The sequence below is a fragment of the Collinsella aerofaciens genome (assembly GCF_028209395.1).
Classification (GTDB): domain Bacteria; phylum Actinomycetota; class Coriobacteriia; order Coriobacteriales; family Coriobacteriaceae; genus Collinsella; species Collinsella aerofaciens_AZ.
On sequence record NZ_JAQLDQ010000003.1, the window covers coordinates 57,672 to 114,837 of the forward strand.

The following is a 57,166-nucleotide window of genomic DNA, read 5'->3' on the forward strand; positions in this document are numbered from 1 at the left end:
CCAGTCCGCCAATCCCAACCTTGCCATCGTAAGCAAGATTGGTACCTCTCACATCGGCATTTTGGGCAGCCGCGAGAACATCGCCCGCGCTAAGGCCGAGATTGTCCAGGGTATGTGCGCCGCCGGCGACTTCTTGCCGCTGCTGGTTTTGGGCGGTGAGGACGACTTTACGCCGTTCATTCGCGATACGTTCGCCCAGCCTGCTGGTATCGATGTGATGCTGGCCGGCGTCTCGGACGATGATGAGGTCCGTGCCCGCGACATTCGTGTTGATGACGAGGGACGTCCGGTCTTTACGCTCGATTTTGGCCAGGGTGAGACGATCGATACCATGCTTGCCATCCCCGGCGTGCAGTCCGTTCCTAATGCCGTTAAGGCCGCCGCGGTTTCCTATCGCCTGGGCGTGACGCCCGAGCAGATCGATGCTGCCTTTAGGGGCCTCACGATCACCGGTCACCGCCAGGAGATCAAGCGCGCCAAGAGCGGTGCCCGCGTCATCGACGATTCCTATAACGCCAGTGCCGAATCCATGGCTGCTGGCCTCGATCTACTGTGCTCGCTTTCGTGCACGGGGTCTCGCATGGCGATCCTGGGCGAGATGGGCGAGATGGGCGATGAGGCTCCTCGCATGCATGAGCTCGTGGGCGCCTATGCGGCCGCCAAGAAGCTCGACATGCTGGCGTGCGTGGGTGGTGAGCTGGCCCAGCTTATGGCCGATGCCGCGCGCATGATGGGCATGGACGAGGACCGCATCCAGGTGTTCTCCGATTATCAGCAGGTGCTCGACCGCATGGGCGGCGCGCTTGAAAAACATGATGTTGTACTGGTCAAGGGTTCCCGCTTTGTTGAGCTCGACCGCTTTGTGGAAGGTGTGTGCTAGCCCATGTTCGGCAATCCCTCGTATCCAACGTATCAGGCTTTTTTGGGGCTTGGCATCGCCGCTGCCATTGCGCTGCTGCTCATGCCGTGGTGGATCAAGCTGCTGAAGGTCGAGGGTATCGGCCAACAGGTCCGAGCCGACGGCCCCAAGCGTCATTTGATTAAACAGGGTACGCCGACCATGGGCGGCGTCATCATCCTTGTTGCGATTTCGCTGACCTGCCTGCTGAGGGGCAAGCTCACCACCGAGCTCGTGCTCGTGCTGCTCGCCACGCTGGCGACTGGCGTGCTGGGCCTGATCGACGACCTGACCTCCGTTACGCATGGGCGCTCGCTCGGTCTGACGCCTCATGCCAAGATGATCGGCCTAACCATTATCTGTGTCACCTTTACGGTACTTGCCGTTAACTGGTGCGGCGTCGCCCCCGAGATTCGTTTTCCCGGCGGCCTGACGATTGACCTTGGCGTGCTTTCGACCACCATCTGCGGCCTTTCGTTCCCGTGGCTCTACATTGTCTTTTGCTGGCTGATGATCGCCGGTCTTTCTAATGCCGTGAACCTGACCGATGGCCTTGACGGTCTTGCTGGCGGCACCTCCATGATTGCCATGCTCGCCATGGCTGCCATGGCGTTTTTGCACGGAGACGTGAACCTGTCCATCTTCTGCACCGCGTGTGCCGGTGCCTGCTTGGGCTTTCTGTGGTTCAACTGCTATCCGGCGAGCATCTTTATGGGCGATACCGGCTCGCTTGCCCTGGGCGCCGCGTTTGCCTGCACGTCCATCATGACCAACACCGAGGTCGTCTCCCTTATCATCGGCGGCCTGTTTATCGTTGAGACCCTGTCGGTCATGATTCAGGTTGTCTACTTCCACTTTACGCACAAGCGCGTCTTCCTTATGGCGCCCATCCATCATCATTTCGAAAAGAAGGGCTGGGCCGAGACCAAGGTCGTCATCCGTTTTTGGATTATCGCTGCTGCCTTTGGTGCCGTTGGCCTTGCTCTGTTCTTCCAGTTGGGATAGTGGTCTTTCATGTCTCTTGCTGATGTCTTTAGCCTGCTCGTTTTGGGTCAGGGCAAATCCGGTCTCGATGTCGCCCGCTGGGCGCTGGCACATCCCGAGCGCGTAAGTGCCGTTACCGTGTATGGCGGTGGCACCTCTGAGCCCAATGACGCCACGCGTGCGCTCGAGGCTGCTGGTGCGTCGTTTGTCTATGGGACCGAACAGGTCGAGGGCGCCTATGACGTATGCGTGACGTGCCCGGGCATCTCGGAGTTCTCGGGCTTCTTTAAGGCTGGGCGCGAGCATGCCGCCCAGATTATGGGTGAGCCCGAGTTTGCCTATCGCCTGTCGCCCGATAACTGGATTGCCATCACGGGCACCAACGGCAAGACGACCACCACGTCGCTGACTGATTATCTGCTTAAGGCTGCCGGCGAGGCCAGCGTTGCTGTCGGCAACATCGGCGAGCCGCCGGTCAACGAGATTGACGGCCGAGCCCACAACGAGTGGTTTGTGGCTGAGCTCTCGAGCTATCAGATTGCTACGACAACCGAGCTCCACCCCCGCGTGGCGGTGCTGCTCAACATCACTCCCGACCACTTGGGCTGGCATAAGAGCCATAAGAACTATGCGCTTGCCAAGATTAAACTGTTTGACAATATGGTCGATGACGATCTGGCGGTTGTCGACGTCGAAGACGCCGGCATTCACGAGTTCGATGAGTACATCTACACGCCGGGTCGTCGCATCTGCAAGGTTGCCTTTGACGAGCCTGAGGGCGAGGATGCCGCCTTTGTGCGCGATGGCAAGATGATCGTGCGTCTGAAGGGCGTCGAGACCCCGCTCATCGCTACATCCGAGCTCAAGATCTCGGGCCATCACAATGTTATCAATGCCCTGTGCGCTGCCACGGCTGCCTTGGCGGTCGGTGCCGATGTCGATGGTGTCTGCCGCGGTCTTGCCTCGTTCCAGCCGCTCGAGCACCGCGTGGAGCCGTGTGGCGAGATTGACGGCGTGCGCTACGTCAACGATTCCAAGGCGACCAACACCGATGCGGTCGAGAAGGCACTGACGGCATTTCCCGATGACGACGTGATCTTGCTGCTCGGCGGCCACGATAAGGGCACGCCGCTCACGGACTTCGCGCGCGTCGTTATGGATAACGTACGCTCGGTCGTCTGCTTTGGCGATGCGCGCGAGCGCTTCACCGCCGCTATGGACGAGGCCGATGTCGATGGCGATGTGGATATCGCCCAGGCGGATGACCTACGCGACGCCGTGGACGTTGCTCGTTCGTTGTCGAGCCGTGGTGACGTGATCTTACTTTCACCTGCCTGCTCTTCGTTCGATGAGTTCTCGGGCTATGAGGAGCGCGGCCGCGTGTTTAAGGACTACGTGGCTCAGCTTGCCGCTACAGCGAAATCACAAATGGAATAGGGGTTGCGGTGAGAGAGGAGAGCCCCCGACAAGGTATGAGGAGGCCCGACTCGGACCGTGCTTCCTCACGGCGCATCACACCGCGTTCCAGCCGCGGCGGGCAGTCGTTTAGCGAACGCTATATTGCCGGCGTTCCCGCCCGTATCATGCGCCCCCGTTTGATATTCATGGCCTGCTTGTTTACCTTGGTATGCTTTGGCCTGCTGATGGTGTACTCGGCGTCTTCGGTCGAGGCGCTGCACGAGAATGGCTCGGCGACGTTTTTTCTGGGTCGACAGGCCGCGTTTGCCGTGGTCGGTGTTCTGGCGCTGATTGCCATCGTGCGCGTTTTGCCGGACAGCTGGTTTGGGGAGGATGTGCTCAGGATCTTCCTTATCGGCATGATAGGGCTACTGCTTCTGGTGTTCTTGGTGGGCAGCGGCAGCCGCGGCGCCACGCGCTGGCTCAACATCGCCGGTATTCAGTTCCAGCCTTCCGAGTTTTTAAAGCCATTTGCCATTGCGTATTCGGCCATCATGCTTGATCGCTTCTTTTCGCCCGGTGGCAACATCAACGAATTCCTTCGCAAGATGGGCATCTACCTGGGCATTTCGCTCTTTCTGATTTTTATCCAGCCCGATTTCGGTACTGTCCTGATCATCCTGTTGACCCTCATGTGCATGGCGTTGTTTGCGGGTCTCGACCCCAGATTTATCATCGGCGTGCTAATCTTCGGCATTCTCGTGATCGTGATTGCGCTTGTCGCAGAGCCGTACCGTATGGTGCGTATTCAGGTTGCCTTGAACCCTTGGGCCGACGAGTATGGTGACGGCTATCAGGCCACGCTTGCCATCATGGCCTTTGCCTCGGGCGGTCTGTTCGGCCGTGGCATCGGCAACTCAACCATGAAGTACTCGTATCTGCCCGAGGCACACAACGACTACATCTTGGCCATCATTGGCGAGGAAGTCGGTTTTGTCGGAACTGTGCTGTTCTTCTTGGTGTTTGCGATGCTGATCTACTCGGCGTTTCGCATTGCCGAGCAGGCGACCGATCGTCGGGGCGCGCTTATGGCGTCTGGCTCCGCGGTCATTCTCGCGGTGCAGTTTTTGATTAACGCGCTGGGCATCCTCAACGTATTTCCCATGACGGGCAAACCGTTGCCGTTTATTAGCTACGGCGGTTCGTCGATTATTGTGTCGCTTATGCTTGCCGGGTTGATCCTGCGCGTTTCATACGAGAGCGCCCGCCGCGATGAGTATGACCGCCGCCGTGAGAGCTTTGCCGTTATGGATGAGAGCACCGCCGGCGTGCCCCACGTGCGCGGTGAACGACCTTCGCGTAGCGGCTTTACCGTTCTGGATGGTTCTGCATCCGAGCCGGCAGCTCGTCCACGCCCGCGAACGGCTCCGCAAGGTCGTCCGCAGCGCCCCAGCCCTCGCAACGCGGGCGGCGGATATAATCGAATCGATTTGAACTCGGACCCGTCGGCGCGTCTGCGCGCCGACGACCAGGGACCGCGTGTACGAAGGGACTACCATGACCGATAAAATGACCGTTGCTATTGCAGCCGGCGGCACGGCAGGACACATCAACCCCGCGCTCGCCTTGGCCGAAGAGCTGCGTGACCGTGGCCACCACGTTGTGTTCGTGGGCCAGTCGCGCAAGCTCGAGGGTCGTCTGGTCCCCGAGGCTGGGTTTGATTTTGTGCCCATTACGGTCACGGGCTTCGACCGCTCCCGTCCTTGGACGGCGCTCACCTCGCTGTGGCGTGTCAACAAGGCCAAGCGTGCGCTCGCCAGTCATTTCTCAAAGGTCGGCAAGCCCGATGCCGCCATTGGTTTTGGTGCCTATGTCGAGGTTCCGCTGCTGGGGTGGTGCAAGGGCGCGGGCGTTCCGTATCTGCTGCATGAGCAGAACTCTGTTCCGGGCCTGGCCAACAAGATGATGAACTCCCACGCCGCCCGCGTGTGCATCTCGGTGCCGGCAGCGCGTTCGGTCTTTGAGCGCGAAGGTGACCCTGACCACGTGCTCATGACCGGCAACCCCGTACGTCGCTCGGTGATCGAGGGCGATCGCGCTCGCGGACGTAAGGCACTTGGCGTTCCCGAGGACGCTACGCTGCTGCTCGTCTTTGGCGGTTCACTTGGCGCCCAGCACCTCAACGAGCGCGTGGTTTCGCTCAAAAACGAGCTGCTTTCGCGCAAGAACCTCTATGTGTTGCATTCGACTGGTGCCGACGGCTTTGAGGAGACCGAGCGCGCTTTGGCGCTGACGCCCGAGGAGGCGAAGCGTTACCGCGTCCAGCCTTACATCGACAACATGGGCGATATGCTGGCTGCTGCCGATTTGGTGCTCTCGCGTTCGGGCGCATCGAGCGTGGCCGAGATCGCTGCACTCGCCGTGCCTTCGGTGCTCGTGCCGTACCCGCATGCGACGGCCGACCACCAAACCACCAATGCCCGTTATCTGGTCGACGCCGGGGCCGGCGTGCTCTGCGCCGATGCCGATATCGACGGTTCTGCCTTTGCCGATGAGCTGCTGCACCTGGTCGATGACGCGGCGGCACGCGACGCCATGCGTCAGGCGGCGCGTGGTCTGGCTCAGGATAGGGCCGCCGCTCTTCTGGCGGATGCGGTAGAGGGTTTGCGTTAGTTAGACGGGATATCGTCGGTCGCCCTCGCGCTGATGCGGTAGGTGCGGTACAGTTAACGGGTTACAGGCAGTGTTTACGCAAGGAGTACACGAGCACATGGCTGATTCCCAGACTGCAACCTCCGCGCCCGAGTTTAAGAGCGCCCACTTTATCGGTATCGGCGGCGCCGGCATGAGTGGCATCGCCCTCGTTCTTCACGAGCGCGGTTATGCCGTTACCGGCTCCGACCTTAAGACGTCACGTTATATTCGCCAGCTTACCCGCGCTGGTGTGAAGGTGCATGTGGGCCATGAGGCCGCTACGATCGACGAGGTCAAGCCCGACGTGGTTGTTGTCTCCACCGCTATTCCGGAGTCCAACCCTGAACTCGTGCGCGCTCGCGAGCTTGGTATTCCCGTGTGGCCCCGTGCCAAGATGCTCTCTGCTTTGGGCCACGGCTACACCACCGTCGCTGTTGCCGGCACGCATGGCAAGACCACCACGTCTTCGATGTGCGCCACCATGCTCGACCGCATGGGTCTGGATCCGAGCTTCTTGATCGGTGGCATCGTCGAGGGCTATGACACGAACGGCAAGAACGGCTCGGGCGACTACTTTGTCGCCGAGGCCGACGAGTCCGACAGCTCCTTCCTGTTCCTGAACCCCAACGTGGTCATCGTGACCAACGTCGAGGCCGACCACCTCGATCACTACTCGGGTATCGAGGAGATCGAGGCGACTTTCGCCAAATTCATGAGCCTGGTGGGCGAGGACGGCACCGTCATCGTCTGCGGTGAGGACCCGCATCTGGTCGAGCTCGCCAAGTCGACGGGTCGTCACGTGCTTTCCTACGGCTTTGCCGAGAGCAACGACATCGCCTGCATGCACCCGGATGTCAAGGGCATCCAGAGCGACTTTATCGTTCGCTTTGAGGACGGCACTGAGCACGCTGTGGAGATCAAGAGCAATCCCGGTCGCCATAACATGCTCAATGCCACGGCGGTGCTCACCGTCGCCCATGTCCTGGGCCTTGACATCGACGCCGCCGCCAAGGCGCTCTCGAGCTTTGAGGGCGTCCGCCGTCGCTTTACCCACGTGGGCGATATCGATGGCATCACCGTGGTCGATGATTACGGCCATCACCCCACCGAGATCAAGGCGACGCTTGCTGCTGCTTCGTCGCTGGGCTACAAGCACGTCGACGTCGTGTTCCAGCCGCACCGCTATTCGCGCCTGCAGGCCCTGTGCGACGACTTTGCCGATGCATTTGCCAATGCCGATAAACTGCTGCTGATTGATGTGTTCTCGGCTGGCGAGATGCCCATTCCGGGCGTCACCTCTAAGATGCTCGCCGATACCGTGCGCGCCAAGCATCCTGGCAAGGAGGTCGTGTACTGCTCCAGCCGTCTTGAGCTCAATCAGGAGCTCGAGCAGATGGTGGGCGCGGGCGACCTGCTGCTCACTATGGGTGCTGGTGACGTTACGACCGTCGGTCCCGAGTTTATCGAGTATCTGACTGCCAAGAAAGACGCTTAAGTCTAATGGGTCTGTTTAACGCCGTCATGGCGCTCTCGGGTATGATCGACACGGATGTGATCGAGGACGAGCGCCTTGCGCGTCATACGAGCTATCGTATCGGCGGCAAGGCCGACCTCTTTGTGACGTGCCATAGCTATCATGCCCTCCGCCGCGCCGTGGCGGTGCTCGATCGCGAGCAGGTGCCGTGGGTCATCATCGGCAAGGGCTCCAATCTGCTGGTTGCCGATGGCGGTTATCGCGGTGCCGTCATTTCGCTCGGACGTGAGTTTCAGCGCACGGTTGTTGCCGATGACGGTTGTACGCTGACGGTCGGTGCGGGCGTGATGTTTGCGCGCCTGGTCAACGATGCCCTGTCGCGTAGCCTCTCGGGCCTTGAGTTTGCCGTTGGCATCCCTGGCTCGGTTGGCGGTGCGATATCTATGAATGCAGGCACACGGACCGAGTGGATTGGCTCGCTGGTTGAGGATGTCGTAACGTTTGACCCGGCATCCGGTATCAAGCATTATGCGGGGTCCGAGATCACTTGGGGCTACCGCGAATGTAGCCTTCCCCGCAATGAGATCATCCTCGAGTGCGTGCTCAAGCTTAAACCGGCGCCCAAGGCCGACATTCGCGAGCGCATGGAACGGTACCTGACGAGGCGCAAGCGTACGCAGCCCATGGGTCGCGCATCCTGCGGGTCAGTCTTTCGCAACCCGCCCGATGCGAGTGTGGGCAAGCTTATCGAGGATTGTGGATTAAAGGGTTTTTCGATTGGCGGCGCGGAAGTTTCGCCCGTTCACGCTAATTTTATCGTTAATAACGGAACTGCCTCGGCCGATGACGTTGCCGCGGTTATCAGACATGTGCACGGAAAGGTGAGGGAGGCGTATGGCATCGAGCTCAGACCGGAAGTTAAATTCCTCGGCTTCTAGAGCATCGAAACCTACCTTCCGCCGCGCCGGAGGGCGTTCCGGCGCGCCTGCCAAACCTCAACGCAATACCGTCGCGCACTCTAAGTCTGTCGGGCATGCTCGACAGGCCGGGCGTCCGGTCGTCGGCTCTCAGCTCGGTAATCGTCCGGCCGCAAAAAAGTCCTCGCGTCCCTCGGTGACGCCTAAGCCTGTTATGGGCGCCAAGCCTGCCCGTCCCATGGCAACTCCTAAGCCCTCGACGGGAACTAAGGCGGCGCGTCCGGGTCGCACGCTGGGCGCATCGAAACCGCGCTCGCTGACATCGGTGCCGGCTACCGCCAAGAAGCCTTCGGGTAAAAAAGGCGTCAACCCGTTGTCTTCACTTGGGGCGATGGCAAATAAAACGTCAGACGCCGCTTCTGTCGTTGCAGGCAAAGGCAAAATCGTGGGCGGCGTTCTGGCCGTCTTGGCCGTGCTCGTCGTCGTTGCCGTCGTGGTGATCAACTCTGGATTGTTTACCGCCACTGATATTCAGATTCAAGGCAGCGAGCATGTGACGAAGCACGATGCTATTCAGCTGATCGATTTGCCCGAGGGAACGTCGCTTTTTAACGTCGATCCCGACCAGATTACCGAGGATCTCAAGCAGAACCCGTGGGTCTCGGGCGTGGATGTCCAGCGTCAGTTCCCGCATACGCTCATCATTACGCCGATGGAGCGCAAGGTCATCGCAATTGCCTATATCAGCTCCGATGACCTTGCCTGGGCCATCGGGGATGATGACACCTGGATCGCCCCACTGTCGACGTCGGTCGAAGTTGACGACCAGGGCAACGTCATCACGACAGGGCAGGGCTCAAATACCCTGACCGGCATTGATGCCGCACTTGCGCTCGCTAAGCACTATGGCGCGGTGTTGTTGACTGATGTCTCGGCGGATGTCGCTCCGGTTTCCGGCCAGGCAGTGAGCTCCAAGGCCGTTAAGGCTGGGTTGGATTATGTGCGTGGTTTTTCGAGCGAGTTCTTGGGACAAGTCAAGGATATTTCCACGCCTTCGGTCGAAGCCATCTCGGCAAACCTCAATAACGGCATTGAAGTGTCGCTGGGCGATTCGGACGATATCGTCAAGAAGGAACGCGTAGTCACCAAGTTGCTTTCGCAGGTAGAGGGCGTAACGTATATCAATGTGCGCTCTCCGGGTAACTACACATTTAGGAATGCTCCGACCTCGTAGCGCTGGTTGATGCTTTGTTGAGGGGCCATACCACGCCGTTTATCTGGTTTGTTTGGTTTTCACGGTCAATTATTTGACTGATACGTTCATAATGTGCAAACATAATACGGTTTACCTTTGCATTTACTTTCAACCTGAAGGTTAATGTGCGCAGGGGTCGACCCATGCTATGGCTATAACCTTTGTTCGGAGGACCGACATGCACGAGACAGAGATCAACAACTACCTTGCCGTCATTAAGGTGGTCGGCGTCGGCGGCGGCGGTACCAACGCGGTCAATCGAATGATCGAAGAGGGCATCCGCGGCGTCGAGTTTGTTGCCATCAACACCGATGCTCAGGCACTCGCGATCTCTGATGCCGATATCAAGGTGCACATCGGCACCGACCTTACCCGCGGCCTGGGCGCCGGCGCCAACCCCGAGGTTGGCCGCAAGGCTGCCGATGAGTCTCGCGACGACATTGCCGAGGCGCTCGCTGGCGCCGATATGGTGTTCATCACCTGCGGCGAGGGCGGTGGCACCGGTACCGGCGCTGCTCCTATCGTTGCCGATATCGCGATGAACGAGGTCGGCGCACTGACCGTCGCCGTCGTGACCAAGCCCTTCACCTTCGAGGGCCGCAAGCGCAAGAAGAGCGCCGAGGAGGGCATCAAGACCCTCTCCGATTGCGTCGATACCATGATCGTCATCCCCAACGATAAGCTGCTCGACATCGCCGAGAAGAAGACCACTATGCTCGAGGCCTTCGCGATTGCCGATGGCGTCCTTTCCCAGGGCACCCAGGGCATCACCGACCTCATCACCGTCCCCGGTATCATCAACTTGGACTTCGCCGATGTTAAGACCATCATGAAGCAGGCCGGTACCGCCATGATGGGTATCGGTACCTCTTCTGGGGATACCCGTGCCGTCGACGCTGCCCAGCAGGCCATCTCCAGCCCGCTGCTCGAGAGCTCCATCGATGGCGCCACGCGCGTGCTGCTCTCCATCGCCGGTTCCAAGGACCTGGGCATCCAGGAGATTAGCGACGCCGCCGACGTTGTCGCCAACGCCGTCGACCCCGAGGCCAACATCATCTTCGGTACCGTTGTCGACGAGTCCCTGGGCGATCAGGTGCGTATCACCGTCATCGCTACGGGCTTCTCCGACTCCAACGTCAACCGTCAGGACGAGCTCTTTGCTGCTCAGCAGTCTCAGAGCAAGGCCGCTGCCTCCGCTGAGCCGCAGCGCACCGCTCCTGCCACGAGCCCGGCTCAGGCCGCTCCGACCCGCAACGTCGGTGGCACCGAGCTTCCTAACTTCGGCAACGATCAGTTCGAGCTTCCCGACTTCCTGAAGCGCGGTAGCTTCTAAGTCGTTCTTTGCATTGTTGTGCACAGGGGCGTGTCCGTATGGACGCGCCCTTTTTATTTCGACTTTGTAAACTAGAACCTCCAATCTCTTTACGTTCCCTTTACGATTGCCTCCAGCGCAGCAGGTATCCTTTTAGAGAAGTATGACAGCCGTATAAACGCGGGCTGTAGCGGCGATGCCGCGGTACTTGTGTTATTAGGAGGCTTTAGTATGGCAGCACGTGCGGACAAAGTTTCGCGTGTCGACCATGATGGAGTTACGTTGGTGGAGGGCGCGACATCCGATGTTCGCTTTGCCTTCACCGAGCGCGCCGGTGGCGTTTCCGAAGATGCGTACTCCTCACTCAACTTGGGCTCGCATGTTGGCGATGACCCCTTTGCTGTTCAAGAAAATCGTCGTCGTGCGCTCGAGGCTATGGGTGCCGCCGAGTGCGAGCACAACCTGCTCGTTCCCAATCAGGTCCATGGTGATCATATCGTTGCGGTGACCTCGAACGGCGCCGATGACCTTGAGGACGTTCGCGAGCAGATTGCCGAGGGCTGTGATGCCATCGTCTGCACGGCGCATAACGTGCCCGTGCTGCTCTGCTTTGCCGACTGCGTTCCCGTGGTGCTGGTGGCCCCCGGCGGATTTGCCGTGGTGCACTCCGGTTGGAAGGGCACGATTGCACGTATTTCCGCCAAGGCGTGCCAGGCGCTTTGCGATGCTGCCGGTTGCGATGCGAGCGACGTTTCCGCCTATATCGGCCCCCATATCTTGGGTGACGAATATGAGGTATCCCAGGAACTCATGGATCGCTTTGCCGCCGAGTTCTCTTGCATCGATGCGAATACCTCTCGCATGCTCGATCTTTCCGCTGCCATTCGCGAGGCGCTGGTAGATGTCGGTGTCGACGCGGATAATATCGTGGATACCCAGCTTTCGACCGTGCGTCAGAACGACCGCTTTTATTCCTACCGTAACGAGGACGGCACCTGTGGGCGCCATGCTGCGATCGGCGTGATGCTATGAGAAAGATCGTATCGGTCCTGAGCGCCGCTGTGCTTACGCTTACGCTGTGCGCCTGTTCTTCGGGATCTTCTAGCTCTTCCATTACCGTGGCCGGCTCCACGACCTGCCTTCCTATCGCCGAGATTGCGGCCGAGGGCTTTAAGGAGGAGACCGGCATCGACGTGCTCGTTTCCGGTTTGGGTTCTTCCGCTGGGATCGAGGCCGTCAGCGCCGGCACGGCCGATATCGCCAGCTCCTCCCGTGGACTCAATGCCGACGAACAGGATCTGGGCCTGACTCCCATCGTCATTGCCCACGACGGTATTGCGGTCATCGTGAACGACGACAACCCCGTCGATAACCTCTCGACCGAGCAGCTCCGCGATATCTACGCCGGCAAGATTACCAATTGGAAAGAGGTCGGTGGCGAGGACCTGAGGATTCAGGTCATCAACCGAGACGAGGCGTCCGGTACGCGCGAGGCCTTCCGTACCATCGTGATGGATGGCACGCCGTTCGATCGCCGCTCGGCTGTTCTTTCGGGTACGGGCCAGGTGCGCGACGTGGTATCTCGTTCGCGTGGGGCCATCGGCTACATTTCGCTGGGCTTCGTCGATAGCCTCAACGCCAAGACCTCGGTCAAGGCCGTCTCGGTCAATCATGTTGAGGCGTCCGAGAAGACGGTCGCGAGTGGCGGCTATCCCATCTCGCGCGACCTTTACTTCTTTGTGAAGGGTGTGCCTTCGCAGCAGGCGCAGGATTACATCGACTATGTGACGTCCGAAAAGATGGACAAGCAGATTCGCGAGGCGGGCTTTATTCCCGTCACCAACGACGAGAAGGGGAGTGAGTAGCATGGAAGCACAGGAAAACTCCCAGACTGAGCAGAATGTTCAGACGCCCAAGAAGCGCGAGCTGGCGCTCGTATCGCGCAGTACCTATATCAAGGAGAAGGCGCTGCAGTGGATCTTCTTTGCCTGCGCGTTCTTGGCGGTCGTTACCGTCATCCTGATTTTTGTCTTTACCACGTACTCGGCGCTGCCCGTCTTTACTGACATCGGTCTGGCTGACTTCTTTAGCTTTACGTGGGCGCCTTCCGAGGGCCACTACGGCATCTTGTCGCTGCTTGCTGGCTCGGGTCTGGTGACCGTCGGTGCGCTCGCCATGGGCGTGCCGCTGGGCGTGGGTACGGCCGTTTACCTGGTCGAGATTGCCAGCAAGCGCGTGCGCAAGCTCATCAGCCCCGCCGTTGACCTGCTGGCGGGCATACCCTCCATCATCTACGGCTTCTTTGGCATGATCATCATCCGCCCGTTTATCGCACAACTGACCGGCGGCCTTGGTTTTGGTGCGCTGACGGCGTGGTTTGTGCTCGCCATCATGATCGTCCCTACCATCACCACGCTCACCATCGATGCTCTCAATTCCATTCCCATGGGCATTCGCGAGGCATCGTATGCCATGGGCGCCACAAAGTGGCAGACCATCTATAAGGTCGTGCTACCTGCCGCGAAGCTGGGTATCGTTGATGCCATCGTGCTGGGTATGGGCCGTGCCATCGGCGAGACCATGGCCGTGCTCATGGTCGTAGGTAACGCCCCGGTTATTCCCGACAGCATTGCGAGCCCCATCTCGACGCTCACGAGCCAGATTGCGCTCGACATGAGCTATTCCTCGGGTCTGCACCGCTCGGCGCTGTTCGGCATGGGTGTGGTCCTGTTTATCATCTCCGCCACGCTGGTGGGTATCGTTCGTCTGATTTCCAAGAAGAAGAGGGGGTAGGCTATGTCCGATTCCGTTGACACGACGGTCGATACGACCTCGTCGCGCGAGCGCATCAAGCGTGCCCTTTCCCACGGCAAGAAGGGCCGCATCAACAAGGACCTGTCCAACAAGATCATGCTTGGCGTGTTTCGTGCCGCTGCCTACATCACCACGCTGGTGCTGGTCGCTATCATCGCCTACGTGGTCATCAACGGCCTGCCACACATCTCGCTCGACTTTATCTTCGGTTGGCCCCAGGGCGTCAACGCCGAGGGCGGAATTTGGCCCACGATCGTCTCGACCGTCTACGTGACGGCGCTCGCCATGCTTATCTGCACGCCGATCGCTGTGCTGGCAGCCGTCTATCTGGCCGAGTACGCCAAGCAGGGCAAGGTCGTCGAGCTCATTCGCTACGCTGCTGACGCTTTGGCCTCGGTGCCCTCCATCGTTATGGGCCTGTTTGGCTACGCCTTGTTTGTCGAGGCTATGGGCCTGGGCCTTTCGATGGTCTCGGCCGCTCTGGCGCTCGCGCTCTTGATGCTTCCCATCGTCATGCGCACCACCGAAGAAGCCATTCGCGCCGTTCCGCGCTATATCCGTTGGGGCGCGTACGGCCTGGGCGCTACCAAGTGGCAGGTCGTCTCCAAGATCGTGCTTCCTTCGGCCTTTGGCCGCATTGCCACGGGCATCGTCCTTGCCATCGGCCGTGCCATCGGCGAGACCGCCGTGGTGCTCTACACCATGGGCCAGGCCATCAATCTACCTATTTCGCCGCTCGATTCCGGTCGTCCCATGACCGTTCACCTGTACCTGCTTGCCAACGACGGCATCAACATGAACGCAGCCTACGGCACCGCGCTCTTGCTGATGGTGATCATTTTGGCCTTCAACCTGTTTGCGCGCTTCCTGTCGCGCAAGCGTCGCTAGTTAAGGAGTCCCATGTCCGTTTATCAGTCCGCTCCCGCGTTGGAGCAAGCGGCCATTACGGCCAAGGATTTCAACTTTTGGTACGGTGACTTTCATGCGCTGACGGGGCTTGACCTCAACATCGCCAAAAACGCCATCACCTCCTTCATTGGCCCTTCGGGCTGCGGCAAGTCGACGTTTTTGCGCTGCATCAACCGCATGAATGACCTGATTGAGGGCACGCGCGTCGAGGGCACCATGACGCTCGACGGCAACGATATCTATGCCGAGGGTGTCGATCCGGTCGATCTCCGTCGTCGCGTGGGCATGATCTTTCAGCAGCCCAACCCGTTTCCCAAATCCATCTACGAGAATGTCGCCTTTGGCCCTCGTCTGCAGGGCGTGACTAGCAAAAGTGACCTCGATGACATCGTGGAAGAATCGCTCAAGCGCGCCAACCTCTGGAAAGAGGTATCCAATCAGCTCAACAAGGATGGTTTGGCGCTCTCGGGCGGTCAGCAGCAGCGTCTGTGCATCGCGCGCGTGCTTGCGGTGCAACCCGATGTCCTTCTGATGGACGAGCCCTGCTCCGCCATCGACCCCACGTCCGTCTCTAAGGTCGAGGATCTGATGGCCGAGCTGGCGCCCGAGATGACGATCATCATCGTCACGCATTCAATGCAGCAGGCAGCTCGCATTAGCGACTACACCGCATTCTTCTTGCAGGAAGTTGCCGGCGAGCCCGCTACGCTCATCGAGTATGGTCAAACCGACGCGATCTTCACCAGCCCTGTGGACTCGCGGACGGAAGACTATATCACCGGCCGCTTTGGCTGATCGGTGCGACTAGTCCCAAGCCGATCGGATCTGGTCCGGTGCGTATTCACTGTGCGGGCGGCATGACCGCACCCAACTGATTGGAGTGAACCATGCGCAAACTGTTTTCCCGTCAGCTCATCGAGGCCCGTCACGAGATGCTGAGCATCTACGAGGCCGTCGATCTGGCCCTCCACGATGCCGTGAAGGCCTATGTGACCGACGACCGCAAGCTCGCCACCAAGACCAAGAAGCGCACGCTTTCGATTGACGCACGCTGCGCCAACCTGGAGGCCGTCTGCTACAACCTGATTGCCACGCAGTCACCGGTCGCCTCCGACTTCCGCTTGCTGCAGACGATCATCTACGTCGACTTTAACCTGCAGCGCATGACCGATAAGGTTCGCCAGATTTGCCGCGCCACGCGTCATATGATCAAGGCCGACATCTCGCTGCCCAAGGAGCTTGTCGGCACGGTCGAGGCCGAGGCTGAGGCCGTCTACCAGGTGCTGGGCTCTTCGCTTTCTGCGCTCGTCACCAACGACATGTCCATCATCTGCAACTTGGCCGTCGAGGACGAGCCAGTGCACGCCGCCTACGAGAAGTTCTTCCGCACCTTTAACCGCATGGACACGGGCGATTTTATGGACGACGACAGCAACTATGACGACCTGCGCCGCGCCATCATGGTATCGCGCTATCTCGATCGCATCGCCTCGATTTCCATCGATGCCGCCTGCCGTCTGACCTTCCTGTTGACCGGACAGCGTATGACTGCCGGTGATATCGCCTGCACTGATGAGGATGAGCTCGAGAGCATGCGCGTGCCTTCGGGCGAGGGTGTTATCATGAGGCCCGCCGTCGATGCACGCTACGTTGCCAAGGTGCCCGTTAACGAGGTCAGCGAGGGTCTTCGCTACCTGCTCGATCATCTTGAGGATGAGGACGATGGCGAGGACGACGAGGAGTAAGTAACCCCGTTCGTCGAAAGATTGTAAATACCTAAGTGAGCGCGGCCTTGCACATGCGGGGCCGCGCTCTTGCGTTAGCATGGGACTACTTGTTTGGCTGTCAGCGGAGGCGATTGGCAATGGATAACTATTTGGACTTGATGCGCGCTCGCCGCGAGCAGATTCTGGAACGTTTTTATGCGGCGCTCGATCGCGCGGGCCGTCCCCACGACGCCGCGAGCCTCATTGCCGTGTCCAAGACCGTTGGTGTCGATGAGACCGTTGCCGCCATCCAGGCGGGGTATCGCCATTTTGCCGAGAACCGCCCGCAGGAGCTGGTTCGCAAGCTCACGGGTCTGGCGGAGCATCCGGAGCTGCCCGAGGTGCGCTTCGATATGATCGGCAACCTGCAGACCAATAAGATCAATGCGGTGCTGGGCTCAGCCGAGCTGATTCACTCGGTGGGTTCGCTGCATCTGGCGCAGGCGATCTCGAGCCGTGCTGTTCGCAAGATTGAGGCAGGCGAGCTCGTCGGCTCCCAGCGTGTGCTCATTGAGGTCAATGTGAGTGGTGAGGAGTCGAAGGGAGGCTTTTCACCCGATGAGATTCGCGCCGCCGCGGGTGAGCTTGCAGAACTTGAGGGAATTTGCGTACAGGGGCTTATGACTATGGCGCCCCGGGGGAATAAGGATGTGGCACGCCGCACCTTTGCGGGGCTTCGTGAGCTGAGGGATGAGCTGGAGGCGGCGCATCCCGATTTGAACCTGCCTGAGCTTTCCTGCGGTATGAGCGAGGACTTTGAGTCTGCCCTTGAGGAGGGCTCTACGCTCGTTCGCCTGGGCAGGGTAGTATTTAGCCCGGAGTTTGCAGTAAAATAAGGCTCTGAAGTGCGCACTGATTATCGGGGCGCCTGCACTAAACCGCGAGAGGACACAACCATGGGCTTCCTTGACGAGATTAAAAATAAGATGCACCTGGGCGGCCAGCAGGGTTACGACCAGGGTTATGGCCAGGACGACGACTACGGCTACGATGACGGCTACGACGATGGCTATCAGAACAACGGCTACAGCGGTGCTTCGGGCGAGGGCTTCTACACCCAAGACGAGCCGAGCAACGGCCTGCTTGGTCAGACGCGCCGCGGTGAAGCTGAGTCGGTTGCCGTGTATACGCGCTCCGGTCAGCTGGTCGGCGATGACTCTCGCCATGCCACGACGTATAACCCGCCTTCGCGCTCGCAGGACAGTGTTGCGAGCGGTTATCGTCCCGGTGCCTATGACACGCCGTCGAGCTACGCCGAGAATACCCGCGCCCGTGCCGCCGCTGCACCCGCGCCTGCACCGAGCGATGCCTCGGCCTATGCGAGCAATATCATCAACGCCACGCCGCAGCTGCCGGCCTATGTCCTGCGCCCCGAGAGCTATGACGACGTGGAGACTGTGGTGCGCCGCGTTCGCACCAAGCAGCCTGTCGCACTGATTTTTGTGGGCGTACGCACCGAAGTTGCCAAGCGCGTCTTGGACTTCTCTTACGGCTTTGCCTGCGGTCTGGGTGCCACGGTCAAGGAGGTGGGCGACCGCGTGTTCATGGTGCTGCCCGCCGGTTGCGAGGTCAAAGATTCCGATCTCAAGAAGCTTCGTGCCGACGGCTACCTTAAGTAAAGACAAGACGAGGAGATTCCCATCAACATCTACACTATCGTCCAGCTGGTCAACACGCTGTTCAACTTCTATTCCACGCTCATTGTCGTCTACTGCTTTATGACGTGGATTCCCATGAAGCAGGGTGGTTTGCTTCAGGATATTGCTGCGGTGCTTGATAGCGTGTGCGGTCCGTGGCTCAACCTGTTCCGTCGTTTCATCCCGCCGATGGGCGGTATCGATTTTTCGCCGGTCGTTGCGATTATTGCGTTGCAGTTGGTGCAGAGGCTGGTTCTGCAGCTTCTTATAGGTATACTCGTGTAGAGCTGTCTTAGTAACTTACGTCGGGCGTGTAGCGCCGAGGCGATGAAAAAGGAGACTTGTTATGGCTATTACCCCTGCAGACATCCAGGCTCAGACTTTCTCTGAGGCCAAGCGTGGCTACGATCCTGCCGAGGTCGACGTCTTCTTGGAGACGCTGTCCTCCGAGGTTGACGCTATGCTCGCTAAGATCGTCGACCTTAAGGGTCGTCTGACTGCTACCGAGCAGCAGCTTGCCGATGCGCAGGCTCAGCTTGCCCAGGCTCAGGATGCCACCGCCCAGGCCGTTCCTGCCGCCCCCGTGGCTGCTCCCGCCCCTGACTTCTCCGCTCAGGAGCGCCAGATTTCCGCTGCCCTGATCGCTGCCCAGCAGACCGCTGAGACCATCGTCAACGATGCCAACGAGAACGCTGAGCGTATCCGCAACGAGGCTGACGCCAAGGCCCGCGAGGTTATCCGCCAGGCTCTGACCGAGAAGCAGGCCGAGCTCGAGGAGATCGATCGTCTCAAGGCTTCCCGTGAGGAGTTCAAGGCAGAGTATCTCAAGCTCATCCAGCACTTCATGGACGATGCCCAGAATTCCTTCCCGGCCGATCTGATGGCTTCCACGCCGGTCGGTTCTGCCGCTTCTCCTGCAGTGACTGTTCCCGCCGAGCCGCTGCCCGTCGCTGACCCGGTTGTCCCCGTGGCCGATCCCTTCGCCCCGATCGACAACTTTGCTGCCGACGACCTGGACTAACATTCGGCCTACAATTTAGTGCCTAGAAAGGACCCGCAGCTTGCGGGTCCTTTTTTATGACTGTGCCGGAGTGCGTAACATAAAAAACCGAGCCCTGCACATAATGGCGCAGAACTCGGCGAACGGGTGAGCGGTCAAGGGTAGGTTTTAAGGCATGTCCCAAAACCTACTTGAGGAGGAAGTCGGAGAGGGGAATGGTACGGGCCTCGCGATGCTCGGGATCGGCGATGTGGTCGGCAGGATATCCACAGACGAGCATGTGATAGGGATAGACGCCCTTGGGCAGATTGAACTGCTCCTGTGCCACCCCAGGCTTAAAATGGCATACCCAGCACGTTCCCAGGCCCTGCTCGGTGGCCTCCATCATCATCTGATCGCAGACGATTGAAGTATCGATTTCGCTGGAATTCATCTGATCATACGGGCGCACCCAAGCATCATCGGTAACGCTGCAAATAAGGAAGACAAGCGGTGCGCCAAAGATGGACCCATCACGAGCAAACCGAGGCTGACAAGCAGCAGCCTTCTCCAGAAGCTCAGGCGTATCCAACACCATCACACGAGAAGGATGATTATTGCAAGCAGAAGGAGCAATACGCCCAGTCTCAACAATGGCATCCACCACAGCCTGCTCAACAGAACGATCCTCAAACTCGCGACAAGAATAACGACCCCGAGCCAGATCCAAATACGACATAACCAAACCCTCCAAAGTCAGCAAATCAATCCAAAGTAAAACAAAGGGTACCCAAAGCCCCATCCACCCAAACGCCCATCACAGCCCCAAAGTATCCATTCGGGCATAAAAGGTCACATCAGCCAAGACCCAATTACACTCAAACCATCAGCAAAAGTTCCCAATGGTGGTACGTAAGGCGAAGGGCCGGCCACGGTTTACTTTCGAACGACTCTGCTACGCAGCCGGAGTGAGAAAGCAAACCGTGGCCGGCCCTTCGCCGCCGGGACACGTACCCCCAATTAACTGTTCTTCATGACAATCGAATCCACGACATCGGCCACATTCTCGCAGCAGTCGGCGCAGTACTCCAGGAAGGCGTACACGTCACGCCAAGCGATGACCTCGAGCGGGTCCTTGCCGTTAACGTGCAGGTTGCGCATGGCGTTGATGTAGAGCTCGTCGGCCTCGGACTCGATCGTGTTGATCTGGATGACCAGCTCGCGCAGCGTTTTGGACTTGCGGTAGTTGGGCAGCTCGACCATCAGGTCTTTCATGGCGCGGCAGGCGTCAGTCACCTTGTGGGCGATGACGATGGCGTCGGGATGGATGCTCTGGATGTTGGTGAAGTAGACGCGCTGCACGACGCCCTCGATGCGGTCGAGCACGGTGTCGAGCGCGCAGCTCATCAGATCCAGATCCTCGCGCTCGAGCGGGGTGATAAAGGCGGTGAGCAGGGCGTCTTCGAGCTCGTGGTGCTTCTTGTCTGCCGCATGCTCAATCGCATGCATCTTATTGAGCATGTCGTGAATCTGCGCGGGATCGAAGTTCTCAAAAATCTTGGTGAGCAGCTCTGCGGCCTGGACGGCGAGGTCGGCGCAAGCGACGTAGTTGTCAAAGTAGAACGAATCGGGTTTCTTTGCCATGGGTGGGTCCTTTCGAGGCGAAGACGGGTGGGCGAAGTGTTGCGGTCCGGATGGACGCTCGGTTTGATTAGAGGAACATCATGAACAGCTTGGCCATGACAAAGCTGATGAGTCCGCAGGCAGGGAAGGTGAAGAACCAGGTGAACATCATGTCCTTGACGACGCCAAAGTTGATGGCCGAAAGGCGCTTGACGGCACCGACACCCATAATGGCGCAGGTTTTGATGTGCGTGGAGGACACGGGGATGCCGGTAAGGGTGGCAAGTAGCAGGTTCGCGGCGCCCGCGAGGTCGGCGGAGAAGCCCTGATACTTTTCGAGCTTGACCATGCTCTGGCCGACGGACTTGATGATGCGCTCGCCGCCCACGCTGGTGCCGATACCCATGGTGGCCGAGCACAGCAGCATAATCCAGATGGGGATGCCTGCATCGCCGACGCTCGTCTGGCCGCTGGCAAAGGCCACGCCTAAAAAGAGCACGCCGATGAACTTCTGTCCATCCTGCGCGCCGTGCATAAAGCTCATGGCCGCAGCGCTCGCGATCTGAGCGTATTTAAAGAAGACATTGGCACGTCGCCTGTTGGCGGCGGCGAAAAGAATCGAGACGAGCTTGCACAGGACCCAGCCCATGACAAAGCCCAGGCCGATGGAGAGCGCCAGGCCGTAGATGACCTTCATCCATTCGTGGACGTTGACGCTGCTCGCGCCGCCGAGGGCGATGGCGGCACCGGTCAGGCCGGCGATAAGGCTGTGGCTTTGCGAGGTGGGGATGCCAAAACGCGACGCTGTGGCGCCGTAGACGACGATGGAGAACAGCGCCGCGCATAGGCAGGCGAGCGCCATGGTGCTGTTTCCGCCAAAGTCGACGATATGTGAGATGGTGTTGGCGACGCTCGCGTTAAAGTGCGTCATGATGAGCACGCCGAGGAAGTTGAATGCGGCGCTCATGAGAATGGCGGCGCGGGCGGGCATGCAACGCGTAGTGACGCAGGTCGCGATGGCGTTGGGCGCGTCGGTCCATCCATTGACGAAGATGGCGCCCAACGCGAGGATCACGGTGACGGCAAGGACTGGGTTCGACACAATTTGGCCGAGGAAGGTTGAGAACGTTACGTCCATATATGGGCTTTCTCGAAGTTTGCAGACACGTTACAAAAACATGATAAATCGTATCACCTCCTGCGGGTCTCTTTACCGAGTTCTGATGGGAGAAGTGAACTTTTTGGCACTAAAATTGAATATTAGCCCTGTTGACCGCGGGTGTTCTTTTTGCTAACACGCCATGCGGACACGTGCGATTACTACGACACTCCAAAACCACAGTCTGTTCGCTTTACAACATGCAAACATGCGTTCGATAATAGGGGGCATGGAATATCGACAGACAGACGGCAAAACTCGGCGCGTACACAAGCAGTATGTGGACGTCGTGGCTCGCATCCTCGCGGGCGGACAAGTCGTGCCGGTCACCGTCTGCTGGGTCGACGGTCGCTGCTTTACAATTGACGAGATTGTCTCGTCCACGGGCTTTGGCTTAACGGTTCACGGTGTTCGTACGGCAACGTATAAGGTTCGTTTTGGCGGGCATGCGACCGAGTTGTATCTGGAGGACCAGGCGTGCGGACGGCCGGACGGCTCGCAGGCCCACGTGATGCGTTGGTGGGTCTGGGCGTTTGATCGTACGCTTGAGGGCGAGCGCCGTAGGTAAGGACGCACGGCGTTCGGGTACAATGACAGGAATCTTGTCAGCTACTGCGCCGTTATTTGTGGCGCTTTTTGAAAGGACGAACCTATGAACGATATCCAGGGCTATCAGAACGGCCCCGTCGAGAGCGGCGCAAGCCGCGCCAAGGAGATGTCGCCGCGCGCGTACAATCTCGCCATGTCTGCCCTGATCTTCTTAGGCTTTTGCGCCATGGGCGCCGGCGCCTACTTTACGAGCACCATGTCGTTTGCGCGCATGATGATGAGCGGCGCCGCCTTGCCGCTGGTCTTTGGCTCGTTTATTTTGACCATCGTCGGCATGGTCATGATGTCGGCCGCCGCCAGCAAGCAGTCCGTGGGCCTGTCCCTTGTGGGCTATGTAATCTTTGCGAGTACCTTTGGCCTGACCGCGTCGTTTGGCCTTGCCAACTACGACCTGCCCACCATCAACACTGCCTTTATCGCCACGGCCGCCATCACCTTTGTCTTTGGCGCGTTGGGCGTGACCTTCCCCAAGTTCTTCCAGCGCGTATATGGCATCGGTTTTGGCATTCTGCTCGCCACTATTCTGGTTGAGATCGTGCTGATGTTCATGGGCGTCTCGCAGACCATCACCGACCTGATCGTGATCGTGGTGTTCGCCGGCTTTATTGGCTACGACACCTATGTTGCCACGACGGTGCCGCCTACGCTGCCCAACGCCGTGCTCATGGCGTCTAATCTATTTGTGGATATCATCAACGTGTTCCTGCGCATCCTGAACATCCTGGGCCGTCGCGACTAGTGGCGAATTGCGGCGGTGCTTGCCGTGCGTGTAAATCGATGCGAAAGGCGGTCCTTCGGGGCCGTCTTTTTTGTACGCGGCGGGGTATCATGGATGGGAAAAGCCGATAGCGGCAGCGACAGGAAAGGTGACCACTTATGGCAGACGTCGACAACAGGAACCGTAACCGCAGGTCCAACCGAGCGGGTCAGCCCAATCCCAAGCGCGAGGCCCGTGCCAAGGCCGCCGAGCGTCACGTGGCAACTGTATCCGAAGCGTGCGCCAAGGATATCGAGCGTTCGCTTGTCGGTGTTCGCGAGTTTGACGGTATGCCTGCCGGCTTTGTCGCGGCGATGAAGGCCAAGGTTCAGACTGCTGTGGCCGCCGAAGAGCGGGTTGCCGAGGACGTCGAGGGTGCGGAGGCTGCCGAGTTCGACGCTGCGCCCGAGACCGAGGCAGCGCCCGAGCCCGTCGAGAAGCCTGCCGAGGAAATCGCCGAAGCTGAGTCCGCGCCTGCTGAGGAGCCCGCTCCGGTTTTGCCCGAGGTCACCGTGCTCGATGCCTCCGCCACGCAGGCCATCCTGGACAACGGTCGTGGCTATGCGCAGTTCTGCGACATGGCCGTGCTCGCCTTTGCCTCGTTCACCAACCCGGGCGGTGGCTATATTCAGGGCTATTTGGGCCAGGAGGCCACGCTGTGCGCCGATTCGTATCTGTACAACGTTCTCGATAAGCAGCGCAAATGGTACGGCGAGAACCGTCGCCGCAACATCAACTGCGAGCTTTACCGAAACCGTGCGCTGGTGGTGCCTGCGGTGCGCTTCGACCGCAACCACGTGCATGCATACGCCGACGTGATCGTGGCCGCTGCGCCCAACGTTAAGCGCGCCCGCCAGGAGTATCGCGTGAGCGACGATGCCCTGCTGGACGCCCTGCGCGACCGCATCCGCTTTGTGCTCGCCATCTGCGACGAGCTAGGTCGCGAGAAGCTCGTGCTGGGCGCTTGGGGCTGCGACAACAACGGCTTTGACGCAGAGGCCGTGGCCGAGCTCTTCCGCAAGGAGCTCGCGTCGGGCGACTTTAAGGTCAAGCAGGTCTTTTTTGCTGTACCCTCTACGCGCTGGGACGAGGACTTCGCCAAGTTCGAGCACGTGCTGGCAAACTTCCCCGAGCGCAACGAGGAGTCCTATGCTCAGGTTGCTGCCCGCGCCGCAGCCGCCCGTGCCGCCGAGCAGGCCCAGGCTGCTGCCGAGGACGACGAGGATGACGATGACTGGCGCAAGTACCTGTAATCGGTACGTGCCGACAGATAGGTCGAGCCGGCGGGAGAGGCTGCTCCCGTCGGCTTTTTACTAAAGGAAGGGCTTACGATGAAAAACGTTCTATGTTTTGGCGACAGCAACACCTATGGTTACGATCCGGCGGGCATGCGCGACGGCACCGCGGTGCGCTATGCGCAGGATGTGCGCTGGTGCGGCGTGGCCCAACGTGACTTAGGCGAGGGCTGGCATGTAATTGAAGAAGGCCTCAACGGCCGCACGACGGTACGCGACGACATGTGCCATCTGGACACCAATCTTAACGGCATCCGCGCACTTCCGATGCTGCTCGAGGCCCATAAGCCGCTGGACGCCATTGTGATCATGCTGGGCACCAACGACTGTAAGACGGTCTTTAACGTGACAGCTTCCGATATCGCCCGTGGCGCCATGGCGCTGATTCGCGCGGTGCGTGCATTTCCCTGGACCAATGCCGCACCCTGCCCGCGTATTCTGCTGATGGCACCTATCAAGATCAAGCCGCAAATCGTCGATGTATATATGACCGATTTTGACGAGCGTTCCGTCGAGGCCTCGGAGCATTTTGGTGAGTACTACGCGCATGTGGCTGAGCAGTTTGGCTGCGACTTTTTGAATGCCGCCGACTTTGCCGAGCCGGGTGATATCGACTATCTGCATATGATGCCCGAAAGCCACGAGAGCCTGGGTCACGCCGTGGCAGCCAAGCTCCAAGAGATGTTCGGTGAGTAGCGCGACCCCAAACCAACACAAAGGGGACAGGCACTTTTGTGGTGGTTTGGGTTGCGGACTTTAGTACTGCCACATGTGATTGACGGGGCCGGAACCTTTGCCCATGTCAAAGCCGGCGGCGAGAGCGCCGGTTAGGTAGGCCTTGCCGGCGTTGACGGCGTCGGCAAGATCCATACCCTGGGCCAGCGCGCAGGCGATGGCGGACGAGAGCGTGCAGCCGGTGCCGTGTGTGTTGTCGGTCTCGATGCGCTTGTGGCGGAACCACGTGGTGAGTGGATCTCCCAGATGGTTGCCCTCGTCATCGAGTGGCGCGGGTTCGGCCAGTACATCGTTGGCCTCGTTGACAAGATGTCCACCCTTAACGAGGGATGCGCAACCAAAGCGGCGGGTGAGGAGCATGGCAGCATTTTGCTGCGTGCGCTCGGAGTCGACCTCGTAGTCGAGCAGGGCCATGGCCTCGGGAATATTGGGCGTGATAACCGTCGCTAGCGGGAACAGGCGGCGGGTGAGCGCCTCGGCGGCATCTTCGGCAATCAGCCGTGCGCCCGAGGTGGCTACCATGACGGGGTCGACTACCACGTTTGTCGCGTTCCAAGCGCTCAGGCGGTCGGCGATAACATCGATAATCTCGGCAGAGGAAACCATGCCAATCTTGACGGCGTTGGGGCGGATATCGTCAAAAACGGCATCGATCTGTGCCGCGACAATATCCGGGGAGATGTTCTGCACGGCGGTGACGCCCAGGGTGTTCTGTGCGGTGATGGCGGTGATGGCCGTCTCGGCATACAGGCGGTGCGCCGTGATGGTCTTGATGTCGGCCTGAATGCCGGCACCGCCGCTGGAATCGGATCCTGCGATGGATAGAACGGCAGGTACATTACTGCGATCCATGCTCACTCCCTTGTCCGATTGAATTCAAGTGGGTCTTTAAGCCTGCATTATAGAGATGCCCGGGCCGACTCTATGTCGGACCCGGGCGGGTGATGCAATCTTTACGCAAATGAAAGCAAATGTTCACACGTCAACAATCGACGAACGTTGCTGAGGGCCTGCGACCGACCGTGGTGATTAGCCTAGTCCTCCATGCCAAGATCGATCGTCGTGCCCTCGAACACCTTGTTGACGGTGCGGACGGCGCACATCTTGCCGCACATGGTGCAAGTGCCCTCGGTGGCGGCGGGGGATTCCTCGTAGCGCTTCTTACCGGTGACCGGGTCGAGAGCACACTTCCACATGGCATTCCAGTCGAGTTTGCGGCGTGCCCGACCCATCTTGTCGTCCATGTCGCGGACGTGCGGCACCTTCTTGGCGATATCGGCGGCGTGCGCGGCAATCTTAGTGGCCATGAGGCCGTCGAGCACGTCCTGGGCGTTGGGCAGGCACAGGTGCTCGGCGGGCGTTACGTAGCACAGGAAGTCGGCGCCGGAGCTCGCGGAGATGGCGCCACCGATGGCGGCGGTGATGTGGTCGTAGCCCACGCCGATATCGGTCACCAGCGGCCCGAGCACATAGAACGGGGCGTTGTGGCACAGACGTTTCTGCAGCTTCATGTTGGCGGCGATCTCGTCGAGCGCCATATGGCCCGGGCCCTCGACCATGACCTGGACGCCGGCTGCCCAAGCGCGCTTGCACAGCTTGCCCAGCTCGATCATCTCGGCGGTCTCGGTGGCGTCGTTGGAATCGTAGAGGCAGCCCGGGCGGCAGGAGTCGCCGAGCGAAATCGTCACGTCATACTCATGGCAGATCTCGAGCACCTCGTCGTAGAACTCGTAGAAGGGGTTTTCGTTGCCGGTGACCTCCATCCAGCCAAACAGCAGCGAGCCGCCGCGGCTGACGATGTTCATGAGGCGGCCGGTCTCCTTAAAAGTCTTGATGACCGACTTGTTGATGCCGCAGTGGATGGTCATAAAGTCCACACCGTCCTCGGCATGCGCGCGCACGACCTCGAGCAGGTCGTCCTTGGTGAGCTTGACCAGCGGCTTTTCCATGTAACCGATGGCGTCGTACATGGGGACGGTGCCCACCATGAGCGGTGTCTCGTCGATGAGCTGCTGGCGGAACTGGCGCGTCTTGCCCGAGTTGGAGAGGTCCATGATGGCGTCGGCGCCGTAATCCTCGGCGATCTTGACCTTCTTCCATTCCTCGGCGGCATCGGCCTTGTCGCCCGAGATACCCAGATTGACGTTGACCTTGGTGGACAGGCCCTCACCGACACCAAAGGCGCGCATGCCCTTTTTGATATGCACGATGTTAGCGGGAATGGCGATGCGGCCGTCGGCCACGCGCTCGCGGATGTACTCGGGGTCGCGATGCTCACGCTCGGCGACCTCCTTCATCTGCGGTGTGATCTGCCCGGCGCGGGCGAAGTCGATTTGCGTGACGAGCGTGGGCTCGGTTTGTGTGCTCATTGGCACGGCTCCCTTCGTTGGCATTACCCATATCAGGTTTGCGGGTCAGGGCGGGCGCGCCCAATCTCAGCCTGCCGTCCTGTCCTGCAAGCTCCCCGTTTATGTCATGGGCTCAAGTATAGCCTGAATGGGTACGATTGGGCCAACGATCGTGCCTGTGGGGAGGCGTACATGGAAGACAAGCATCTATATCGAGAGACGCAACGGGATGTATCGGCCGAGGGTGGCCGTGCACACCATGGGTTGGTCGCGATTGGCTTTGCGGCGCTTGCCGTGCTGGTGATTGCCTTTTGTATTTGGACGTTTGGCGGTCAAGGCGGCGCTGCTTGGGAGTTCGAGGCTGATGATAGCCTACCGATTATGACGATGAAGGTCTCTGGCGGCAACACGGTGGCAGCTTCCGGCGATTATTGGTATCCGTGCGATGAGTTTGTGCAGTTGCAGCTGAGCGGTGGTTCCATTCCTGGTGAAGAGATCGAGCGCGTGACCTTCGATGCGTCGCTTAAGACGCTGTCGGTCGCGCTCAAAGATCAAGGGGATGTGCCCACGACGATGGATATCGCGCTGACAGAATGGCGCCTGGAGCCCCCGTCGGGCGTCAAGGTGTCCGAGGTGGAGCATGTCAGGATTACCTATCAAGACGGCTCGACAAATGAAATTGCCAAAGCCGACGGCTTGGCGGAATAGACGCCGTGCCTAGGCAGCACATTCAAAAGTAGCGGTGGTCCTACAAGGCCTGTTCGTTCAGGAAGACCATAGTGTTTTTATTTGAAAGCTCGGGAAAGTGACGATAACCAACGTCGAACGCGGTGAGCCCGCTTACATCCTCGAGCTTGTTTTCTGCCATCCAGCGCACCATGGAGCCGCGCGCCTTTTTGCTGGCGGTCGAGCGCTGGATGGGCTTGCCGTTGCGGACGCCTTCGCCAAAGAGGCATGTGACGACCGTGACATCGGTGGTGAGGCGGGGCAGAACGGCTTTGGCGTATTCCGCGCTGGCGAGGTTGACGATCGTAGCGTTGGAGCCTGCCGGAGCGATGACCCGTGCGAGTTTGTCGCCCCAAAACGCGTAGAGGTCTCGGGCATCGTCGACGGCAAGCTTTGCGCCCATCTCCAGCCGATACGGTTCAACGGCATGAAAGGGGCGTACGCATCCGTAAAGGCCCGAGAGGATCCATAGATGGTCTTGCAGCCATGCGAGCTGCGCGGAATCCATCACCTCGGGCGCCATGCTTTGGTATTGGATGCCGTGGTAGGATATGACGGCGGGGGAGATTCGACGCGCGATATCGGGATCGGCGAGGTCGGCATCGTTCAGGACGGGCATAAATTCGTGAAGCGTATCCAGGCACGTTGTAAGCAGCCTGTCGCTCACGTTCCAAAGGGTCTGCAGGCCGCCGCTGCCTTCATTCCGCTCGATATCTAGCAGTGCGCGGTGGAGGCGAGCTGTCTCGCGCACAAAGGGTGGAATGCCCAGGACTTCAAAAGCATCTTGGGCCGCGCGCATCTGCTTGGCGGGCGAAATGATGACCTGCAGCATGGACTCTCCTCTGCCAAAAAGGAAGTTGCGGTGGAATAATTCCTGTTTTGCCTGTTAAAAGGCATGTCTGGGAACTATTTCACCGCAAGTTATAAAGGGCTGGTTGGGCTCGTTTTACGAGGGTTGGTTAGGCGCGCTCGATGAAGGCCTTGTAGCCGCGGTAGGCCTCGTAGATATCGGCCTTGTTGGCGACCTCCCACAGGGCATGCATGGACAGGACGGCAACGCCGGAGTCGATGACGTTCATGCCGTACTTGGCCATGATGTAGGCGATGGTGCCGCCGCCGCCCGCGTTGACGCGGCCGAGCTCGCAGGTCTGGAAGTCCACGCCGGCCTCGTCCATGATGTCGCGGACGAGGGCCACGTACTCGGCGTCGGCGTCGTTTGAACCGCCCTTGCCGCGGCTGCCCGTGTACTTGTTGAAGCACAGGCCGCGACCCATGAAGGCCGCGTTCTTGGTTTCGAACTTGCCGGCGTAGCCCGGGTCGAAGCCGGCGGACACGTCGGAGGAGAGCATGCGGCTGTGGGCGAGTGCACGGCGCAGGGCCAGCGGGCTATCCTCGCCGGCGAGCGTCATGATCTCGGCGACGGTGTTCTCGAAGAAGCGGCTCGTCATGCCGGTGGCACCCACGGAGCCAATCTCCTCCTTGTCGACGATGAGTGTGATGCTCGTGCGCTCCACGTTGGCGACGTCGATCTGGGCGAGCATGGACGGATAGGCGCAAACGCGATCGTCGTGGCCATAGCCCAGAATCATGGAGCGGTCGAGGCCCATGTCGCGGGCCGGGCCGGCGGGCACGACCTCAATCTCGGCGGAGAGGAAGTCCTCCTCCTCGACTTCGTACTGCTCCTTGAGGATATCCAGGAACATCTGCTTGACGGGCTCCTTGGGAGCGTCCTTGTCGTCCTCGTCAAACTTGACGGGGCGGCCGCCCACGATCACGTCGAGGATCTCGGCATCGACGGCATCCTTGGCGGGCTTGGCCATCTGCTCGCTCGAGAGGTGGATCAGCAGGTCGGAGATGGTAAAGACCGGGTCGTCCGCCTTGTCGCCGATGTTGATGTCGACGGTGGTGCCGTCCTTTTTGCAGATGACGCCTACGAGTGCGAGCGGGGAAGCGACCCAGTGGTAGCTCTTGACGCCGCCATAGTAGTGCGTGTCGAGGTAGGCCATGTCGCCGGCCTCGAAGGCGGGATTCTGCTTAAGGTCCAGGCGCGGCGAGTCCACGTGGGCGCCCAGGATGTTAAAGCCCTGCTCGAGCGGGGCGGTGCCCAGGTTGACGAGCATAAGGTCCTTGCCGTGATTGGCGGCGTACACCTTGTCGCCGGCCTTGAGCGCGCGGCCCTCGGCGATCACGGTCTCCAGATTGACGTAACCCGCCTCCTCGGCCATCTTGATACCGGTCTTGACGCACAGGCGCTCGGTCTTGTTCTCGCTCAAAAACTGCTTATAGCCGCGGCAAAGCTCCTCTAGCTCCTCGATTTGCTGTGGCGTGTACTTTTTCCATGCGCAGGGACGCTCCATGACGCAGGCTCCTTTCGGATCGATCGTGCTGGTTGATGTACCGTGAGCCATCGTATCACGCGCGGGCTCACGGCGGCAGGGAAGCCTGATGTGCGGTGGCCGCGGGGCGGGGAGCGTGTAAACTGGTGTGAGCAAACCGTGCCCAGCCCAAAGCGAGGTATTCAATATGTCTGACAAGCGCCGTACCTTTGCCGTCATCGACGGCAACTCGCTCATGCACCGCGCCTTCCACGCCGTGCCGCCGACCATGAACGCGCCGGACGGTCGTCCCACCAACGCGATCTTTGGCTTTTTGAATATGTTCCTCAAGATGATTGACGCCTTTAATCCCGACGGCGTTGTTGTGGCGTTTGACAAGGGCAAGCCGCGCGTGCGCATGGAGATGCTGCCGCAGTACAAGGCTCAGCGTCCGCCCATGGACCCCGATCTGCACGCACAGTTTCCAATGATCAAGGAGCTGCTCACCGCGCTCAACGTGCCGATTCTGCAGTCTGAGGGCTGGGAAGGTGACGATATCCTGGGAACCATGGCGCGCCTGGGTGAGGAGGCCGGCTGCGACATGTTGCTGGTGACCGGCGACCGCGACATGTATCAGCTCGTGACCGAGCACGTCAACGTGGTCTCGACTCGCAAGGGCCTGTCCGACGTGGCGATCATGACACCCGAGAGCGTGGACGACCTGTATCACGGCATTACGCCGGCCCTCGTACCCGATTTTTACGGTCTGAAGGGCGATACGTCGGACAACATTCCCGGCGTACCGGGCATCGGCCCCAAAAAGGCGAGTGCGCTCATCGCGCAGTACGGTAGCCTGGACGAAGTCATCGCGCATGCCGACGAGGTCAAGGGCAAGATGGGCGAGAACCTGCGTGCACATATCGACGATGCGCTGCTGAGCCGCAAGGTCGCAACCATTCGCACCGATGCGCCTGTCGAGCTCGACTTTGAGGCGACGTCCTTCCCGGCGTTTTCTGCCGACGAGGTCTCCGCGGCGCTCGGCACGCTCGGCATTACGGCCATGCAGAACCGCTTCCTGGCGCTGATTGGCGGCGAGGGCGGGGTCGTGCCTGCTGCCAGCGCGTTCGAGATACCCGCGGTTTCGCGTGCCGCCGCTGGCGATGCGGAGGCACTTGCTGCCGTGGCGTCCGAGGTCGCCCGCGCGATTGATGCCGGCGAGTGGGTCGCCGCCGTGGTGGACGACGACAAGGAAGAGGGCGCGCTCTTTGGACTGACGCGCACGCTGTGGCTGGCGACGTCCAAGGGCCTGTTCGCGCTCGAGGAGGGCGACGGCGGTGCGGCGGCTGAGGTTGAGGGCTTTAACTTCGCCCACGGCGTGATTGCCGGCGTGCTCGCGCGCCTGTTTATGGAGGGCCGCGTGGCGAGCCCGGATATGAAGGCGCTGCTGCACGAGCTTTCGCCTATCGATTCCTCTGAGCCCGAGCTCATGGACCCGCTGTCTGCCGATTCCACGTGCATCTTCGATACCGTGGTTGCCGCCTACCTGCTGGATTCCGACCGCTCCGAGTTCGATGAGGCGTATCTGGCCGATACCTATCTGCAGATGTCGCTGCCTGCGGCGCGCGGTGCAGAGGGTGCCGGCGAGGACGCTCCTGCACCCGCCGCCCGTACGGCAGCCTTGACGCTGGCGCTGGTCGCACCGCTGCGCGACCGCATGACCCGCGAGAACGCCGCCAACGTGTTCGATGGCATCGAGATGCCGCTTGTGCCGGTGCTTGCCAAGATGGAGCGCGCGGGCATGCTCGTGGATCCCGATCGGTTGCGCAGTCTGTCCGAGGGCCTGGCGACCCAGATCACCGAGGTCGAGCGAAGCATTCGCGACCTGGCGGGTGACGAGACCTTTAATATTGGCAGTCCCATGCAGCTGTCGCACGTGCTCTTTGATGTGATGGGGCTTCCGACCAAGGGCCTCAAGAAGACTAAGCGCGGCTATTATTCGACCAACGCCAAGGTGTTGAGCGATCTTGCCCGCGACCACGAGATCGTGCGTCTGATTTTGGACTGGCGTGAGAAGTCCAAGATTAAGTCGACCTATCTGGACACGCTAGGTCCGCTGCGCCGCGGTGACGGTCGCGTACACACTACGTACAACCAGACCATCACCGCGACGGGGCGTCTGTCTTCGAGCGACCCCAATCTGCAGAACATCCCGACGCGCTCGGAGCTGGGCCGCACCGTCAAGACGGCGTTCTCGGCAGGCGAGGGCAGCGTCTTTTTGGCGGTGGACTACTCGCAGATCGAGCTGCGTCTGCTCGCGCACCTCTCGGGTGACGAGCATCTGGTACGTGCCTTTAACGAGGGTGAGGACTTCCATGCCGAGACGGCCGCGCGCGTATTTGGCGTGCCGGTGTCCGAGGTGACACCCGATCTGCGCAGTCGCGCCAAGGCCGTGAACTTTGGCATCGTGTACGGCCAGCAGGCCTACGGTCTGTCGCAGTCGCTGCATATCTCGATGGCCGAGGCGCGCGATATGATCGATCGCTACTACGAGGCCTATCCAGGCGTGCGTACGTTCCTCGACAACGTGGTGGCGCGCGCCAAGCAGACGGGCTACGCCGAGACCATGTACGGCCGCAGACGCCATATTCCCGAGCTCAAGGCTAAAAACCCGCAACTTCGTGGCTTTGGCGAGCGCACGGCCATGAACCACCCCATGCAGGGCACCGCGGCCGACATCATCAAGATCGCCATGGCCCGCGTAAGCCGCCGCCTGGAAGAAGAGGACTTTGCCGCCCACATGATCCTACAAGTACACGACGAACTGGACTTTGAGTGCCCGGTCGAAGAAGTCGAGCGCCTAACCGCCATGGTCCAAGACGTCATGGAGCACGTCGTAGACCTACGCGTACCGTTGATCGCCGAAGCATCGACAGGAGTGACCTGGGCCGATGCCAAGTAAGGCCACACCCACAACCCCAAAGTAACCAAAACAGAAGGGAGCCCCTCATCAACAAGGAGCTCCCTTCATTCAATTAAATTCAGCCAAAGTATCTAGACGCCAAGACGCCATCCGGGCGGCAAGCAAGTAACCTCAGGACCTGGCCGGGTGGCATGGGTTAACTTTTCGTAGATTCCGCACGCAAAGAAAGCCACTTAATGTGGCTTTCGTCTTGCGCAGGACCTGACCGAGCGAAAAGTTAACCCATGCCACCCGGCCAGGTCCGACAAGTTACGTTAACGAGCCGCCAAGATGGCGTCGATGAGCGTCAGTACGCCCCCGTCGTTGTTGCTCGGAATACGCCACTTGGCGTGTGCGTTCATGTGTTCCTCGGCATTGTCCACGATAAAGCTGTGACCGACGCGCTCCAGCATGGGGATGTCGTTGTAGGTATCGCCCACGGCGGCGGCATCGGCAATATCGATGCCCAGGTGCTCGCACAGGTGCGCGACGCCGGCGCCCTTGTCGACGCCCAGGTTCATAAAGTCGATCCACTCGCGCCCGGCGTTGGTGACGTAGAGCTTGTCCGAGAACTCGGGGCTATAGGTCTCGCGGAAAGCGGGCTCGGCGTCGTAGCCGGGGAAGAAGACCGAAATCTTGTTGGACTCGAAATCAATGCCCTCAAAGCTGTCGACGTAGTTGATTGTGTTGTAGTAGACGCTGATCTCGTCGTGGTACTGATGGTCGCGGGCAAGCACGTAGAACTCGTCGAAGCAGCACAGGACGGGAACGGCGTGCGGGTCCTCCGAGGCACGGCTCAAGACCTGCTGATACAGCGCCACATCGATGTTGCTCTTATAGATATAGTTGCCGCGATAGATGACGCAGGCTCCGTTGTCGGGACAAAAGGCGAGGCGGTTCTTGATGCCCTCGAACATCTCTTCGAGCTTGGGGGCGGGACGTCCGCTGGCGGGGCAGAATACGATGCCGGCGTCGGCGAGCTTGTCCAGGCATTCGTCGAGGCCTTGCGGTAGCACGCGCTCGTCGGTCAGCAGCGTCTTGTCCATGTCGACGGCGATGAGCTTAATGTTTCCGATATTGGCGTCCGATTCGTAAGTTTGCATAAAGGCGAGCCTTTCGTTTCGAAATTGTTTCAGACGTTATAACCATCAACTCGTAGTCAGGCGTATTTTCGCAGGATTGGCGCGCGTTTGCACCACGCTTCACAAACTAATGAAAAAACTTTTCAGAAATTTGAATTTGTCGCTTGCGCTGCGGGCACTTTAGCGTAATATAGCGACCATCGGAAACGGAGACGGCAAAACAACCGCTTACCGAGGAAAAGGTACCGTTTACGATATTAGAATTGCGCCCGGCGATAGGTGAAAGGAGAGGCAGATGCAGTTCGTAAAGATCATCACCACTGCAGACAATGCCATCCGACGCCAGCGCGCAATTTCCCGACGACGATAACAATCGTCTCTGTCCGCATGGGGCGCAATGCCTCAACAGAGTCATTTTGAGGTCGTTGGGTTTTAAGCACGACATAGCCGCATGTTTCTAGGGCATGCCTGTGATGCATTCTGCTGAATAACCTGATATTGCACGGTTTTTGACCTCAAGGTGACTTGCAACTGACCGATGTTCTAACTAGCTACCAAGGGCGAAAGGAAACAGCCATGAGCAAGGAAAAAGTCGTTCTCGCATATTCCGGTGGTCTTGATACATCCGTATGTGTCAAGTGGCTCCAGGACGAGAAGAATCTCGATGTCGTTTGTGTCTGCGGCAATGTGGGCCAGGAGGAGACCGGCCTGGACGCCAAGAAGCAGAAGGCGCTTGACCTGGGCGTTCTGGATTGCCAGGTGCTCGACCTGCGCGACGAGTTCTCCGATGAGTTCCTGACCAAGGCCATCGCCGCAAACTCCATGTACGAGAACAAGTACCCGCTGCTCTCCGCCCTGTCTCGCCCGCTGCTCGCCAAGAAGCTTGTCGAGGTCGCTCACGAGTTTGGCGCGACCTACGTCGCACACGGCTGCACCGGCAAGGGTAACGACCAGGTTCGTTTTGAGGCTGCCGTCAAGGCCCTCGACCCTGAGCTTAAGGTCATCGCCCCGGTTCGCGAGTGGGATCTGAAGTGCCGTCCCGACGAGGTTGCCTATGCCCACGCCCACAACGTGCCGGTTCCCGAGGGCGCCAACGACAACCCCTATTCCATCGACGACAACCTGTGGGGTCGTGCCATTGAGTGCGGCCACCTGGAGGATCCCTGGAACGAGCCGCTCGACGACGCTTGGGTTATGACCAAGAATCCTGAGGACACGCCCGACACCCCGACGTATACCGAGATTGAGTTTGAGGCCGGCAAGCCCGTCGCCGTCGACGGCAAGAAGATGAAGCTCTCCGAGATCGTCATCGCCCTCAACAAGATCTCCGGCGACAACGGCTTTGGCCGCCTCGACCTGGTCGAGGATCGTCTGGTGGGCCTCAAGAGCCGCGAGTGCTATGAGGTTCCCGGCGCCCTGACGCTCATCACCGCCCACAAGGCGCTCGAGGACATTTGCGTCGAGGGCGACCTGCTCAAGACCAAGATCAAGCTCGAGCAGGATTGGGCCACCGCCGTGTATAACGGCCAGTGGTACAGCCCGCTCAAGAACGCGCTCGACGCCTTTATGGCCGACACCCAGAAGTTCGTGACCGGCACCGTCCGCCTGAAGTTCTTTAAGGGCAACTGCCATGTCGTCGGCCGCAAGAGCCCCTTCAGCCTCTACGACTACGGTCTGGCTACCTACGACCGCGACACCACGTTTGACGAGAAGGCCAGCGCCGGCTTTATCGAGATCGATACGCTGTCGCTCAAGACGTGGGCAAAGGTCCAGGGTCCCAGCTCTGCCGCCGCCCAGGCCTAAGGCTTTTCCTTCCCTTGGTATCCGCGCGGCCCATCCGCGTGATACAAAACGGGCGCACGGGGTCCCTACCTTTCGTTATGCTTGCTGACACTTCTTAACATCGGTGGCCCCTACGTTCCGCCCGCATATATGACGCCGCGCTTGCGGCTGAGTCCGAGCCCCGCCGGGGTTGTCCGGCGGGGCTCTTTCTATCAATTTGTCGGCCTTGCGCCTATATATATATGAGGAGTATCCAATATGTTCAATGTCATCGCGCATGCTTTACTTGCCCTCGCGCCCGAGCTCGATGCTGCAAAGGTCGAGGACGTCCCTATGAGCCTGAAGGCTTGGATTGACGGTTCGCAGGGCAACATCCGGAGGGAGACGTTGGGTGCCAAGTGCATGGTGCGTCACTTCTTTGCAAATTAGCTACATGGCCCCGCATGCAGTGGGGAATGTGCAAAACTAGCGGTTGGTAAATCGCTTTAGCGACAGGGCGCATTGCTTTGGGCGCTTCGTTTGGTATTTGATGAAAGGGGACGATCCCATGGCTCTTTGGGGCGGTCGTTTTGAGGCGGGCGTGGCCGAGGTCACGCAGGAGTTTGGCGCGTCGCTGCCGGTCGACAAACATCTCTATAAGCAGGATATCGCCGGCTCTAAGGCACATGCCAAGATGCTGGCCGCCCAAGGCATCATCAGTGCCGAGGACGAGCAGGCGATTGCCGAGGGCCTGACCGGAATCGAACAGGATATCGATGCCGGCAACTTCACCTTCGATATCAACGACGAGGACATTCATATGTCCATCGAGAGCGAGCTGACGCGCCGCATCGGAGAGGCCGGTAAGCGCTTGCATACTGGGCGTTCGCGCAACGACCAGGTGGCGACCGATACACGCCTGGGCGTCAAGGCGCTGGCCAAGGAGCTCATGGAGGCCAATCTTGAGCTGCGTCATGTGCTGGTGGATGCGGCCAAGAAGTACGACAAGGTGATTCTTCCGGGTTACACGCACATGCAGCATGCTCAGCCCGTGCTGCTGTCGCATCATCTGCTGGCGTATTCCTGGATGTTCGCGCGCGACTTTACACGCTTGAAGGCCGCCTTTGATGCCGCCGACAGCTGTCCGCTGGGTGCTGCCGCGCTTGCCGGCACGAGCTATCCGCTCGATCGCCAGATGACGGCTGCCGAACTTGGTTTTGCGGGCGTGATTCCCAACTCGCTCGATGCGGTTTCCGACCGTGATTTCCTGCTCGATCTGCATTACGCCGGCTCCGTCATGGCCATGCACCTGTCGCGTCTTTCCGAGGAGATCGTGCTGTGGTCGAGCTCCGAATTTGGCTTTATCACGCTTTCAGACTCCTACTCCACCGGCTCGTCCATCATGCCGCAGAAGAAGAATCCCGACTTTGCCGAGCTTATTCGCGGCAAGAGCGGCCGTGTCTATGGCAACCTGGTGCAGCTGCTCGTAACCATGAAGGGCCTGCCGCTCGCCTATAACAAGGACCTGCAGGAGGACAAGGAGGGCGCGCTCGATACCGCTCACACGCTCATGCAGTGCCTGTCGGTTATGGCCGGAATGATTTCGACTTGGACCGTCAACGAGGATGCCATGGCGCGCGAGTGCGGCGTGGGACACCTTGCCGCCACTGATGTTGCCGATTACCTGGCTAAGCGTGGTCTGCCGTTCCGCGAGGCACATGCCGTGGTGGGCCATCTGGTCCTGATGTGTGAGAAGCGCGGCTGCAATCTTGAGGACCTGCCATTTGAGGTGTTCCAGGAGGCGAGCCCGCTCTTTGAGCACGACATTACCGAGGCGCTCGATATCCCGTCGATTGTCGCCGCGCGCACGACCGAGGGCGGCACCGCTCCTGCCGCCGTTGCCGTGCAGCTGCAGCGTGCCGAGGCACAGTTCGTGGCCGACGAAGGCGCGTTTGGATCGCTAACCAAGGTCGTCGAGATGGGTCACGGGGCAAAGTAGGGGTTTGGCTGAAGCCGTTTTGGCCATGTATTGATAAATCGTTTTCGCTTTACGGGTGCCTACTGATGTAGGCGCCCGTATTTTGTTGCTATGGGGGAGGGGCTTGTCGAGAACTTCTGTTGGACCTTTGGACAGGTTGTGAAGGGGATACGTTCGCGGGCGGCAACCGACCGCCTGCTCTGTTCGATGTGGTTGATGAGCGGTCGGATGGTACTCTAATCGGGCTTCGAAACAGAAGTGACACATATGGAGCGCTTTAATAAATTGCAGCGTTTCAATAAACAGCTTTTTGTTTAACTGCAGCTAAAACTCTGTTACGATGCAGTCCAGGCGGGTGCCGGAATGGGACTTGGGCACGCGCGAACCTACTTGAAAGGCTACCTTATGGCTATCGAGAAGACCTTCATCATGATTAAGCCCGACGCCGTGCGCGATCGCAAGATCGGCGAGATCGTTGCTCGCATTGAGCGCAGCGGCCTTGTCATCGAGCGCATGGAGATGACCACGCTCGAGCGCGCTACCGTCGAGGAGCACTACGCCCATCTGGCCGACAAGCCCTTCTTTGGCGGTCTCTGCGACTTTATGACGAGCGGTCCGGTCGTCAAGATGGTCGTTTCCGGTCTCTCCGCTGTTTCCAAGATGCGCACCCTTATGGGCGCTACCAACCCGCTTGATGCTGCTCCTGGCACCATCCGCGGCGACTTCGCTGTCGATGTCAACGCCAACGTGATCCACGGCTCCGACTGCCTGGAGAACGCCGAGATCGAGATCAAGCGCTTCTTTGGCTAAACCAGCTTTGACTCCTTAAAGCTGTTAGCGTGTGGCTTGGGCGCTGCGGAATTCCATCCGCGGCGCCCTTTTTATTCCAAAATCTATGAAGGGACCCGCTCGGACATGAGTTCCGAGCGGGCCCCTGCTGTTAGCTTGTGGCACTGAGTAGTTTAGGCCTCGTCGACGACCTTGAGGCCGCGCGTGTGGTCGATCTCGTTGAGGAGGTTAACGCGACGCTCGTGACGACCGCCCTCAAACTCGGCGTCGAGCCACTCGTCGACGATCATCTTGGCGAGCTCGGAGCCCACGACACGGGCACCAAAGGCGAGCACGTTGGTGTTGTTGTGCATGCGCGAGAGCTTGGCGCTGAAGGGCTCGGAGCATACGACGGCGCGAACGCCCTCGACCTTATTGGCGGCCAGGCTGATCCCGACGCCGGTGCCGCAGATCAGGATGCCCAGGTCGACGTCACCGTTGGCCACGGCCTTACCCACCTTGTAGCCGGCGATGGGGTAATCAAAGCTCTCGGAGGTGTCGGTTCCAAAGTTCACGACCTCACAGCCGCGCTCCTTCAGGTGCTCGGAGATAATGTTCTTGAGCTCGACGGCGGCGTGGTCGTTACCGATACCAATCTTCATGAGTGGTTCCTCTCTGGTCCGTGCGGCGGAATTGCTAAAGGTTTTACCGCGTTCGACTGCATGATAGCGCGACTTTTGTGTAAACGCTCGGGCGTTTTTTGGTCAAACGCTTTAGCATGCAACAAGACTTACTTCTCATGAATTAATGCCGTCAGTTTGCGCTTGAACGCCGTCCGCCGGAACTTGGGTTGCGGTTTTTGATGCATTGTTATCAAATAGAATAGAGTTAACTATTATTGAGAGCCCAGTCCGTTATGTAAGCAGGAGATACCTATGCCTACCGATTCCATTCGCGATGCCGCTTTTTGCGATGTCTTGAACCGCGAGCTTGTCTGCGCGCTCGGCTGCACCGAGCCCATTGCCGTTGCCTATGCAGCGGCGCTGGCGAGCCAGACGCTTGGCTGCGAGCCCGAGCATATGGACGTTGCCTGTTCGGGCAATATCATCAAGAACGTCAAGAGCGTTACCGTGCCCAACTCGGGCGGCATGCATGGTATTGAGGCGGCGGCCGTGCTGGGTGCCGTGGGCGGCGACGCCAAGAGCGCGCTCGAGGTGCTCGAGAGCGTTGACGATAAAGACCGTGCGCGCGTGGCCGAGCTCCTCGCTGACGCCGGCTACTGTGATGTGTCGCTTGTCGAGGGTGTGCCCAACCTCTACATCAAGGTGACTGCCACGGCCGGGGGCCATGTCGCGGTCGTCGAGATTACCGACCACCACACCAATGTCACGTGCCATACCCTCGACGGTATTCCGGTATGCGGTAAGTCGGCGGGGGAGTGTGCCGCCTGTGCCGAGCGCGTCGTGGCCGAGCGTGCCGCAGATAGCGCCGACACGCCCATGTCGATCGAGACCATCATCGACTTTATCGAGGACGGTGACATTGAGGACGCCCGCGCTGCCGTTGAGCGTCAGATTGAGCTGAATGGCGCAATCAGTGCCGAGGGCCTTGCGCACGCTTGGGGCGCCGAGGTGGGTCGTACGCTGCTGGGTGCTCGTGCCGATGACGTCGCCTGCCGTGCCCGTGCCCGTGCGGCCGCCGGATCCGACGCTCGCATGAATGGCTGCGCGCTGCCGGTCGCCATTGTGTGCGGCTCGGGCAATCAGGGCATTACCTGCGCATTGCCCGTCATGGAGTATGCCGAGTACCTGCGTTGCGACCACGAGCGCCTGGTGCGCGCCGTGATGCTGTCCGATCTTATCGCTGTGCATATCAAGAGCTATATTGGTGCGCTCTCGGCGTTTTGCGGTGCTATTTGCGCCGCGTGCGGCGCCGGCGCCGCTATTACCTGGCTGTGCGGTGGCACGCGCGAGCAGATTGGCGCGACGGTCTCGAATACGCTTGGCAACGTGGGCGGCATCGTGTGCGACGGCGCCAAGGCGAGCTGTGCCGCCAAGATCTCGGCTGCCGTCGATGCGGCGATTCTGGGTCACGATATGGCCATGCAGGGTCGCGGCTTCCGTGCCGGCGAGGGCCTGATCCAGGATACCGTTGAGCAGACAATCGCCAGCATGGGCTACGTAGGCCGCGTGGGCATGAAGGACACCGACGTCGAAATCCTCAACATCATGATCGGCAAAACCCAGGTTTGTTAGTTACGCGGTTTTACCAAACCGCGTAACCAGTCGACGCTGCAAGCCCGCCAGAGCGGCAATCTGCCTTTCAACTTCGGCGGCATGACCAAAAGGTCAATGCCGCCTCGTTTCAAGGCACCTTGCTCGCCCTGGCGGGCTTTCGCTGTCGGTTCCAAGACATCGGCGCAATCTTTGTAATGTGAAAAGGGGCTGAACCTTTGTCACATTCGGTCTGCGGTGTTATTTTGTTTGGAGCGAGCGAGGGGGTTCTATGACAGTTCGTCGGCTACTTGGTGTTCGTAGAAGGCTTCTACTACGGCGTTAAAGTCGCGGGCGAAGTCTTCCATGGTTCCGCGCCAGGTGGCTCGGCCGGGTTTTCCCTGGCCAACATAGGCAGTTTGAATGCCGCAGGCGGGACTGGGGAAGTCGCGCTTGGGATCGTTGCCCACCATAAGGACCTCGTTTGGCTCGAGCCCCATCACCTGAAGCTGCTCTAGATAGTAGGTGGCATCGGGCTTGCAGCGGGTGGTGTTTCCCATGTGCGTGACGAGCTCAAAGGGAGCGTCGGCCAGGTCGCCCCAACCCATGCGGCACTCGATGGCCCCCTGGGGAAAGCTGGGGTTGGTAAAGAGCGCGCAGCGCAGTCCAGCGTCCTGTACGGCCTGGAGCGCGGCGTGCGCGCCCGGCATAGCGTGGGCGTTAATGACATCGTCGTTCTTGTACGGAAGAACTTCGCGGTCATAGTAGGTAAACGCCTCGTAGATGAGGGGATCGGAGAGGCGGATCCCGCATCGGCGCTCGACCTCTTCTTGGTAAAACTCAAGATTGGTGCGGTTGTCCGTGCCGCTGCGGCGATTGGCGTTGAGGTCGACCAGGATGGTGCCGAGGCGTGCCATCGTGCCACCGCGGCTGCGGCGCCCGATATCCGCGAGCATCGAAGAGACATCCTTAAAATAGCGAAGGATGAACGCGTTGAGGTTGATGCTGAGAAGCGTCTCGTCCATATCGAAAACGACTGCTTTGAGCACGCGGGCACCTTTCTCGAAAAATCGATCTAGAATCGTTGGCTCCGGATACTTTACCCCAAAGCCGAATGCCTGGCTGGTTATCGTCAAGTTGCGGAGACGTGTGTTCATAAGATTACGAAAAAGTCTCCACACGAGTAAAAAATCGCAGTTCACGCTTGAAATCGAACTCATTTCCCCGTAACCTATACGAACGTGATTGCATAAGCGTCACATTAGTATCTGTCGGCTCCCGAGTGTTCCTAAACGTTGTGTGCTTGTCGCACCCTTCTGTAGGTCCTAGCAATCGGGGCCCCGTAGTTCGAAAGGGGTCCACCTTTGAGTGAGATTCAGAACTCGTCCATTTTCTCTCTTGACGATGTCAATGAGGAGGAGATGAACAACCTCATCGACGGTACGATTACCGACTTTGATGAGGGCGATCTCGTTAACGGCACTGTCGTTAAGATCGAGCATGACGAGGTGCTCGTTGACATCGGATTCAAGTCCGAGGGCGTTATCCCGGTCCGCGAGCTGTCCATCCGCAAGGACGCTAACCCTGCAGACATCGTTGCACTCGGTGATCCCATCGAGGCTCTGGTTCTCCAGAAGGAGGACAAGGACGGTCGTCTGGTCCTGTCCAAGAAGCGTGCCGAGTACGAGCGTGCTTGGAACCGCATCGAGGAGAAGTTCAACTCCGGCGAGAACGTCGAGGGCGAGGTTATCGAGGTTGTCAAGGGCGGCCTGATCCTCGACATCGGCCTGCGTGGCTTCCTGCCCGCTTCCCTCGTCGACCTCCGTCGTGTCAAGGACCTCACCTCCTACATGGGCACCCGCATCGAGGCTCGCGTCATCGAGATGGACCGCAACCGCAACAACGTCGTCCTCTCTCGTCGCGTCGTGCTCGAGGAGTCCCGTAAGGCCGAGCGCTCCGAGATCCTGTCCAAGCTCAAGTCTGGCATGCGTCTCCAGGGCACCGTTTCCTCCATCGTCGACTTCGGCGCCTTCGTCGACCTCGGCGGTATCGACGGCCTCATCCACATCTCCGAGCTCTCCTGGAACCACGTCAACCATCCTTCCGAGGTTGTCAAGGTCGGCCAGGAGGTCGAGGTCGAGGTTCTCGACGTCGATCTCAACCGCGAGCGCATCTCCCTGGGTCTCAAGCAGACCACCGAGGATCCGTGGCGCGCACTGGTCAAGAAGTACCCCGTCGGCGCTATCGTCGAGGGCACTGTGACCAAGCTTGTTCCGTTCGGCGCTTTCGTCGATCTGGGCGAGGGCATCGAGGGCCTGGTGCACATCTCCGAGATGGCCAACAAGCACGTCGATCAGCCTTCTCAGGTCACCCACGTGGGCGACAAGGTTCAGGTCAAGGTCATGGAGATCGACCTCGACCGTCGTCGCATCTCCCTGTCCATGAAGTCTGCTGCTGAGACTCTGGGCGTCGAGATCGAGGTTACCCCGCTGCCTTCCGAGAAGAAGGACGAGGAGACCGACGCCGAGTAAATCGGTTTGACGATCACTTGTTTTAGGGACCCGTCCGCAATGGACGGGTCCTTTTTTGCATTTGGTGCCGAGATGCACGATGCTGCCCATGCTATCCACAGGCTATTTGGTTGTCGGTGCATGAAAAAATGCCGACATCCCGCCTCGGGGAGGAGGCGGGAACACACCGAGTAGACGGAGGGGTGTGGAGCGCGGTCGCGTCTCGACTGACGACGTTGCCCATCGACAGGACCATTGTAGCGCATGGCGGTTCTTGGTTTATCGTGTCGAGCGTTTGCGTTGTGCCATTGCCTGCGGCAACGGTGTGTTACACTCTTGCACTGCTGAGTGGGCCAGACGGTCGCGCGATGTACTGCTTGCAGTACGCGTGAGGAAAGTCCGGGCTCCAGAGGGCGGGATGCCGGCTAACGGCCGGGCGGAGTGATCCGACGGAAAGCGCCGCAGAAAAGAAGACTCCCACCTGCGCCGCAAGGCGTAAAGGGAAAAGCTGAAACGGTGGTGTAAGAGACCACCAGCGTCGTGGCAACACGGCGGCTTGGCAAGCCCCATCCGGAGCAAGCGCGAATAGGAACGCTATGGGCCGGCCCGGTCCGCGTTCGGGTAGCGTGCGTGGAGCTGCACGGTAACGTGCAGACAAGATAAATGACCGTTCACGACAGAACCCGGCTTATAGGCCCACTCAGCAACTATGTTGACGCTGCGACGGCGTCAGCTGGCCGATTTGGCGCTCATTCGTCGGTCGCCGCCATAAGGCGTGCTCCCTCCTCTTTCGGGCCAAATCGACTCAGCTGACGCCGTCTCGCTGTTTTTATCTGGTCATCGGCAGCCTCATTTCTGTTGCAATCTCGTCTTTCAAGGCACCTTGCTCGCGCTGACGGGTTCTCGCTTTCGTTTACGGAATCATCGGCGTTGCCGTTCTATTTACCGGGGTTATCGGTACGGCCTTTGCCGTATTATTGAGGCTGTTTGTTGCTTTGCTTGTTGTTGAGGGGCTTTGTTGGACAGCTATTTTACTCTGCAATCGAATATTGAGGCTTCAGGCGAGTTTGTGGACCGCAAGAGCCGGTTTATTGCCCAGCTGGTCCATATTGAGTCCGAGGATGAGGCGAATGCCTTTATCGAGATGGTTCGCAAGCGCCATTACGACGCTCGACACAATGTTCCTGCGTGGATTTTGGTCGATGGGCGCGAGCGCCAGAGCGATGACGGTGAGCCGAGCCGCACGAGCGGTATGCCGACGCTCGAGGTGCTGCGCGGCGCAGAGCTTAAAAATGTTTGCTGCGTGGTGACGCGCTATTTTGGCGGCACGCTGTTGGGGCCTGGTGGATTGGTGCGCGCCTATACCGCGGCGACGCAGGCGGCGGTGGCGGCTGCTCGGGAGGCTGATCAGGTCGTCGAGATGACCAGTGTCGTGCCTGTTGACGTGCATGTGGCCTATTCGCAGTATGAGCAGGTGCTTCGTTTGGCGCAGGATTCAGGTGCCAAGGTTTCGGATACCGATTACGCGGATGCCGTGACGATTCACTTGGTGTTCAAAGCGGGGGAGCAGGAGCCGTTTTGCGCCAAGATGCGCGAGCTTATGGCGGGGCGTGAGGAGATTGAGGTCGGAGCCCCCGAATTTGCCGAGTTCTAACGGCGACGGCCGGCGTGCTTTTGGATGGATTCCAAGCGCGCCGGCCGTCGTTTTATGTTGCTGCCGTTTACTCGGCGAGCTGCTTTAGCACATCGCAGGCGATCTCGACGGCATCGTCGATGCAGCCGGGACAGCTGCGGAGCGGGCCTTTATCCGGTCCGATGCCCTTGAGCGTGCCGCAGACGGTCGTCGTGTTCTTCTCGCCAAAACGCTTGGCGATTTCGCGCGACAGCTTGTAGGTCTGGCCCTTGGTCTTAGGGTTTTCCATGCCGTCGCTCATTACAAAGCCCATGATGGCCACGGCGCCCGAGATGGCGCCGCAAGTTTCGGTCATGCCGCCCATGCCGGCGCCAAAGCCCTCGGTGAGGGTAAAGGCGACCTGGGGGTCGAGCCCGACGGCGGGCGCGAGCGTGCAGGCGACGGCCTGGGCGCAGTTAAAGCCACGGGCGTGGTATTCGGCAGCTTGAGCCTGACAGTCGGTGATGTCGAGCTGGGCCGTATCGATTTGCTTCATCGTTGTCTCCTTGGTCACGGTGTACCCGCCTATGGTACCCGTGACGGGGCATGTAATCATCGAGAGCTTCATGTATGCCTCGTTTTTATCTATCGAGCAAATGCCCAAAGCTTGAGATAAATACCCCTAATCAATTTGTCCCTTAACCTACCTTGGGGATGGGTTGAGAGGGGTGCGGGGTAGCGGTATCGTGAACCGAATAAAATGTAACCCAGGCAAGGGAGCTAGATATGAGCGAGCAGACCATCGGTACTACATGTGTTCAGGGCGGCTATCACCCGGGAGATGCCGAGCCGCGCCAGGTGCCCATCTACCAGTCCACCACGTGGAAGTACGACACGTCCGAGCACATGGGCAAGCTGTTTGACCTGGAGGAGTCGGGCTACTTCTACAGCCGCCTGCAGAACCCCACGTGCGATCTGGTTGCCGCCAAGATCTGCGAGATGGAGGGAGGCACCGCCGCGATGCTCACGAGCTCGGGCATGGCTGCGAACTTCCTCGCGATCTTTAACGTGGCCGGTGCCGGCGATCATGTGGTCGCAAGCTCTGCCATTTACGGCGGTACGTATAACCTGCTCGCCCATACCATGGGTCGCATGGGCTTGACCTGCACGTTCGTTGCCCCCGACTGCACCGATGAAGAGCTCGAGGCAGCCTTTGAGCCCAATACCAAGCTCGTCTTTGGCGAGACGATCGCCAACCCCGCCCTTGCCGTGCTCGATATTGAGCGCTTTGCCAAGGCCGCGCATGATCACGGCGTGCCGCTGATGGTCGACAACACCTTCCCGACGCCCGTGATGTGCCGTCCCTTTGAGTGGGGCGCCGACATCGTTACGCACTCCACCACCAAGTACATGGATGGACATGCTGCCTACCTGGGCGGCGTGATCGTCGACCACGGCCAGTTTGACTGGATGGCTCATGCGGACAAGTTCCCGGGTCTCACCACGCCTGACGAGAGCTACCACGGCGTGACCTATGCCGAGAAGTTCGGTCGCGAGGGCGCCTTCATTACCAAGGCCACCGCGCAGCTCATGCGCGATCTTGGCCCCATGCAGAACCCGCAGGCGGCGTTCTTCTTGAACAGCTCGCTCGAGAGCCTGCATGTGCGCATGCCGCGTCATTGCGAGAACGGCCTGGCCGTTGCCAAGTTCCTGCAGAGCCATCCCAAGGTGCGCTTCGTGAGCTATCCGGGTCTGGAGGGCGACAAGTACTATGACCTCGCTCAGAAGTACATGCCAAACGGTACCTGCGGCGTTGTGAGCTTTGGCTTTAATGGTGGTCGCGCGGCGGCCGAGACCTTTATGAAGAGCCTCAAGCTCGCCCAGATCGCCACGCATGTGGCCGACGCCCGCACCTGCTGCCTGCATCCTGCTAACGCTACGCACCGCCAGATGAACGATGAGGAGCTCATCGCCTGCGGTATCTCCGCCGACATGGTGCGCCTGTCGTGCGGCCTCGAGGACACGGCCGATCTGATTGCCGACCTTGAGCAGGCGCTCGAGCAGTGCTAGGCTAGCGTTCGCACAAGGCGCCGATGCTGGCAGAAAGCTTCGGTGGCCTTTCGTTCCGATTCCGTAGGCGGGACCCCAATCGCGACTGATTACAGGCGATTGGGGCCCCGTTTTTGCGTTGGGCCACTCGAAAGGATGGATATGGAGAAAACTGCAGAGCAGCTGCGCCGCGAGCACATTGCCCTAGAGGGCGACACCCATGGCAAGAACAAGTGGGCGATTCTGTTTACCGTGCTCATCATGACGTTTATGGTGTGTCTGGATTCGACCGTCGTGACCGTGGCGCTGCCCGTGATGCAAAAGGAGCTGGGTGTGGGCCTCGATCGCATTCAGTTGGTAAGCTCGGTGTATCTGCTTGCGACTTGCGTGGCTATGTTGCCGTTTGGCCGTCTGGGCGACGTGCGCGGCAAGGTGAATGTGTTCCAGTTGGGCGTCATCGTCTTTTCGGTCGGTTCGCTGCTGTGCGGCCTTTCGGCCTCGCTCGAGGTTCTTATCCTGGCACGCATTGTTCAGGGCGTCGGTTGCGCGGCGGCCATGGCTAACAACATGGGTATCATCACCGAGTCGTTTCCGGCGCGCGAACGAGGCCGTGCCATGGGTATTCTTGCGACCTTCGTGGCCCTCGGCATGATGTGTGGCCCCGTGCTCGGCGGCATGCTGGTGGCAAGCTTTCCTTGGGAGAGCATCTTCCTCATCAACCTGCCCATTGGCGTCATCTCGTTTATCGTGGGGCTCTACACGCTGCCGCATGTTAAGCCGGAGGCCGGCGAGCGCCCCATGTCCCTGATCGAGGCCGCTCGTCGCTGCTTTGCAAATTCGGCCTTCACCATCAACCTTGCCTGCATGCTCATCGTGTTCGTTGGTATTGGCGCATCCGAGTTTATCCTGCCGTTCTATTTTCAGGACGCCCACGGCTTTGGTTCTGACATTTCCGGATTGCTCTTTTTGGCGCTGCCGATGGTGAATGCCTTTATCGGCCCGCTTTCGGGTACGGTTTCGGACCGTGTTGGCTGCGAGGGCCCCACGGCGGTCGGCCTGGGCGTGTACGTATGCGGTCTCTTTGCGGTAAGCACGCTCGACGAGCACTCTTCCATCCCTGTGATCGTGTGCTGCGTCGCGTTTATGTCGTGCGGTACGTCGATTTTCCAGAGCCCCAACAACTCGTTGTATATGGGCTCGGCTCCGCGCGAAGCACTCGGCTTTGCGGGCAGCTTGGGCAGTTTGGCGCGCTATGCTGGCATGGCACTCGGCATTACGGTGGCGTCGAATATCCTGTATGGGCAGATGAGCGTGGCGATGGGCGAGGCCGTGACCAGTTTTGTTGCAGGCCGTCCGGATGTGTTCTTGTTTGGTTTCCGTTCGGTGTTCTATGTGTTGATGGCTGTGGCCGCTGTGGGCTTTGCGCTCGCCATGGTGCGTTTGGTGAGGATGCGCGCCTGCCATTAGTGCGTTGGGAGGCTGTCTGCCACGATTCGCGCCGTCTCAAAAAGACTGGTTTGTGGTGCGATGCGGCTTGTGGGGCGGGCGGGGGTCGGTCCGTGGTAGACTATCGAACAACGTTTATTAATCGCGCGGTATCGTTGCCGCGAGAAGGGGTTGCGCCATGCAGGAGCTTGAGGATCGTATTCGCCATGACGGCATCGTAAAGGCCGGTAACGTCCTTAAGGTTGATGCCTTCCTCAACCACCAATGCGACGTTGAGCTGTTCGACCACATGGGTGCCGAGTGGGCCCGTCTGTTCAAGGATGTCGAGATCAACAAGATCCTGACGATCGAGGCTTCGGGCATTGGCATGGCTTGCATCGCGGCCCAGCATTTTGGCGGCGTGCCGGTGGTCTTTGCCAAGAAGGCACAGTCCATCAACCTTGACGGCGAGCAGTATGCCACGACCATCTACTCCTTTACCAAGCAGAAGGAGTACCCGGTCATCGTCGGCAAGCGCTTCCTGTCCGAGGGCGACAAGGTCCTGATCATCGACGACTTCTTGGCCAACGGGTGCGCGCTCGAGGGTCTTATCAAGATCTGTGAGGCTGCGGGTGCCGAGGTGTCCGGTATTGGCATTGCGGTGGAGAAGGGCTTCCAGGGCGGCGGCGATAAGCTCCGCGAGCGCGGCTTCCGCGTTGAGAGCCTGGCCCGTATCGCCGATATGGACTGCGAGACCGGCGAGATCACCTTCGCCTAAGCGCGCAGCACAAGCGATTGGTATGCGATGTGACAAAGGGACTGTCCCTTTGTCACATTTTTTGTATGAGGGGAGGTGTTGATATGGATGAGAACAAGATGGGATGGCGTGAGTATGCGCACTATGCCGGGATGTCGGTCGAGGAGTTGGCGCGCGATTGCGAGGTGCAGGTGTTTCGCGCGACGGGCCCGGGTGGGCAGGGCGTGAACACGACGGACTCGGCGGTGCGCATGAAGCATATCCCTTCGGGGATTACCGTGACGGCGCGTGAGAGCCGCAGCCAGTTCCAAAACCGTAGCAGCTGCCTGCGTAAGCTGCGCGCTGAGCTTGAGCGTCGCGGGCGTCCACCGCGCCGACGCGTAAAGACCAAGGTGCCTCAGCGCTCTCGCCAGCGCAGGCTCAACGACAAACACTTCAACGCCATTAAAAAGGCCAACCGTCGCAAGCCGGGTGGGGAGGAATGATCTTATCAATAAGTTGCGGTGAAATAGGGACTGTTTTGCGGCTTTAGATGCATAAACAGTCCCTATTTCACCGCAACTTAGGTGGGGTTAGCGGGTGGGGTGCCAGACGTGGAGGGCGCCGGCAAGGATGTCGACCTCGATGCGCGAGGCGACAACGGGCTCGCCGTCGGCCTGGATGGGGTAGTTGGGCTCCTCCAAGGTGAGCGCGGCATGGCGGCAGCGGCGCATACGAACCGGCGGCAACTTGGTATGGTGGCCGTCCTTGGCCGAAAGAAACATAGGCAGGGCAACCGCGCGAGGGACAGGGCCGCATGCGTAACAGACGTCGAGCATGCCGTCGCAGGGGTCGGCATCGGGGCAGATGCGATAGCCCGAGCCATACGTGGGACCCAGTTGAATCGCCATGATGATCGCCCTCACGCGCTCGGCGGGCGCGCCGTCAAAGCTGGCTGTCATGGGGTAGTTGCGATAGCGCAGGCCAAACTGCTCAAGTCCCGAGAGGGTGTAGAGCGGCGCGCCCGTCAAACCGGTCTTTTTGCGCAGCTCGGTGGTGCCAAGGCCGATGGCGGCATCGATGCCGATCGAAAGCGTTTGGTCGTAGTACTCAACGGAACATTCGCCGCTACCGTTTGCGGGGTTCCATGAGCGAATGCGCCCGATGTCCTGACGTTGCAGCTCGCAGGTGAGCAGCGCGCCAAAATCCTTACCGGAGAAATCGTCGATGCCGAGCGTTTGGGCAAAATCGTTGCCAGAGCCCACGGGCAGGACGGCAAGGGCGGGGCGGGCGTCCTCCTTTTGCGTCATAAGCCCGTTGACGACCTCGTGAATCACGCCGTCGCCGCCAAGGGCGATAACGGTGCGATAGCCCTGAGCCTGGGTGGCCAGCTCCTTGGCGTGTCCCATGCGCTCGGTCAGCACCAGGTCAAACTGGGATGTGCGCGCAGTCATGTCCAAAAAGCGTTGCAGGCGCTCGGCAACCTCGTGCGCGGCGCCCGACTGGGCGGCTGGGTTGGCGATGATGAGCGTGCGACCAAAATCAGTTGCGTGCATGGGGCGACTCCCGGCGTGTGACATGACAGTGCGGTCGCGCTCAGGTCGAATTGCCCCCGATTGTGGCTGCACGGCGATTATTACATCTACTCTATCAGGTCGTTGTGGCGCTCGATAGCATCCGCTACCGTACCGCCCTCATCCACAATAAGCGAACGGCGCTTGGGTGAGATGATGCGCTGGGCGGGGTACACGCCGCGGTGCCCGCCGGTTAGGTAGCTGATAAAGGCCACGATGACAAAGAACCCGGCGGCCGTGCCGTGGAACAGGTCGATGGCCATCATGCAGGTGGTGATGGGTACGTTGAGGCCGGCGCAGAACACGCCGAGCATGCCCAGCGCCGCCAGAAAGCTGGGGTCGATTCCGACGAGGCAACCGATCCAACCGCCGAGCGCCGCACCGATGCCAAACAGGGGCGTGACCTCGCCGCCTTGGAAGCCAGCGCCCAGGGTAAGCGCTGTGACGACCAACTTGATGGCTGCGTCCGCCAGGGTGGTGTTGCCCGCAAATCCGGCGCCGGAAAGCCACGTGGAAAGGCCGGCGTAGTCCCAGGCGTCGAGGAGGGCATAGGCGGCCAAAACCACGAGTGCGCCAATAAGTGCGCGAACGAGGTAATTGGTGATAAAGCGACCGTACAGGCTCTTGACGGTTCGAACCGACCACGCAAAGAGGCGTGCCGTCAGACCGAAGATGATGGCGCTGATAACAACGATGACGACCGTTGTGGGCGTCATAGCGGGAACGCTGGCGATGACATTCGCCTCGTACTCGGTACCCAGGGCGAGTGATGTAAAGTAGCCGGTAAACGAGGCGACCAGGCAGTAGATGCCCGCCGTGTAGTCGATCTTGCCGATAAAGCACATCTCCATGCCAAAGAAAGCTCCGGCAAGGGGCGAGCCGAATACGGCGCCAAAGGCCGACGAGATGCCGGCGAGCATGAGGTCGTGGTGGTCATGCTTTTTGAGGTGGGCGAGGCTCGAGATGTTGCTGGCGATGGTTCCGCCAATCTGCACCGCAGCTCCCTCGCGACCGGCCGATCCGCCCGTTAGGTGCGTGAGCGTGGAGCAGACGAAGGTGAGGACGGCCATGCGCATATGGATGAGGCGGGTGCCCAGAGCGGAGTCGATGACCAAGTTGTTACCGCGTTTGGCGGCAAGACCGTGGTTTTTGTACACCCATGCGGTGGCAACGCCCACAACGGGAAGAAGCGCGTAAATCCACGCATGGTGCTCGCGATAGTCGGTCGCGATATTCAACGAGGCCAAAAACGCCCAAGCGGCAACGCCCATGGCAAGCGAGACGATGACGACGAGTATGAGCAACTTGGCGCTCGCGAGTAGGTTGCGGGCGTTGCGGCGCGTGTCGGCAGCCAAGAGATGCTCGGAGCGGGTAAGTTGATGCCTGCCTGCCGTGATGACGTCGTTCAGGGAGAAAAAGCCGCCGTCGTCGAGCGGCTGGGGATGGTCTTGCGCCTCGTTTGCGCTTTCGGGTTTGTCGTTATGAGTCATACGTTCCTCTTTTAGGTTGCAACGCAAGCATTATAAAACGCGGTAAACGCGACGAGCCGGTGGGTTGGTTTCGATTTTGTTTCGTGGCTTGCGGCCGACAGGTGTATTTGCGGGTACAGGCCAAGTCGCGGTCGTGCGTCTGGGGATTATACTGAGACAAGCATAAAGAATCGGCGCCCCTGTTGTGCGCCGTGGCATTAAGAGGTGCATATGGCAGAGAAACTCATTCCGCTGGAGGACGCGCAGTCGATTGTTCTGTCGCACGTTGCTCCGACCGATCTCGTCGAGATTCCCGTGTGGCAGGCCACCGGTCTTCCCTTGGCCGAGGACGCGGTGGCCGACATCGACATCTCGCCGTTTGCCAACAGTGCTATGGACGGATATGCCGTGCGCTCGGCGGACTTGGCGCAGGCGTCTGGCGAGGCGCCGGTGACGCTCGACGTTATCGGACACGAGGCTGCGGGACATGTGTTTGAGGGCGTAATCGGCGCGGGCGAGACGGTCCGCATCATGACGGGCGCGCCGGTACCCGAAGGTGCCGATGCCGTGGTGAAGTACGAGATCGTCGATGTGCTCGACGGTGACGGCAACGAGGGCTCGCGTGTGAGGTTCTCGGCGCCGGCCAAGGTGGGGGAGAACGTTCGCTCTGCCGCCGAGGAGGCCCATGCCGGCGACGTCGTGATGCGCGCCGGTGAGGTAGTGGCTCCGGCCGGCGCCGGCCTGCTGGCAAGCGCCGGTTACGCGAGCGCGAAGGTCCATGCCGCTCCGCGCGTGGGCATTATCTCGCTGGGCACGGAGCTGGTCGCGCCGGGTGAGCTGCCGGCGCGCGGGCAGATTCGCGACTCCAACTCGTCGGCGTTGATGGCCGAAGCGCTCGATGCCGGCGCCGAGCCCGTGTTCTACGGCATTGCGCCCGATGATGAGCAGGCGATTGCCGAGCTGGTGCATCGCGCCACGCGAGAGTGCGATTTTGTCATTACGAGCGGTGGCGCCTCGGCGGGCGATTACGACTACGTGACGGCGCTCGCCCGGCGCGAGGGCGAGGTGCTGTTCGATCGCATCTCGATGCGTCCTGGCAAGGCCATCACGTTTGGCCTGCTTGGGGGTAAGCCGTATTTGGGGCTTTCGGGCAATCCCGCGGCGGCGTATGTGGGCTTTGAGATGCTTGCCCGTCCGGCGATTCGCAAGATGCGCGGCTTTGCCGAGGGCGTGCGTCCCGTGCAGCAGGCGACGCTCACACACGGCGTGAAAAAACGACAGAATCGCCGCTTCTTCGATCGCGCCACGGTTTTGCGCGACCCCGAGACCGGTGAGTTGTTGGTGACCGAGGCCAAGACGCAGAATTCGGCGCTGCTCGGCACGATGCAGCGGGCCAACTGCCTGCTGCGTATTGACGAAGGGCCGTGCGACATTGCGGCGGGCGATGTCGTGGACGTTGTGCGCGTCGACCTGCCTGAGGGAACGGTACTATAGGAGGAACGCTATGGAGTTGAAGATTTCGATCGTGACGTGCTCGGATACGCGCGACCTTGCCCAGGACGAGGCAGGCGCTGCCCTCGAGGAGCTCATCGTGGCGCAGGGATGGACGGTCGCCTCACATGTGGTCGTGCGCGACGACGTCAGCGAAATCGGTGATGCCATTGTGGAAGCCGCCGATGAGTGCCACGCCAATGTCGTGCTCACCTGCGGCGGCACGGGGCTTTCGATGCGCGATGTGACGCCTGAGGCGACGCGTGCCGTCTGCGACCGCGATGTGCCGGGTATTGCAGAGGTAATCCGTGCGTACTCCATGACCAAGACGCGTCGCGCCATGCTCTCGCGCGCTATTTGTATGCAACGAGGTCATACACTTGTCGTAAACTTTCCCGGTTCTACGAAGGCCGCCCGCGAAAGCTGGGAGGCCATAGCAGACCAGCTGGAGCATGCGGCTCAGATGACAGCGGGCGGAGGACATACCAACTAAGTGGTTTACCTGCGGCGGGGCGACCTTATCGGTCGCTCCGCTTTTGTTTTCCGCCGAAGCGACGCCGAGGTGCACGGTAGCTTGAAACTATATTCTCTAACGAGAATAATATCTCACTATCATTATTCGCGCAGAAGTATAATCTGATTGCAGATTAAAGCCCGCGGTGGGGTACCCGGGCACAAGGTCCGAAAGGGTTGAATATGTTCGATATGGTTTCACGCCGCGGTTTTGTCTCGCTTTCTGCTGCCGCTGCCGCCGGCTTTGGCCTTGCTGGCTGCTCGGGCAAAAAGACGTCCGAGCCCGCTGGTTCCGATGCCGGCTCCGCCAAGTCTTCCTCTAAGAAGAAGGCTGTCGAGCTGCAAGTCTTTGCCGCCAACTCGCTCGAGAAGGCCCTGCCCGAGGTTCAGGAGCTCTACACCGACCAGACCGGCACCACCTTTGCCGACACGCAGTTTAAGGCCTCCGGCGACCTCGTCGAGCAGATGCGCGCCGGCGCCACGGTCGACGTGCTCATCACGGCCTCCAAGGGCACCATGGACGACGCTGAGGCCGCCGAACTCGTCGACGCCGACACGCGTGAGGATATGTTCGTCAACGACCTCGTGATCATTCGCGCCGAGGACTCCGACACCAAGGTCGAGGCCATCGCCGACGTTGCGAACCTGGAAGGCAAGATTGCCATTGGCGACGCCAAGACCGTTCCCGCTGGCAAGTACGCCAACCAGGCCCTGGCCTCCGTGGGCCTCTACACCGGCACCGAGGGCGACGACGGCGAGTATGCTCCCGAGATCGCCGACAAGGTCGCTCTGGCCGATAAGGTCGGCACCGCTGCCGCCTACGTCTCTACGGGTGACTGCGTGGCCGGTTTTGTCTACAGCTCCGATATCTTCCGCTACGACGGCATCGAGGAGGCCTTCGTGTGCCCCGAGGATTCGCACAAGCCCATCGTGTACCCGGGTGCCGTTGCCGAGAGCTCCGAGCACGCCGACGAGGCCAAGGCGTTCATTGACTTCTGTCTGACCAACAAGAAGGCCCAGAAGATTTGGGCCAAGTATGGCTTTGAGCTTTCCGAGTAGTGCGGCTTGGCGCGATAATTCCATCGTTTTGTGTTTCACTCCGTTCTTGTATTCGCTTGGAGCTTTTCGTGCTTAATAGATTCCGCATGCTTGTCGCCTGTGCTTTGACCTTCGCGCTTTGCTGGGTGCCGGGATTTGCGTTTGCTGGGGACGCTGAGGACGGGGCCCAGAACGCCGCGACCGCTCATGGGCTTTCCTATGGGATCGAGGGTTTTGAGCGGTTGGCCAAGGGGACTGCTCGTGCCATGGAGGGTCAGCCTGAGGGCTACCGGTTTCCCGTTGACGAGGACGTGGACCTTGTAGTGGCGCCTGCTGCCGATCGCGTTGTGGTGTGGATATCGCCCAAGGCGGTCGAGAAGTATGGATTGGATCCGCAGGACAACGAGTGCGTATCGGGTCTCAAGGCCCTCGTCTGTAAGCTCGACAGCGCAAACTGCATGGGAGGTGCGCAGCTGGGGGACGTGGATCTTCCTTGGTATGTCACGGCGGAAACAACGTTTGATGCCGGCGGGTATACCTATGGCTTTGACGAGCGCGGTGCGGATGGGGACCGCTATGTGGTGATTGCATCAGCCTCGGGTGATGCCAAGGGCGGCGCGCGTTGGCTTGATAGCGCTCAAATGGTAGAAGCATCGTCTGTCGTGTTGCGGGATGAGCAGGGGCCCTTGACCTCTCTGGCCTCCTTATTGGGCGACATCGACTATCGCCCGTTTTGGGTGTCCATAAAAACGAGCGGCCTTGCCCTGCTGATCTCCTTTGCGCTGGGCCTGTTCGCCGCGTGGAAGACTATGGGTACCTCGAGTCGCATCAAGGGCCTGCTCGACTCGGTCTTTACCATCCCTATGGTGCTGCCGCCCACGGTCTGCGGCTTTCTGCTCCTCATGTTGTTTGGCCGCTCGACCGGGGTGGGCCAGTGGCTTATCGCGCACGGCGTCTCAATCGTCTTTACCTGGCCGGCAGCGGTGATATCTGCCGTGGTGGTGTCGTTTCCCCTGGTCTACCGTACGGCGCTCGGTGCCTTCGAGAGCCTCGATACGCAGATGCTCGACGCCGCGCGAACCTTGGGATGGTCCGAACGTCGCATCTTTGCCAAGCTCATGATGCCGCTCGGCTGGCCCTCCATCGCCGCCGGCACGGTGCTCGCCTTTGCCCGCGCGATGGGCGAGTTTGGCTGCACGCTGTTCTTTGCGGGCAACTACGCCGGTATTACGCAGACCATCCCCATTGCCATCTACTTTGAGTGGATGGGCGGCAACACGTCGGTAGCCCTCTTTTGGGTCGTCGTCGTGATCGTGTTTAGTTTCCTAGTCATCCTGTTCATCAACATGTACACCGCGCATTCGCAAAAGTACCGCGAGCGCGG

At 59.9% G+C, this 57,166-nt stretch carries 53 protein-coding genes and 1 other RNA gene (2 of these 54 only partly in view); 41 read left to right on the forward strand and 13 right to left on the reverse strand.

Annotated features, from left to right (window positions below):
• The 19 genes from PMW67_RS02345 to PMW67_RS02435 all read left to right on the forward strand — a co-directional run.
• Nucleotides 1-880, forward strand: the 3' portion of a protein-coding gene (locus tag PMW67_RS02345) for a UDP-N-acetylmuramoyl-tripeptide--D-alanyl-D-alanine ligase (RefSeq protein WP_117746964.1). The gene continues 545 nt to the left of window position 1, outside the view; the window shows 880 of its 1,425 coding nt (coding positions 546-1,425); its start codon lies off the left edge, out of view; it ends in the stop codon at nt 878-880.
• Between the two features lie 3 nt (nt 881-883).
• Nucleotides 884-1,903 carry a phospho-N-acetylmuramoyl-pentapeptide-transferase gene (gene mraY / locus PMW67_RS02350; RefSeq protein ID WP_271738639.1) on the forward strand — a complete coding sequence of 340 codons (1,020 nt, stop codon included), beginning with the start codon at nt 884-886 and terminating at the stop codon, nt 1,901-1,903.
• A gap of 9 nt (nt 1,904-1,912) precedes the next feature.
• Entirely contained in the window at nt 1,913-3,319 is a 1,407-nt protein-coding gene (gene murD, locus PMW67_RS02355; protein ID WP_271738640.1) for a UDP-N-acetylmuramoyl-L-alanine--D-glutamate ligase, read from the forward strand.
• 35 nt (nt 3,320-3,354) lie between these two features.
• On the forward strand, nt 3,355-4,848 hold the full coding sequence (ftsW, locus tag PMW67_RS02360; RefSeq protein ID WP_271738641.1) for a putative lipid II flippase FtsW: 1,494 nt from the start codon (nt 3,355-3,357) through the stop codon (nt 4,846-4,848).
• A complete protein-coding gene (murG, locus tag PMW67_RS02365) occupies nt 4,838-5,953 on the forward strand; it encodes an undecaprenyldiphospho-muramoylpentapeptide beta-N-acetylglucosaminyltransferase (RefSeq protein WP_195520529.1) in 1,116 nt (371 codons plus the stop codon). Before ftsW ends, murG begins: the two co-directional genes overlap by 11 nt.
• Nucleotides 5,954-6,050: 97 nt before the next feature.
• Nucleotides 6,051-7,469: a UDP-N-acetylmuramate--L-alanine ligase gene (gene murC / locus PMW67_RS02370; RefSeq protein WP_271738642.1), complete on the forward strand. Its 1,419-nt coding sequence runs from the start codon at nt 6,051-6,053 to the stop codon at nt 7,467-7,469.
• A 5-nt stretch (nt 7,470-7,474) separates the two neighbouring features.
• Nucleotides 7,475-8,386 (forward strand): UDP-N-acetylmuramate dehydrogenase, encoded by a 912-nt coding sequence (gene murB / locus PMW67_RS02375; protein ID WP_006234257.1) that lies wholly within the window; start codon nt 7,475-7,477, stop codon nt 8,384-8,386.
• Between the two features lie 175 nt (nt 8,387-8,561).
• Complete coding sequence (locus PMW67_RS02380) at nt 8,562-9,599, forward strand: cell division protein FtsQ/DivIB (RefSeq protein WP_271738643.1); 1,038 nt, start codon at nt 8,562-8,564, stop codon at nt 9,597-9,599.
• A 199-nt stretch (nt 9,600-9,798) separates the two neighbouring features.
• Nucleotides 9,799-10,953, forward strand: a complete 1,155-nt coding sequence (ftsZ, locus tag PMW67_RS02385; RefSeq protein WP_022094491.1) for a cell division protein FtsZ — start codon at nt 9,799-9,801, stop codon at nt 10,951-10,953.
• A gap of 210 nt (nt 10,954-11,163) precedes the next feature.
• Nucleotides 11,164-11,964 (forward strand): purine nucleoside phosphorylase YfiH/LACC1 family protein, encoded by an 801-nt coding sequence (locus PMW67_RS02390; protein WP_138374476.1) that lies wholly within the window; start codon nt 11,164-11,166, stop codon nt 11,962-11,964.
• A complete protein-coding gene (locus PMW67_RS02395) occupies nt 11,961-12,797 on the forward strand; it encodes a phosphate ABC transporter substrate-binding protein (protein ID WP_195232066.1) in 837 nt (278 codons plus the stop codon). Before PMW67_RS02390 ends, PMW67_RS02395 begins: the two co-directional genes overlap by 4 nt.
• 1 nt (nt 12,798) lies before the next feature.
• Entirely contained in the window at nt 12,799-13,725 is a 927-nt protein-coding gene (gene pstC, locus PMW67_RS02400; protein WP_006234251.1) for a phosphate ABC transporter permease subunit PstC, read from the forward strand.
• A gap of 3 nt (nt 13,726-13,728) precedes the next feature.
• Nucleotides 13,729-14,634 carry a phosphate ABC transporter permease PstA gene (gene pstA / locus PMW67_RS02405; RefSeq protein WP_006234250.1) on the forward strand — a complete coding sequence of 302 codons (906 nt, stop codon included), beginning with the start codon at nt 13,729-13,731 and terminating at the stop codon, nt 14,632-14,634.
• A 12-nt stretch (nt 14,635-14,646) separates the two neighbouring features.
• A complete protein-coding gene (gene pstB, locus PMW67_RS02410) occupies nt 14,647-15,450 on the forward strand; it encodes a phosphate ABC transporter ATP-binding protein PstB (RefSeq protein ID WP_006234249.1) in 804 nt (267 codons plus the stop codon).
• Nucleotides 15,451-15,542: 92 nt separating this feature from the next.
• Complete coding sequence (locus PMW67_RS02415; RefSeq protein ID WP_006234247.1) at nt 15,543-16,400, forward strand: phosphate signaling complex PhoU family protein; 858 nt, start codon at nt 15,543-15,545, stop codon at nt 16,398-16,400.
• Between the two features lie 119 nt (nt 16,401-16,519).
• Nucleotides 16,520-17,257: a YggS family pyridoxal phosphate-dependent enzyme gene (locus PMW67_RS02420; RefSeq protein WP_271738644.1), complete on the forward strand. Its 738-nt coding sequence runs from the start codon at nt 16,520-16,522 to the stop codon at nt 17,255-17,257.
• Nucleotides 17,258-17,317: 60 nt separating this feature from the next.
• Nucleotides 17,318-18,040 carry a cell division protein SepF gene (locus tag PMW67_RS02425; RefSeq protein WP_006234245.1) on the forward strand — a complete coding sequence of 241 codons (723 nt, stop codon included), beginning with the start codon at nt 17,318-17,320 and terminating at the stop codon, nt 18,038-18,040.
• Between the two features lie 57 nt (nt 18,041-18,097).
• Nucleotides 18,098-18,343, forward strand: a complete 246-nt coding sequence (locus PMW67_RS02430) for a YggT family protein (protein WP_227790178.1) — start codon at nt 18,098-18,100, stop codon at nt 18,341-18,343.
• Nucleotides 18,344-18,404: 61 nt separating this feature from the next.
• Nucleotides 18,405-19,079: a DivIVA domain-containing protein gene (locus PMW67_RS02435; protein WP_006234242.1), complete on the forward strand. Its 675-nt coding sequence runs from the start codon at nt 18,405-18,407 to the stop codon at nt 19,077-19,079.
• A 166-nt stretch (nt 19,080-19,245) separates the two neighbouring features.
• On the opposite strand, the gene PMW67_RS02440 is transcribed toward PMW67_RS02435, so the two are convergent.
• The 3 genes from PMW67_RS02440 to PMW67_RS02450 all read right to left on the reverse strand — a co-directional run bounded on the left by PMW67_RS02440 (nt 19,246) and on the right by PMW67_RS02450 (nt 21,798).
• Nucleotides 19,246-19,776: a nitroreductase family protein gene (locus PMW67_RS02440; protein WP_271738645.1), complete on the reverse strand. Its 531-nt coding sequence runs from the start codon at nt 19,774-19,776 to the stop codon at nt 19,246-19,248.
• A 281-nt stretch (nt 19,777-20,057) separates the two neighbouring features.
• Nucleotides 20,058-20,681, reverse strand: coding sequence for a DUF47 domain-containing protein (locus tag PMW67_RS02445; protein ID WP_138112201.1), 624 nt, complete (start codon nt 20,679-20,681; stop codon nt 20,058-20,060).
• A gap of 67 nt (nt 20,682-20,748) precedes the next feature.
• A complete protein-coding gene (locus PMW67_RS02450) occupies nt 20,749-21,798 on the reverse strand; it encodes an inorganic phosphate transporter (RefSeq protein WP_006234237.1) in 1,050 nt (349 codons plus the stop codon).
• Between the two features lie 250 nt (nt 21,799-22,048).
• On the opposite strand from PMW67_RS02450, the gene PMW67_RS02455 reads away from it, so the two are divergent.
• The 4 genes from PMW67_RS02455 (at nt 22,049) to PMW67_RS02470 (ending at nt 25,176) form a co-directional block, all read left to right on the forward strand.
• The gene (locus PMW67_RS02455) at nt 22,049-22,387 is read left to right on the forward strand and encodes a hypothetical protein (RefSeq protein WP_117758724.1); all 339 of its coding nucleotides are present in this window, start codon (nt 22,049-22,051) and stop codon (nt 22,385-22,387) included.
• A gap of 84 nt (nt 22,388-22,471) precedes the next feature.
• Nucleotides 22,472-23,167 carry a Bax inhibitor-1 family protein gene (locus PMW67_RS02460; RefSeq protein WP_055286094.1) on the forward strand — a complete coding sequence of 232 codons (696 nt, stop codon included), beginning with the start codon at nt 22,472-22,474 and terminating at the stop codon, nt 23,165-23,167.
• Nucleotides 23,168-23,304: 137 nt separating this feature from the next.
• Entirely contained in the window at nt 23,305-24,438 is a 1,134-nt protein-coding gene (locus PMW67_RS02465) for a TIGR02452 family protein (protein ID WP_271738646.1), read from the forward strand.
• A 78-nt stretch (nt 24,439-24,516) separates the two neighbouring features.
• Nucleotides 24,517-25,176: an SGNH/GDSL hydrolase family protein gene (locus PMW67_RS02470; RefSeq protein WP_271738647.1), complete on the forward strand. Its 660-nt coding sequence runs from the start codon at nt 24,517-24,519 to the stop codon at nt 25,174-25,176.
• Nucleotides 25,177-25,236: 60 nt separating this feature from the next.
• Here PMW67_RS02470 and thiD read toward each other — a convergent pair whose 3' ends face one another.
• Together thiD and thiC are read right to left on the reverse strand one after the other, a co-directional pair.
• Nucleotides 25,237-26,067: a bifunctional hydroxymethylpyrimidine kinase/phosphomethylpyrimidine kinase gene (gene thiD, locus PMW67_RS02475; protein WP_271738648.1), complete on the reverse strand. Its 831-nt coding sequence runs from the start codon at nt 26,065-26,067 to the stop codon at nt 25,237-25,239.
• 182 nt (nt 26,068-26,249) lie between these two features.
• Entirely contained in the window at nt 26,250-27,584 is a 1,335-nt protein-coding gene (gene thiC, locus PMW67_RS02480) for a phosphomethylpyrimidine synthase ThiC (RefSeq protein WP_271738649.1), read from the reverse strand.
• Nucleotides 27,585-27,755: 171 nt separating this feature from the next.
• On the opposite strand from thiC, the gene PMW67_RS02485 reads away from it, so the two are divergent.
• A complete protein-coding gene (locus PMW67_RS02485; protein ID WP_271738650.1) occupies nt 27,756-28,271 on the forward strand; it encodes a hypothetical protein in 516 nt (171 codons plus the stop codon).
• Nucleotides 28,272-28,311: 40 nt separating this feature from the next.
• On the opposite strand, the gene PMW67_RS02490 is transcribed toward PMW67_RS02485, so the two are convergent.
• Nucleotides 28,312-29,121: a YaaA family protein gene (locus PMW67_RS02490; protein ID WP_271738651.1), complete on the reverse strand. Its 810-nt coding sequence runs from the start codon at nt 29,119-29,121 to the stop codon at nt 28,312-28,314.
• A gap of 127 nt (nt 29,122-29,248) precedes the next feature.
• Nucleotides 29,249-30,646, reverse strand: a complete 1,398-nt coding sequence (locus PMW67_RS02495; protein WP_271738652.1) for an aminopeptidase — start codon at nt 30,644-30,646, stop codon at nt 29,249-29,251.
• A gap of 166 nt (nt 30,647-30,812) precedes the next feature.
• Between PMW67_RS02495 and polA the strand changes: the two genes are divergently transcribed.
• Nucleotides 30,813-33,563: a DNA polymerase I gene (gene polA / locus PMW67_RS02500; RefSeq protein WP_271738653.1), complete on the forward strand. Its 2,751-nt coding sequence runs from the start codon at nt 30,813-30,815 to the stop codon at nt 33,561-33,563.
• Between the two features lie 275 nt (nt 33,564-33,838).
• Here polA and PMW67_RS02505 read toward each other — a convergent pair whose 3' ends face one another.
• The gene (locus tag PMW67_RS02505) at nt 33,839-34,666 is read right to left on the reverse strand and encodes a Cof-type HAD-IIB family hydrolase (RefSeq protein ID WP_271738654.1); all 828 of its coding nucleotides are present in this window, start codon (nt 34,664-34,666) and stop codon (nt 33,839-33,841) included.
• 555 nt (nt 34,667-35,221) lie between these two features.
• Here PMW67_RS02505 and PMW67_RS02510 point away from each other — a divergent pair.
• The 4 genes from PMW67_RS02510 (at nt 35,222) to ndk (ending at nt 39,194) form a co-directional block, all read left to right on the forward strand.
• Nucleotides 35,222-36,448, forward strand: coding sequence for an argininosuccinate synthase (locus PMW67_RS02510; RefSeq protein WP_035138001.1), 1,227 nt, complete (start codon nt 35,222-35,224; stop codon nt 36,446-36,448).
• A 237-nt stretch (nt 36,449-36,685) separates the two neighbouring features.
• On the forward strand, nt 36,686-36,856 hold the full coding sequence (locus tag PMW67_RS02515) for a hypothetical protein (RefSeq protein ID WP_271738655.1): 171 nt from the start codon (nt 36,686-36,688) through the stop codon (nt 36,854-36,856).
• Between the two features lie 118 nt (nt 36,857-36,974).
• Complete coding sequence (gene argH / locus PMW67_RS02520; protein WP_271738656.1) at nt 36,975-38,405, forward strand: argininosuccinate lyase; 1,431 nt, start codon at nt 36,975-36,977, stop codon at nt 38,403-38,405.
• Between the two features lie 384 nt (nt 38,406-38,789).
• Nucleotides 38,790-39,194, forward strand: a complete 405-nt coding sequence (ndk, locus tag PMW67_RS02525; protein ID WP_055251725.1) for a nucleoside-diphosphate kinase — start codon at nt 38,790-38,792, stop codon at nt 39,192-39,194.
• Nucleotides 39,195-39,346: 152 nt separating this feature from the next.
• Here ndk and rpiB read toward each other — a convergent pair whose 3' ends face one another.
• A complete protein-coding gene (gene rpiB, locus PMW67_RS02530; protein WP_006234151.1) occupies nt 39,347-39,814 on the reverse strand; it encodes a ribose 5-phosphate isomerase B in 468 nt (155 codons plus the stop codon).
• A 273-nt stretch (nt 39,815-40,087) separates the two neighbouring features.
• Here rpiB and PMW67_RS02535 point away from each other — a divergent pair, with 273 nt between their 5' ends.
• The gene (locus tag PMW67_RS02535) at nt 40,088-41,407 is read left to right on the forward strand and encodes an L-cysteine desulfidase family protein (RefSeq protein ID WP_271738657.1); all 1,320 of its coding nucleotides are present in this window, start codon (nt 40,088-40,090) and stop codon (nt 41,405-41,407) included.
• 248 nt (nt 41,408-41,655) lie between these two features.
• On the opposite strand, the gene PMW67_RS02540 is transcribed toward PMW67_RS02535, so the two are convergent.
• Nucleotides 41,656-42,414: an HAD family hydrolase gene (locus PMW67_RS02540; RefSeq protein ID WP_271738658.1), complete on the reverse strand. Its 759-nt coding sequence runs from the start codon at nt 42,412-42,414 to the stop codon at nt 41,656-41,658.
• Nucleotides 42,415-42,729: 315 nt separating this feature from the next.
• Here PMW67_RS02540 and rpsA point away from each other — a divergent pair, with 315 nt between their 5' ends.
• The 3 genes from rpsA (at nt 42,730) to PMW67_RS02555 (ending at nt 45,529) form a co-directional block, all read left to right on the forward strand.
• Complete coding sequence (rpsA, locus tag PMW67_RS02545) at nt 42,730-43,896, forward strand: 30S ribosomal protein S1 (RefSeq protein WP_022095232.1); 1,167 nt, start codon at nt 42,730-42,732, stop codon at nt 43,894-43,896.
• Between the two features lie 324 nt (nt 43,897-44,220).
• Nucleotides 44,221-44,582, forward strand: an RNA gene (gene rnpB, locus PMW67_RS02550) — RNase P RNA component class A.
• A gap of 308 nt (nt 44,583-44,890) precedes the next feature.
• Nucleotides 44,891-45,529 (forward strand): YigZ family protein, encoded by a 639-nt coding sequence (locus PMW67_RS02555; protein WP_271738659.1) that lies wholly within the window; start codon nt 44,891-44,893, stop codon nt 45,527-45,529.
• A gap of 67 nt (nt 45,530-45,596) precedes the next feature.
• On the opposite strand, the gene PMW67_RS02560 is transcribed toward PMW67_RS02555, so the two are convergent.
• Nucleotides 45,597-46,043: a C-GCAxxG-C-C family protein gene (locus tag PMW67_RS02560; protein WP_271738660.1), complete on the reverse strand. Its 447-nt coding sequence runs from the start codon at nt 46,041-46,043 to the stop codon at nt 45,597-45,599.
• A 230-nt stretch (nt 46,044-46,273) separates the two neighbouring features.
• Between PMW67_RS02560 and PMW67_RS02565 the strand changes: the two genes are divergently transcribed.
• The 4 genes from PMW67_RS02565 to PMW67_RS02580 all read left to right on the forward strand — a co-directional run bounded on the left by PMW67_RS02565 (nt 46,274) and on the right by PMW67_RS02580 (nt 50,203).
• Entirely contained in the window at nt 46,274-47,557 is a 1,284-nt protein-coding gene (locus PMW67_RS02565; protein WP_148346077.1) for an O-acetylhomoserine aminocarboxypropyltransferase/cysteine synthase family protein, read from the forward strand.
• A gap of 141 nt (nt 47,558-47,698) precedes the next feature.
• Entirely contained in the window at nt 47,699-49,003 is a 1,305-nt protein-coding gene (locus PMW67_RS02570) for an MFS transporter (RefSeq protein ID WP_271738661.1), read from the forward strand.
• 157 nt (nt 49,004-49,160) lie between these two features.
• Nucleotides 49,161-49,739, forward strand: coding sequence for a xanthine phosphoribosyltransferase (locus tag PMW67_RS02575; protein ID WP_117629416.1), 579 nt, complete (start codon nt 49,161-49,163; stop codon nt 49,737-49,739).
• Between the two features lie 83 nt (nt 49,740-49,822).
• On the forward strand, nt 49,823-50,203 hold the full coding sequence (locus tag PMW67_RS02580) for a peptide chain release factor family protein (protein ID WP_416378091.1): 381 nt from the start codon (nt 49,823-49,825) through the stop codon (nt 50,201-50,203).
• An 87-nt stretch (nt 50,204-50,290) separates the two neighbouring features.
• On the opposite strand, the gene PMW67_RS02585 is transcribed toward PMW67_RS02580, so the two are convergent.
• Both PMW67_RS02585 and PMW67_RS02590 read right to left on the reverse strand, forming a co-directional pair.
• Nucleotides 50,291-51,253, reverse strand: a complete 963-nt coding sequence (locus PMW67_RS02585) for a diacylglycerol/lipid kinase family protein (protein ID WP_271738662.1) — start codon at nt 51,251-51,253, stop codon at nt 50,291-50,293.
• A gap of 86 nt (nt 51,254-51,339) precedes the next feature.
• A complete protein-coding gene (locus tag PMW67_RS02590) occupies nt 51,340-52,761 on the reverse strand; it encodes a chloride channel protein (RefSeq protein WP_271738663.1) in 1,422 nt (473 codons plus the stop codon).
• A 210-nt stretch (nt 52,762-52,971) separates the two neighbouring features.
• Here PMW67_RS02590 and PMW67_RS02595 point away from each other — a divergent pair, with 210 nt between their 5' ends.
• From PMW67_RS02595 to modB, 4 genes are all read left to right on the forward strand, one after another.
• Nucleotides 52,972-54,234, forward strand: a complete 1,263-nt coding sequence (locus PMW67_RS02595; protein ID WP_271738664.1) for a molybdopterin molybdotransferase MoeA — start codon at nt 52,972-52,974, stop codon at nt 54,232-54,234.
• A 10-nt stretch (nt 54,235-54,244) separates the two neighbouring features.
• Entirely contained in the window at nt 54,245-54,724 is a 480-nt protein-coding gene (locus PMW67_RS02600; RefSeq protein WP_271738665.1) for a MogA/MoaB family molybdenum cofactor biosynthesis protein, read from the forward strand.
• Nucleotides 54,725-54,927: 203 nt separating this feature from the next.
• The gene (gene modA / locus PMW67_RS02605) at nt 54,928-55,803 is read left to right on the forward strand and encodes a molybdate ABC transporter substrate-binding protein (RefSeq protein ID WP_271738666.1); all 876 of its coding nucleotides are present in this window, start codon (nt 54,928-54,930) and stop codon (nt 55,801-55,803) included.
• Between the two features lie 68 nt (nt 55,804-55,871).
• On the forward strand, nt 55,872-57,166 hold the 5' portion of the coding sequence (gene modB, locus PMW67_RS02610) for a molybdate ABC transporter permease subunit (RefSeq protein WP_271738667.1). The gene runs 148 nt beyond the window's last position; only the first 1,295 of its 1,443 coding nucleotides appear in the window; the start codon lies at nt 55,872-55,874; the stop codon falls past the right edge of the window.

Coding starts and splice junctions, on each gene's coding strand:
- PMW67_RS02395 (WP_195232066.1), top strand. CDS start 11,961: ATGAGAAAGATCGTATCGGTCCTGAGCGCCGCTGTGCTTACGCTTACG.
- PMW67_RS02445 (WP_138112201.1), bottom strand. CDS start 20,681: ATGGCAAAGAAACCCGATTCGTTCTACTTTGACAACTACGTCGCTTGC.
- PMW67_RS02435 (WP_006234242.1), top strand. CDS start 18,405: ATGGCTATTACCCCTGCAGACATCCAGGCTCAGACTTTCTCTGAGGCC.
- PMW67_RS02390 (WP_138374476.1), top strand. CDS start 11,164: ATGGCAGCACGTGCGGACAAAGTTTCGCGTGTCGACCATGATGGAGTT.
- ndk (WP_055251725.1), top strand. CDS start 38,790: ATGGCTATCGAGAAGACCTTCATCATGATTAAGCCCGACGCCGTGCGC.
- PMW67_RS02485 (WP_271738650.1), top strand. CDS start 27,756: ATGGAAGACAAGCATCTATATCGAGAGACGCAACGGGATGTATCGGCC.
- PMW67_RS02490 (WP_271738651.1), bottom strand. CDS start 29,121: ATGCTGCAGGTCATCATTTCGCCCGCCAAGCAGATGCGCGCGGCCCAA.
- PMW67_RS02580 (WP_416378091.1), top strand. CDS start 49,823: ATGGATGAGAACAAGATGGGATGGCGTGAGTATGCGCACTATGCCGGG.
- PMW67_RS02450 (WP_006234237.1), bottom strand. CDS start 21,798: ATGGACGTAACGTTCTCAACCTTCCTCGGCCAAATTGTGTCGAACCCA.
- PMW67_RS02565 (WP_148346077.1), top strand. CDS start 46,274: ATGAGCGAGCAGACCATCGGTACTACATGTGTTCAGGGCGGCTATCAC.
- PMW67_RS02505 (WP_271738654.1), bottom strand. CDS start 34,666: ATGCAAACTTACGAATCGGACGCCAATATCGGAAACATTAAGCTCATC.
- ftsW (WP_271738641.1), top strand. CDS start 3,355: ATGAGGAGGCCCGACTCGGACCGTGCTTCCTCACGGCGCATCACACCG.
- PMW67_RS02495 (WP_271738652.1), bottom strand. CDS start 30,646: ATGGAGCGTCCCTGCGCATGGAAAAAGTACACGCCACAGCAAATCGAG.
- pstC (WP_006234251.1), top strand. CDS start 12,799: ATGGAAGCACAGGAAAACTCCCAGACTGAGCAGAATGTTCAGACGCCC.
- PMW67_RS02420 (WP_271738644.1), top strand. CDS start 16,520: ATGGATAACTATTTGGACTTGATGCGCGCTCGCCGCGAGCAGATTCTG.
- murD (WP_271738640.1), top strand. CDS start 1,913: ATGTCTCTTGCTGATGTCTTTAGCCTGCTCGTTTTGGGTCAGGGCAAA.
- PMW67_RS02455 (WP_117758724.1), top strand. CDS start 22,049: ATGGAATATCGACAGACAGACGGCAAAACTCGGCGCGTACACAAGCAG.
- modA (WP_271738666.1), top strand. CDS start 54,928: ATGTTCGATATGGTTTCACGCCGCGGTTTTGTCTCGCTTTCTGCTGCC.
- PMW67_RS02600 (WP_271738665.1), top strand. CDS start 54,245: ATGGAGTTGAAGATTTCGATCGTGACGTGCTCGGATACGCGCGACCTT.
- PMW67_RS02595 (WP_271738664.1), top strand. CDS start 52,972: ATGGCAGAGAAACTCATTCCGCTGGAGGACGCGCAGTCGATTGTTCTG.
- PMW67_RS02415 (WP_006234247.1), top strand. CDS start 15,543: ATGCGCAAACTGTTTTCCCGTCAGCTCATCGAGGCCCGTCACGAGATG.
- PMW67_RS02570 (WP_271738661.1), top strand. CDS start 47,699: ATGGAGAAAACTGCAGAGCAGCTGCGCCGCGAGCACATTGCCCTAGAG.
- mraY (WP_271738639.1), top strand. CDS start 884: ATGTTCGGCAATCCCTCGTATCCAACGTATCAGGCTTTTTTGGGGCTT.
- pstB (WP_006234249.1), top strand. CDS start 14,647: ATGTCCGTTTATCAGTCCGCTCCCGCGTTGGAGCAAGCGGCCATTACG.
- polA (WP_271738653.1), top strand. CDS start 30,813: ATGTCTGACAAGCGCCGTACCTTTGCCGTCATCGACGGCAACTCGCTC.
- PMW67_RS02465 (WP_271738646.1), top strand. CDS start 23,305: ATGGCAGACGTCGACAACAGGAACCGTAACCGCAGGTCCAACCGAGCG.
- ftsZ (WP_022094491.1), top strand. CDS start 9,799: ATGCACGAGACAGAGATCAACAACTACCTTGCCGTCATTAAGGTGGTC.
- PMW67_RS02425 (WP_006234245.1), top strand. CDS start 17,318: ATGGGCTTCCTTGACGAGATTAAAAATAAGATGCACCTGGGCGGCCAG.
- PMW67_RS02560 (WP_271738660.1), bottom strand. CDS start 46,043: ATGAAGCAAATCGATACGGCCCAGCTCGACATCACCGACTGTCAGGCT.
- PMW67_RS02575 (WP_117629416.1), top strand. CDS start 49,161: ATGCAGGAGCTTGAGGATCGTATTCGCCATGACGGCATCGTAAAGGCC.
- PMW67_RS02590 (WP_271738663.1), bottom strand. CDS start 52,761: ATGACTCATAACGACAAACCCGAAAGCGCAAACGAGGCGCAAGACCAT.
- thiC (WP_271738649.1), bottom strand. CDS start 27,584: ATGAGCACACAAACCGAGCCCACGCTCGTCACGCAAATCGACTTCGCC.
- PMW67_RS02535 (WP_271738657.1), top strand. CDS start 40,088: ATGCCTACCGATTCCATTCGCGATGCCGCTTTTTGCGATGTCTTGAAC.
- PMW67_RS02585 (WP_271738662.1), bottom strand. CDS start 51,253: ATGCACGCAACTGATTTTGGTCGCACGCTCATCATCGCCAACCCAGCC.
- murC (WP_271738642.1), top strand. CDS start 6,051: ATGGCTGATTCCCAGACTGCAACCTCCGCGCCCGAGTTTAAGAGCGCC.
- murB (WP_006234257.1), top strand. CDS start 7,475: ATGGGTCTGTTTAACGCCGTCATGGCGCTCTCGGGTATGATCGACACG.
- PMW67_RS02510 (WP_035138001.1), top strand. CDS start 35,222: ATGAGCAAGGAAAAAGTCGTTCTCGCATATTCCGGTGGTCTTGATACA.
- rpiB (WP_006234151.1), bottom strand. CDS start 39,814: ATGAAGATTGGTATCGGTAACGACCACGCCGCCGTCGAGCTCAAGAAC.
- PMW67_RS02470 (WP_271738647.1), top strand. CDS start 24,517: ATGAAAAACGTTCTATGTTTTGGCGACAGCAACACCTATGGTTACGAT.
- PMW67_RS02515 (WP_271738655.1), top strand. CDS start 36,686: ATGTTCAATGTCATCGCGCATGCTTTACTTGCCCTCGCGCCCGAGCTC.
- thiD (WP_271738648.1), bottom strand. CDS start 26,067: ATGGATCGCAGTAATGTACCTGCCGTTCTATCCATCGCAGGATCCGAT.
- pstA (WP_006234250.1), top strand. CDS start 13,729: ATGTCCGATTCCGTTGACACGACGGTCGATACGACCTCGTCGCGCGAG.
- PMW67_RS02460 (WP_055286094.1), top strand. CDS start 22,472: ATGAACGATATCCAGGGCTATCAGAACGGCCCCGTCGAGAGCGGCGCA.
- murG (WP_195520529.1), top strand. CDS start 4,838: ATGACCGATAAAATGACCGTTGCTATTGCAGCCGGCGGCACGGCAGGA.
- argH (WP_271738656.1), top strand. CDS start 36,975: ATGGCTCTTTGGGGCGGTCGTTTTGAGGCGGGCGTGGCCGAGGTCACG.
- PMW67_RS02440 (WP_271738645.1), bottom strand. CDS start 19,776: ATGTCGTATTTGGATCTGGCTCGGGGTCGTTATTCTTGTCGCGAGTTT.